Below are 56,287 nucleotides of genomic sequence, written 5' to 3' on the forward strand. Positions count from 1 at the left end.
GCACGCCCGCGCACCGGGGACCGTGACGACCGGTCAGCGGTTGCGGCGGGTGACGAACTCCGCCAGGGACAGCAGATCGCCCGCCGCCGCCAGATCGGGAACCGCCCGCGACAGCTCGCCGACGGCGCGGGACATCCTGTCCACGGCGTGCAGCTGGGCCCAGTCCCGCCCGCCTGCCCGTTCCACCGCGTCGGCGGCGCGGCGGACCGCCGACGCGTCCATCGGGCCGTCGTACAGCTCGGCGAGCTCTGCCCCCGCCGGGGTGCCCGAGGACAGGGCGGCGACGACCGGAAGCGACTTCTTGTGGGCCGCGAGGTCCGCGCCGACCGGTTTGCCCGTCCGCTCCGGGTCGCCCCAGATGCCGATGAGATCGTCGATGAGCTGGAAAGCCAGCCCCGCCTCCCGCCCGAAGGCGTCCATCGCCGCGGTCTCCTCGTCGCCCGCACCGGCGTACAGCGCACCCAGTGCGCAGGCACAGCCCAGCAGTGCCCCGGTCTTCGCCGTCGCCATGGCCAGGCACTCCTCGACGGTGACCTCGCGCGGCGGGCGTTCCTCCAGGGCGCAGTCAGCCTGCTGCCCGGCGCACAGCTCGATCACGCAGGCCGCCAGGCGGGCCGAAGCGGCGGCGGAGGCGGGATGCCGGTCCTCCGCGAGCAGCCGCAGCGCGAGGGCCGACATGGCGTCCCCGGCGATGATGGCGTCGGCGGTACCGAAGACGCTCCACGCGGTGGGGCGGTGCCTGCGGGTGGGGTCCTCGTCGATCACGTCGTCGTGCAGCAGAGTGAAGTTGTGCGCGAGCTCCACCGCGGCGGCGGCCCGCACCGCCTGCCGCGGGTCGCCGCCCAGCGACCCGCAGGCGGCGAGCACCAGGGCCGGCCTCACGGCCTTGCCCGCGCTGCCGGCGGCCGGGGAGCCGTCGGCCAGCTCCCAGCCGAAGTGGTACATGGCGACGCGGCGCATCGAACCGGGCAGCGACGCCACGGCGGAACGGAGTTCGGGGTCGACGGCACTGCGGGTGCGGTCGAGCAGAGCGAAGGCCTCACGGCCCTCGACGGTTTCCGGCATGGTCAAGTCGGCGTTCCTTTCCCGGTGGTGGCTTCGCTCCCTGGGCCGGGGACGCGGCGGCACCGCCGCGTCCCCGGGAGTCCCGTCGTCGAGAGGCAGGTCACCGCCAGCGGCTCACCTCCACGTTCTCCAGGACGCCGAGCGCGTCCGGCACCAGCACCGCCGCCGAGTAGTAGGCGGTGACCAGGTACGAGATGATCGCCTGCTCGTCGATGCCCATGAAGCGCACCGAGAGGCTCGGCTCGATCTCGTCCGGGATGCCGCTCTGCTGCAGCCCGATGACGCCCTGTTCGTCCTCGCCGGTACGCATGCAGATGATCGAAGTCGTACGGGCCTCGGAGATCGGGATCTTGTTGCAGGGGAAGATCGGCACCCCGCGCCAGGCAGGCACCTGGTGACCCCCGACCTCCACACTGCCGGGGACCAGCCCGCGCCGGTTGCACTCCCTGCCGAATGCGGCGATGGCACGCGGATGGGCGAGGAACAGCTTCGAACCGCGCCGCCGCGACAGCAGTTCGTCCATGTCGTCGGGGCTCGGCACGCCGTCGTGCGGCTGCAGCCGCTGCCCGTAGTCGCAGTTGTTGAGCAGGCCGAACTCACGGTTGTTGACGAGCTCGTGCTCCTGCCGCTCGCGCAGCGCCTCGACGGTCAGGCGCAACTGCTGTTCCGTCTGGTTCATCGGCTGGTTGTAGAGGTCGGCGACACGGCTGTGCACCTTCAGCACGGTCTGGGCGACACTCAGTTCGTACTCGCGGGGCGCCGCGTCGTAGTCCACATACGTGTGCGGCACGACGGCCTCGCCGACATGGCCGGCCGACAGGTCGATCGCCGCCTCGCCGTACTTGTTGGTCCGCTGGTGGGGCAGCGCCGCGAGATCCGCCAGATGGGTGCGCAGCGATTCCGCCCGGTCCGCCAGGTTGAGTACGTCGTCCCTGGTCAGCACCAGCACCGTGCAGGCGGTCGCGGCACGGGCCGTGTACTGCCAGACCGCGTCGCGGTCCACCAGCGACTGGTCGCCGAAGTACGAGCCGTCGGCGAGGACTTCGACGACCGCCTCGTCGCCGTAGGGGCCCGCGCCGATCTTCTCCACCCTGCCGTGCGCCAGGAGGAAGACCCGGTCCGCCGCCTCGCCGCCCGTCGCGAGCACCTGACCCGCCTCGAACTCGCGCTGCTCGCACCGCTGCGCCAACTCCGCGAGCGCCGCCTCGTCGCCGAAGTCCCGCAGCGCCGGCAACTCACCCAGCTCGGCCGGGATCACGGCGACCCGGTCCCCGGTCTGGATGAACGTCACCCGCCCGTCCCCAACCGAATAGCTGAGGCGGCGGTTCACCCGGTAGGTACCACCCTGCACCTGCACCCACGGCAGCATGCGCAGCAGCCACCGAGAGGTGATCTCCTGCATCTGCGGAGCGGACTTGGTGGTGGTCGCGAGATTCCGTGCGGCTGCGGTGCCCAGACTCTGCTGCGGCGCCTGGTCGCGAACTCCCTCGCCGACGGAACCAACCGAACCGACCGTCATGTGACTCCCTCTCGATCATGTCTGACCTGCAGAGAGAGCCTTTCAGTACGGTGTGTAAGTACGCCATTACACAAATGAGTGTGACTGGAACACCGAGACGGGGGCACTAGCCGGATCCGCTCGCTCACCGGCCAGAATGAGACCATGCCCGCAGGACCACCACCCGATCCCGCTGCCGCACTGCGACCCCGTCTGCCGTCACCGCTTCGGCAGGTCGAGGACGAGCGGTTCTCCCCGCACGGGGTACGGCTGCTGCTCAAGCGGGACGACCTGATCCACCCGGATCTGCCGGGCAACAAGTGGCGGAAGCTCGCCCCGAACCTGCGGGCCGCCGCGGGCCGGCCGGTGCTGACGTTCGGCGGCGCGTACTCCAACCATCTGCGTGCGACAGCCGCCGCGGGCCGGCTGCTGGGCTTCCGGACGATCGGCGTCGTACGGGGCGACGAACTCGCCGAACGCCCCCTGAACACCTCCCTGGCCCGGTGCGCGGCGGACGGCATGCGCCTGCTGTTCGTCGACCGCACGACCTACCGCGCCAAGGACGACCCCGGGGTGCTGGCCCGCCTGCTCGAGGACGCGGCGGCGTACGGGGACATGGCGGCGAACGACGTGTACGTCGTTCCGGAGGGCGGCAGCAACGCGGCCGCGGTGGCCGGCTGTGCCGAACTGGGCCGCGAGCTGCGCGGCCTCGCCGACGTGGTGACCGTCGCCTGCGGGACCGGTGGCACCCTCGCCGGGCTCGCCGCCGGGCTCGGCGGCGATCAGCGCGCGATCGGCTTCCCGGTGCTGAAGGGCGGTTTCATGGCGGCGTCGATACGCGCCCTCCAGCAGGAGGCGTTCGGCGGCCCCGCCGGGAACTGGTCCCTCGAGGAGCGCTTCCACTTCGGCGGATACGCCCGTACCACCCCGGAACTCGAACGGTTCGCGGCCGGGTTCGAAGACCGCCACGGGCTGCCCGTGGAGCGTGTCTACGTCGCCAAGATGCTCCACGGACTGGCCGAGCTCACCGCCGAGGGAGCCTTCCCCCGCGGTACGACGGTCGCGGCGGTCGTCACCGGCCAGGACGACGGGTCGGCGCAGGACGCCCCCTGAACGCTCTCAGGCGGTCTCCTCCCGGTACGCGGCCGCCTCCTCGAGGTCCAGCCGGCGCAGCAGTGTGCGGAGCATCTCGTCGTCGATCTCCCGCCGGTCCCGCAGCTCGAAGAAGACGTCACGCTCCGTGGAGATCATCTCCCTGGAGAGCCGGCGGTAGGTGTCGTCGGCCGACTCCCCGGTGACGGCGTTGACCGCGCCGAGCCGCTCCCAGACCGAGTTCCTGCGGCGTTCCAGGACCGTCCGCAGCCGGTCGGCGAGCGGCCCCGGGAGCTGGTTGCGTTCGTCCTCCAGCAGTTCCCGCAGCCGCTCCTCCGCGGCGTGGGACGCCCGGCTCTGCGCCTGGGCCTCTGCGAGCGTCTCCGCCCGGACGTCGCGGCCGGGGACCTTGAGCAGGCGGATCAGCGGCGGCAGCGTCAGGCCCTGCACCACCAGCGTCCCGATCACCGTGGTGAAGGTGAGGAACAGAACCAGGTTCCGGGCGGGGAAGTCTTCTCCGTCGGACATGGTCAGCGGGATGGAGAAGGCGATCGCCAGGGACACCACACCGCGCATTCCGGCCCAGCCGACGATCAGCGGGCCCTTCCAGCCGGTGTCGGCTTCGCGTTCCCTGACCCGCCGGGACAGCATCGGCAGGAAGGTGGCCGGATACACCCAGAGGAACCGCACCACCACGACGGCGACGAAGACCGCGGCCGCGTACCAGAGGGCTTCCCCGACGCTGTAGCCGCCGAGCCCCTCCACCACGAAGGCGAGTTGCAGCCCGATCAGCGCGAAGACCGTCGACTCCAGGACGAAGGCCACCATCTTCCAGACCGCCTCCTCCTGGAGCCGGGTCGCGAAGTCGACCTGGAAGGAGTGGTGCCCCAGGTACAGCGCGACGACGACCACCGCGAGGACCCCGGAGGCGTGGAAGTGCTCGGCGGCGGCGTAGGCGATGAACGGCACGAGCAGCGACAGCGTGTTCTGCAGCAGCGCCTCCTGAAGGCGCTTGCGCAGCCAGTGGATCGGGATCATGAGCACCAGGCCGACGCCCACCCCGCCGAGCGAGGCCAACGCGAACTCCTCGAGACCGCTGCCCCAGCTCGCGCCGGCACCGATCGCCGCGGCCACAGCCACCTTGAACGCCGTGATCGCGGTCGCATCGTTCACCAAGGATTCACCTTGGAGGATCGTGGTGATCCGGCTGGGCAGACCGAGCTTGCGCGCGATGGCCGTGGCGGCGACCGCGTCGGGCGGCGCGATCACCGCCCCGAGCACCAGGGCGGTCGCCGGCGGCAGATCGGGCACCAGCAGATAGGCCAGCGCGCCGACCGCGACCGTCGCGAACAGGACATAGCCGATCGAGAGCAGAGCGACGGGACGGGCGTTCGCCCGCAGGTCGAGATACGAGCTGTCCAGGGCGGCCATGTGCAGCAGCGGGGGCAGCACCAGCGGCAGCACCACGTGCGGATCGAGGTGGTAGTCGGGAACGCCCGGCACGTACGAGGCGATCAGCCCCGCCGCCACGAGCAGGAGCGGCGCCGGGACCGGCGTCCGGCGGGCCGCGCCGGCCACCACCGCACTCGCAGCGATCAGCCCGACCAGCGGCAATGCTTCCATCACACCGACTCCACGTCCGTCAGCCACGTCGTAATCTGGCAATCATGAGCGAGTGCCCGCACACAGCAGAACTGCCGCGCCCCGAGCCCGTGCCGCTGACCGACACCTGTCGTGAATGTCTCGCGGCGGGCAGCCACCCCGTCCAGTTGCGGCTCTGCCTTGCCTGCGGCCACGTGGGCTGCTGCGATTCCTCGCCCATGCGGCACGCACGCGCGCATTTCCACGAGACCGAGCACCCGGTGATGCGCAGTTTCGAGCCGGGGCAGACCTGGCGGTGGTGTTTCGAGGACGGTTCGATCGTCTGACGTCTGGGTACGTCAACCATCCGCCGACTCCGTTCAATTGGCAGGCGCAGACCTCTAGCCACTGTGCGTGCCCATCGGGTTACATGGAGTGACAGTCATCACCATGGGGGTCCTGGCGACACGGCACCATGGATCGCGATAGCGTCGCCAGGCCAGAACTGGCTGCGTGATCGACCACGTAACGCACGGCCGCGGGGCCTCTGCCCCCGGCCCGGAAAGAGCTTGTGCCACCTTGGAGGTGAGGGTGTCCCATATCGCAGGCGAGCCCGGGACCCAGGACTTCGTGGAAGTCCGGCTGCCCGCTGCGGGTGCCTACCTGTCCGTGCTGCGAACGGCCACCGCCGGCCTCGCAGCGCGTCTGGACTTCACCCTCGACGAGATCGAGGACCTGCGGATCGCGGTGGACGAGGCGTGCGCGATCCTGCTGCAACAGGCCGTCCCAGGGTCCGTTCTGAGCTGTGTGTTCCGGCTCGTCGACGACTCGCTCGAGGTGACGGTCTCCGCTCCCACGACCGACGGACGGGCGCCGGAGCGCGACACCTTCGCCTGGACAGTGCTCTCCGCGCTGGCCGGCAAGGTCGACTCTTCGGTCGCCGACGACCGTACGGTCGCCATCAGCCTGTACAAACAGCGCGGCGCGGGACCCGGGCCGGCGTGAGCAGCGGAAACGGGGACGGTTCGATGCGGGAGGACGAGGAGCGAGGCCCCAGGCTGCTGAGCGCGTCGGCCGGCATCCCCGAGCAGCAGGCGCGGCCGCACCCGGTGGTGGACGAACCTGATGGCCGTACGGCCTCGGCAGAGCGGGCGGACCGTATGAGCGAACATCAGCAGGACCGGCACCCGGACCCGCACGACCGCAGCGGCGCGCGGGCCATGTTCGTCGAGCTCCGCGAGCTGCCCGACGGGTCACCCCAGCGGGCGGAGCTGCGCAACAGGCTCGTACGGATGCACCTGCCGCTGGTCGAGCATCTGGCGCGGCGCTTCCGCAACCGCGGAGAGCCGCTGGACGACCTCACCCAGGTCGCGACGATCGGTCTGATCAAGTCGGTGGACCGGTTCGACCCGGACCGCGGCGTCGAGTTCTCGACCTATGCGACACCGACGGTGGTCGGCGAGATCAAGCGGCACTTCCGCGACAAGGGCTGGGCGGTGCGGGTGCCGCGGCGCCTGCAGGAGCTGCGGCTCTCGCTCACCACCGCGACGGCGGAGCTCTCCCAGCAGCACGGCCGCTCGCCGACGGTGCACGAGCTCGCGGAGCGCCTCGGCATCTCGGAGGAGGAGGTCCTCGAGGGCCTGGAGTCCGCGAACGCGTACTCCACCCTGTCCCTCGACGTGCCCGACACGGACGACGAGTCCCCGGCGGTCGCGGACACGCTCGGCGCCGAGGACGAGGCGCTGGAGGGGGTCGAGTACCGGGAGTCCCTCAAGCCGCTGCTGGAGGATCTGCCGCCACGCGAGAAGCGCATTCTGCTGCTCCGCTTCTTCGGGAACATGACCCAGTCGCAGATCGCGCAGGAGGTCGGCATCTCCCAGATGCACGTCTCCCGGCTGCTGGCCCGCACGCTCGCACAGCTCCGCGAACGCCTGCTGGTCGAGGAGTAACCCCTCCCCGGAGACGCGAGCCGACCCGATCGGCTCGCGTCTCCGGGCGTCTCCGGGCGGAGCCCGGTCTTTGCGCGTCTCCGGCTTGGCCCGGTCCGTGTCGTGTGGTGTCCGGGTGCCGCTCCGGGGGCATGTCCGGGACTGCTTTCCCGAACCTGCCTCCCCCTAGGCTCACGACGCCTTACGTCCCGAACACACCCCCTGCGCGTCCCCCTCCCCCCGGCCCACGCCCCTCGCCCCCGCCGCAGGGCCGGTGCAGGCGCCTGCCCCGTACCCCAGCAGCGGATCTGCCCCTGCGGGCGGGCCGGCCCCCGGTGACGGGACCGTCAGCCTGTCAGGACTGGCGGGCCGTCCCTGTGCCCGGGCGGCACCCGTGGCCCGATGAGGGCGCGTCACCCCGCACCCAGCGGCGACGGGTTCGCTCCCGCAGGCGGGACGGGAGCCGAAGGGCCGGCGAGGAGCCCCTCCCCGATACCCCGCACGGGCCGTGGGAACGACCAGGACTGGCACGGGCCCACCGGCGGGAGGGGGGCGGGGGCGGAGGAGGGGGGTGAGCGGACGTAAAGCGTCGTAAGCCTAGGCAAACGCAGGCTCGGGAAAGCAGTCCGCGATCCCCCCTCCGCAGCCACCGACCCCCGCACCCACCCACCGGACAGCCGCGCCCCCGGCGCGCACCGCAGCCACCGACCCCCGCACCCACCCACACGCCGGAACATCCGCGCCCAGGGAGACCCACGCCAACGGTGGGGCGCTTCGCGCCCCCGAGCTACGCGCGGCCCCGGATGCCCAGCGCTTCCGCCGTCGTCGGGTTCACCAGCAGCACCAGCCCGGTCACCGCGACCGCCGCCAGCACCACGCCCAGCGGGATCAGCGCCCCCGAGGACCGCAGCAGCGTCCAGGCCGGGATCAGCGCGATCAGCTGGGTGATGATCGCCGGCCCGCGGCTCCAGCCGCGCTGACGCAGCAGCCCGCGCGCCGCCGCCAGCGGGATCACGCCGAGTGCCATGAGCGTCAGCCCGCCCATCTCCGCCTGCGAGGGACTGTCGGGCCGGCCGAGCAGTCCCATCACGAGCATGTACACACCACCCGCGACCAGCGCCAGCCCTTCGGCGGCGCACACCGCTGCCGCCGCGGTCAGACGGGACGGGCGGGAGGGGCCCGAAGGGCTGTCGGCGAGGGGGGTCTGGTCGTCGCTGCTCACCCCTGCAGGGTAGCCGTCACGCCGGTCCGCCCGGGAAACCCGGGCTGGGCCAGGTACCCCCCAGTAGGTACGCTGCATCGCATGCGCGCACTTCTCGTGGTCAATCCGGCAGCAACCACCACCAGTGCCCGCACACGTGACGTACTGATCCACGCACTCGCGAGCGAGATGAAGCTCGACGCGGTCACCACCGAGTACCGCGGACACGCCCGCGACCTCGGTCGCCGGGCCGCCGAGTCGGACGACATCGATCTCGTCGTGGCCCTCGGCGGCGACGGCACCGTCAACGAGGTCGTCAACGGTCTGCTGCACGGCGGCCCCGATCCGGATCGTCTTCCCCGTCTCGCAGTGGTCCCGGGCGGCTCGACCAATGTGTTCGCCCGCGCCCTCGGACTGCCGAACGACGCAGTGGAGGCGACCGGCGCCATTCTGGACGCGCTGCGTGACCGCACCGAGCAGACGGTCGGTCTCGGGCTCGCGGCCGGCGTTCCCGGCACAGAGGACGAGGGCGTCCCACCGCGTTGGTTCACTTTCTGCGCCGGATTCGGTTTCGACGCCGGCGTCGTGGGACGAGTCGAACAGCATCGCGAACGCGGAAAGCGGTCGACGCACGCCCTTTACGTCCGTCAGGTGCTGCGCCAGTTCCTGGACGATCCGCACCGCCGCAACGGCACGATCACCCTCGAGCGACCCGGCGCGGACCCCGTTTCCGGACTGGTGCTGTCCATAGTCTGCAACACCTCTCCCTGGACCTACCTGGGCAATCGCCCGGTGTACGCGTCCCCGAGGGCGTCCTTCGACACCGCCCTCGATGTGCTCGGACTGTCGAAACTGTCGACCCCGGCGGTGGCCCGTTACGGGACCCAATTGCTCACTTCGAGCCCGGTGCGCGGTCCGCACGGAAAGCACGCACTCACACTTCACGACCAGACGGCCTTCACCTTGCATTCAAAGGTTCCATTGCCCTTCCAGATGGACGGTGACCACCTGGGGCTGCGTACCAGCGTGGCGTTCACAGGCGTACGCCGTGCACTGCGTGTGATTGTGTGACCAGAAGGACCGAAAGTCCTTTATCTCGAACGTACGGGCTGCGATCCACCCCATAGAAGTACGGCTGTGACCTAGTCGACACCGAGGAATCAAAAAAAAGTTTCCGGAAGGGGTTGTATCCGCCGCCGAGGTTTGCGAATCTCTACATGGCGATCGGGACGGCCCGCAACATCGGCCCCACAGACCGCCGGAACCCCTCCACGAATCCAGGACCCAACGCCGGGCTACCGGCGGCTCGGCCCTTCCCTTGCGGGGGGATTCGTGAAAGCGTTCACATTCACAAGCACCCACACGTAATACCAAGGAGAGGTAGCAGCCATGGACTGGCGTCACAACGCCGTTTGCCGCGAGGAAGACCCCGAGCTCTTCTTCCCCATCGGCAACACCGGTCCTGCGCTGCTGCAGATCGAGGAAGCCAAGGCCGTCTGCCGTCGCTGCCCCGTCATGGAGCAGTGCCTGCAGTGGGCGCTCGAGTCCGGCCAGGACTCCGGCGTCTGGGGTGGCCTCAGCGAGGACGAGCGCCGCGCGATGAAGCGCCGCGCCGCCCGCAACCGGGCGCGTAACGCCAGCGCCTGACGCCCCCTGCTACCGGCCTTCGCCGGCGGCGCGTGCAGCGAGCACGCACTCACCGCCTTCGAGCCGCAGCGCGCAGTACCCCCGATGCGCATCGCACATGCGAGCACGTGAGCCTCGAGCCCCGGACCGTGTCACACGGTCCGGGGCTCTTCGCTGTGCGCGGCGAGACGGGTGCGCGGCAAAGCAGTGCCGGCGACCCCAGAACGGTCAGCGCTTGTCCGGTACGGGGATGTCGAGGACGACCCGGGTGCCGCGTCCCGGCCCGGGAACGGGGACCATGTCGAAGGTTCCGCCCAGCTCCCCCTCGACCAGGGTCCGGACGATCTGCAGCCCCAGATTGCCGGCCCGCTGCGCGTCGAAGCCCTCCGGCAGACCGCGGCCGTCGTCCTGAACGGTGATCAGCAGTCGGGAGCTCTGCGCGCGGGCCTCGCCGCGGACCGCCGCCACCTCGACCGAGCCCTGCTCACCCTGAGCGAAGGCGTGCTCCAAGGCGTTCTGCAACACTTCGGTGAGCACCATCGACAGGGGGGTGGCGATCTCGGCGTCCAGAATTCCGAACCGGCCGGTGCGGCGGCACTCGACCCTGCCGGGTGAGATCTCCGCGACCATCGCGATCACCCTGTCCGCGATGTCGTCGAACTCCACCCGCTCGTCCAGGTTCTGGGACAGCGTCTCGTGCACGATCGCGATCGAGCCGACGCGCCGTACCGCCTCGTCGAGCGCCTCACGGCCGCGTACGGAGTCCATCCGGCGGGACTGGAGGCGCAACAGCGCGGCGACCGTCTGGAGGTTGTTCTTCACCCGGTGATGGATCTCCCGGATGGTGGCGTCCTTGGTGATCAGCTCTCGTTCGCGGCGGCGCAGTTCGGTGACGTCCCGCAGCAGCACCAGCGAGCCGATGCGCACCCCCTTGGGTTTGAGGGGGATCGCCCGCAGCTGGATGACACCGCCGTTGCCCTCCACCTCGGTCTCACGCGGCGCGTACCCGCTGGCGATCTTGACGAGGGCCTCGTCGACCGGGCCGCGGGAGGGCGCGAGTTCGGCGGTGAGCTGGCCGAGGTGCTGGCCGACGAGGTCGGATGCGAGCCCGAGGCGGTGGTACGCGGAGAGGCCGTTGGGGCTCGCGTACTGCACGATGCCGTCCGCGTCGAGCCGGATGAGCCCGTCCCCGGCACGCGGAGAGGAGTCCATCTCGACCTGTTCCTCGGGGAAGGGAAACGTTCCTGCCGCGATCATCTGCGCCAGGTCGGAGGCGGACTGGAGGTAGGTGAGCTCGAGCCGTGACGGGGTGCGCACGGTGAGCAGGTTGGTGTTGCGCGCGATGACGCCGAGTACGCGGCCCTCGCGGCGTACGGGAATGGACTCGACCCGTACCGGGACCTCCTCGCGCCACTCGGGGTCGCCCTCGCGCACGATCCGGCCCTCGTCGAGCGCGGCGTCGAGCAGCGGGCGCCGGCCGCGTGGGACGAGATGGCCGACCATGTCGTCCTGGTAGGAGGTGGGGCCGGTGTTGGGCCGCATCTGGGCGACGGAGACGTAGCGGGTGCCGTCGCGGGTGGGGACCCACAGCACGAGGTCGGCGAAGGAGAGGTCGGAGAGCAGCTGCCACTCCGAGACCAGCAGGTGGAGCCACTCGAGGTCGGACTCACTCAGAGCGGTGTGCTGGCGGACGAGTTCGTTCATGGAGGGCACGTCTGCGAGGGTACCCGCGGGCCGCGGCGCCGCGACGGGACCCTCAACCCGTCCGGCACCGCAGCCCGGAGTTACGCGGCCGAAGGGTGTGCGGTCCCGGTCGGCCGTAGAGGTCTCGGCGCAGTCAGGGCAGAGAGCGCCGGTGACCTCGTTCCACCCCCCTGTGCGGGGAGGGCGGAGGCTTGGTCGAGCTCAATTGTGGACTAGACCATTCGGGCTGTCCATGCCTGAGCAAAGTTTAGTTCCGCCACCATACTTATGAACCCGCGGTTGTGCACATGTCCGTGAACGACGGGCGGGCCCCTCATCACACCCGCCCGTCGCGTCCACGGGTTCCTGCGCACCGCGCCCGCCCCCGGCGCGTCCGTGTCACCTCGCCGGCGCTCCCGGCGCGTCCGGGTCCTGGCCGCCGGCGACGCTCCCCTCGTGGTCGCCTCCATGCGGGCTCCAGGGCGCCTGGCACCGGTGCACGCCCGGCACGTCACGGTCCACGTCGGTCCTTCCGCCGGCTCACCGGCCGACGATGACCTCCGCGGCGGCGCGCCCGCAGACGCGGGCCGCGCCATGGGTCGCGATGTGCAGAGCCCCCGTGGGCGCGGCCCGGTCCAGGCCCATCTCGACGACGACCGTGTCGGGACGAGCCGCGAGGAGCGCCGCGAGGGCGTCCGCCATCCAGGGGTGGCGGTGGACGTCCCGTACGACGGCGACGATCCTGCGGTCGGCCGCCGCGTCCAGCACCTGCGACACCAACTCGGGCGTACCGGATCCGTCGGCGTAGGTGTCGGTCCCGGTGCCGGGGAGAAGTGAGGCGAGTTCAGCGGCCACCCCCCACGGCGTCTCGTCCCCCACGGCGATGTTGGCGACGGGGGTGAAGGCAGCGACGTAGCCCGCCTGCGTGAGCGGTTCGTAGGGCCGATCGCCGACGGTGAGCTTCACCGCACGGCGGGCGGCCACAAGACCGATCTCCGGGTCGGAGCCGGGCCCGGTCCCTGCCCCGGGCCCCGCCGGGGATAGCTCCGCCTGTGCGGCCGCGCCCGGCTCCGCCGCGGCCCCCCTGGCCCGCCGCGTCCAGTCCGCGAGGTCGCGCACCCGCGCCGCCGCGTCGGCCAGCCGCTCCTCCGGCAGGTCGCCGCTGCGCACCGCGTCGACGAGGGCGTCGCGCAGCCGCAGTACGGTCTCCTCGTCTGCCAGGCCGCCGCCGACGCAGATCGCGTCGGCTCCGGCGGCGATCGCGAGGACCGAGCCCCGCTCGATTCCGTACGCGGACGAGATGGCCTGCATCTCCATTCCGTCCGTGACGATCAGGCCCTGGTAGCCCAGCTCCTCGCGGAGCAGACCGGTGAGGACCCGCGGGCTCAGCGTCGCGGGACGGTCGGGATCGAGCGCGGGAAGCAGGATGTGCGCGCTCATCACCGCCTTGGAACCCGCGGCGATGGATGCCCGGAAAGGCGCCAGCTCACGGGCGTGCAGGGTGTCCAGATCCGCATCGATGCGGGGCAGCGCGTGGTGCGAGTCGACGTTGGTGTCGCCGTGTCCGGGGAAGTGCTTGGTGCAGGCGGCCACGCCTGCCGACTGCAGGCCCTCGACGTACGCGACGGTGTGCCGGGCGGCGAGGGCGGTGTCGGCGCCGAACGACCGTACGCCGATGACCGGGTTGTCCGGATTGGAGTTGACGTCGGCGGACGGCGCCCAGTTGAGGTCCACCCCGCATGCGGCGAGCCGGCGTCCCAGTTCGTGCGCCACGGCACGGGTGAGGCCGACGTCGTCCACCGAGCCCAGCGCGTAGTTGCCGGGGAACGAGGAACCGGTGCGCACCTCCAGCCGGGTGACATCGCCGCCCTCCTCGTCGATGGCGACGAGGACGTCGTCCCGCTCGGCGCGCAGCTGTGCGGTGAGCGCGGCGAGCTGACGGGGCGAGGCGATGTTGCGGCCGAACAGACCGACGGCGGAGAGCCCTTCGCCGATCTGCCGCAGCAGCCAGTCGGGGGCGGTGGTGCCGACGAAGCCCGGCTGGAGGACGGTGAGCGCGTCACGGGTCAGAGTGCCTGAGGAGCCACGTACCAGAGTCGTCATGAGGTGGCGTTATCCCTTCACTGCGCCGGCCGTCAGACCCGCGGCCATCTTGCGCTGGACAAGGAGGAAAAGGATCACGATGGGGACGGCCATCATCGTGGAGCCGGCCATCATCGGGGCGTACTCGGTGCCGTTCTTGGTGATGAAGTTGCTGAGCCAGACGGTGGCCGTCTGGTTCTGCTGGCTCATCAGCATCAGCGCGTACAGGTACTCGTTCCACGCCTGGATGAAGCCGTAGACGGAGGTCGCCACCATGCCGGGGGCGAGCAGCGGGAAGACCACCCGGACGAAGGCGCCGGTACGGGTGCAGCCGTCGACCATCGCCGCCTCCTCCAGCTCCTTCGGGATGTTGACGATGAAGCCGCGCAACGTCCAGACGGTGAAGGGCAGGATGAAGGTCAGATAGGTGATGATCAGCCCGGTGATCTTGTCGTACTGACCCAGGTCGTTCAGCAGCAGGAAGACCGGAATGATCATCGCGACCAGCGGAATCATCTGGACCGCGAGGATGCCGACGATCACGATCTTGCGGCCGCGGAAGGCGAACCGGGAGATGGCGAGAGCGGCCAGCATGCCGACGACGATGCCGACGAACACGACGGCGAGCGAGACGACGAGGCTGCGCCCGACCGGTCCCCAGAAGTCGGAGACCTGCAGGGCACGCTCGAAGTTCTCGAGGGTGAACACGCTCGGGAAGAAGTGCGGGTCCGGGTCGATGGCGTCCTTGGCCGGTTTGAACGCCGTGTTCAGCATCCAGTACACCGGGAAGCCGGCGATCAGGACCACGAGCAGTCCGAGGAGGTTCCAGCCGGCCTTGCCCCCGCGGGGGCGGCGGCCGGCGGCGGGAGGCGCGGTTGTCGAGGTCACTCCACCTCTCCGATCTTGAGCATCTGGCGCATGTAGACGGCTACGACTCCGAGCAGGAGCAGCACGGTGACCAGGGCGATCGCGGAACCGCCGCCGTAGTCGTTGACGACGAAGGCCTTGTCGTACGAGTAGGTGGTGAGGATCTGGAACTCGGCCTCCGGATGGCCGTTGCGCATCACGAACACCTGCGGGAAGACGCCCATGTCCCAGATCACCGACAGGGTCGTCAGCATCACGATGATGGGCTTGAGGATCGGCAGGGTGACGAAACGGAAGACGCCCCAGGCTCCCGCCCCGTCCAGACGGGCGGCCTCCTCGAGCTCCTTGGGAACCTGGGTGAGGCCGGCGCTGAGGGTGATCACCACGAAGGGGACGGCGCCCCACACCACCAGCAGCATGATCACGGCAAGGCCCTGCGGACCGCTGGCGAACCAGTTGTGCCCGATCATCTCCACGCCGGGCAGCTTGTCCAGCAGCCAGTTGAGCACACCGTAGTCGGCGTCGAAGAGCCACTTGAAGATGGCGGTCGCGACGATGATGGGCATACCCCAGCTGGCGACGAGGACGATGTTGACGAGGACCTTCACCCAGCCGGACACCCGCTGGAGCAGCAGGGCGATCAGCATGCCGAGGACCATCGTCGAGATCACCGCACCACCGGCGAAGACGACGGTGCGCAGGACGACGGCCCAGAACTCCGCGTCCCCGAGGATCTTGGTGTAGTTCTCCAGACCGGCCGACTCGGGCGCCTGGAAGCCCCACAGCTGCGGCTGGCCGAACTTCTGGAAGGACAGGGTGACCAGGCGCACCAGTGGATAGCCGAGCACCAGCAGGAGCACCAGGAGACAGGGTGCCAGCAGCGCCCACGGCGCCCCCGCCCCGCTCGACCTCCGCCTGCTGCTCTGCTGCTCCGGGGCGACGGCCCCCGGCGGTGGTGACTGCCGCGCCGGCGGCACCTTCACGGTGGTTGTCTCTGCGGCACTCATCCCGTGCTCCTCAGCGGTCCCTACTCCTGGTACGGGCGGCAGGGCCCCGTCGACGGTGCGACGGGGCCCTGCCGGAAGGTCACTTGGTGTTGATGACCTTGTCGATCTCGGCGTCCGCGGCCTTCGCGGCGTCCTCGACGGACTTCTTGCCGTTGGCGATCTCGACGAGCATCGTCTTCAGGATCTGGGCCTTCTCGACCTGGCCCCAGCCCGGAGCGGTCGGGACGAACCAGCTGGACTCGGCGGCCGTGGCCGGGACCTGCGTCTTCGGGTCGGCCTTCAGCGGGGCGAGGTCCGCCTTGTTGTTGGGCAGGTTGCCCTTGGCGATCAGACCCTGCTGGCCCTTGGAGCCGGCGAAGGCGTTGATCCACTCGGCCGCGATGTCCTGCGCCTTGGACTTGACCGGGACGGCCAGGTCGGAGCCGCCGAGGAAGACGGGCAGGCTCTTGCCGTTCGGGCCGGGCATCACGAAGTTCTCGAGCTTGTCGCCGAGCTTGCCGACCTTGTCGTTCTTCGGGTCGGCGGCGGTGGCGCCCTCCCAGGCAGCGGCGAAGATGGTCGCCGAGTTGCCCTGGCCGAAGACGATCGGGCGGTCGGCCTCGTCCTTGGTCTTGTCGCCGTGCATGTACGTGTCGAGGATCGACTTGTACGCCTTGAGGCCCTTGAGGGACTCGGGCGAGGAGAGGTTCGCCTTCCAGGACTCGCCGTTCTGCTCGGCGATGGAGCCGCCCGCGTCGTAGACGAAGGACATCGCGGCGTACCAGTCCGGTGAAGGCTGGTACCAGGCGCTGAACTGTCGCCCTTCTTCTCCTGGATGCTGTCCAGCGCGGCGGTCAGCTCGGCCCAGGTCTTGGGCGCGGTCTTGACTCCCGCCTCGGCGGCGATGTCCTTGCGCCAGGTGCCCACGCGGCCGCCGGCGTAGTAGGGCACGCCGTACGTCTTCCCGTTGTAGGTGACGGAGTCCTTGAGGGCGTCCAGCCACTTGTCGGAGTTGTCGTACTTCGCCGGGTCGATCTCGGCGAAGGCGCCCTTGGCCATGTAGCCGATCATCTCGGTGTTGCCCATCTCGACAACATCCGGCGCCTTGTCCGTGGCGAGCACGGCGTCGAGCTTGGCGTTCTTGTCCGGCCAGCCGTAGTACTCGTGGTTGATCTTCAGGCCCGGGTGCTTCGCGATGACCGCGTCGTCCGCCGCCTTGACCAGCTCCGGCCAGTTGTTCTGCGCGTCGACCGTGAGCCAGACCGTGATCTCCTTGGCGTCGCCGCCACCGGCCTTGTCGCCGCCGCCGTCCGAGTCGCCACAGGCCGCCAGGCCGACCATCATGCCGGCGACGCCGATCGCCGCGATGAGCTTGCGCTTCACGTCATCCTCCTCAGGGATGCCTGCCACCCCCCGCCCGCCGTGAAGGCATACGCCGATCAATGCTCGTGGGCTGGGACCTGATCCTTAATGGTTTAGACCAGTACCGGGAGCTTGGCCTAGACCTTTAGGGGTGTCAAGGGTGTATAAGAGGGGCTGTCGTGGCCGTTATCGGACCGACACATGAGGGAGGGCGACGACCCGTGACCGGTCCGTGTCACCATGTGAGCCGCCAGGTCCCGTCGGCGACAGGACCTAGATACGGAGGAGCCGGTGACGGCAGGAGCGCAGCAGTCGGGAAGGCGGGCCATGAGCACTGACGGGGGCGGCACCGAGGCCGAGGGCGGGGCACAGACCCGTACCGCACGCGTGCCCAAGTACTACCGGCTGAAGCGCCACTTGCTCGACATGACGGAGACCCTGCCGCCCGGCACGCCCGTGCCGCCGGAGCGGACACTGGCGGCCGAGTTCGACACCTCGCGCACCACCGTCCGGCAGGCACTGCAGGAACTGGTCGTCGAGGGCCGGCTCGAGCGCATCCAGGGCAAGGGCACGTTCGTCGCCAAGCCCAAGGTCTCGCAGGCGCTCCAGCTCACGTCCTACACCGAGGACATGCGCGCCCAGGGTCTGGAGCCCACGTCTCAGTTGCTGGACATCGGGTACGTCACAGCCGACGACACCCTGGCCGGACTGCTGGACATCACGGCGGGCGGCCGGGTGCTGCGCATCGAGCGACTGCGGCTGGCGAGCGGCGAGCCGATGGCCATCGAGACCACGCACCTGTCCGCGAAGCGCTTCCCGGCGCTGCGCCGCAGCCTGGTCAAGTACACCTCGCTCTACACCGCGCTGGCGGAGGTGTACGACGTCCACCTCGCGGAGGCCGAGGAGACGATCGAGACCTCGCTCGCCACTCCCCGGGAAGCGGGACTGCTCGGCACGGACGTGGGCCTGCCCATGCTGATGCTCTCGCGTCACTCGCTCGACGCCCGGGGCGAGCCGGTGGAGTGGGTGCGCTCGGTCTACCGCGGTGACCGGTACAAGTTCGTCGCGAGGCTCCAGCGCCCGGGCGACTGACCCCGACCGCCTCGACCGCCCCGGACACACATGGCGCCGCGACCTGTTGCGGCGCCATGTCACGTTTTGCGTGGCGCTGCCGGAAGTCGTTGCCGTACCGATATACGGACGGGGGGTGACTCGGCGCGAACGGCTCGCCTAGATTTCGTGCGCATTACAGGTGACCAGTGAGGGGACGGAGCCGCATGTCAGCAGTGCCCGATGCGCCCGAAGCGCCACAAGCGCCCGAAGCGAAACTACCGGTCGTCACACCGGTGCGCGTGATCATCGCCCTCTGCCTCTTCGCGCCTTTCGTGGCGATGCTCTGGGTCGGTTCCTACTCGAAGGTCGACCCGACCTTCATCGGCATGCCGTTCTTCTACTGGTACCAGATGCTCTGGGTCCTGATCTCGACGGCTCTGACGATGACCGCGTACGTGCTGTGGCAGCGTGACCAGCGCGCCCGCAAGGGGGGTGCGTCCAAGTGAACGACGGCGTGAACGGCGTCGCACTCGGCGTCTTCATCTTCTTCTTCCTGGCCGTCACGGTCATGGGCTTCCTGGCCACGCGCTGGCGCAAGGCCGAGAACGAGAACAGCCTCGACGAGTGGGGCCTCGGCGGCAGATCCTTCGGCACCTGGGTGACCTGGTTCCTGCTCGGCGGCGACCTGTACACCGCGTACACCTTCGTCGCCGTCCCCGCGGCCATCTACGCGGCGGGCGCGGCGGGCTTCTTCGCCGTCCCTTACACGATCCTGGTCTATCCGCTGATCTTCACCTTCCTGCCGCGGCTGTGGTCGGTGTCGCACAAGCACGGATACGTGACGACCTCCGACTTCGTCCGCGGACGCTTCGGCTCCAAGGGTCTGTCCCTGGCGGTCGCGCTCACCGGCATCCTCGCCACGATGCCGTACATCGCGCTCCAGCTGGTCGGCATCCAGGCCGTGCTCGACGTCATGGGCGTCGGCGGCGGCGAGGACACCAACTGGTTCATCAAGGACCTGCCGCTGCTGATCGCCTTCGGTGTGCTCGCGGCCTACACGTACTCGTCCGGACTGCGAGCGCCGGCGCTGATCGCCTTCGTCAAGGACACCCTGATCTACATCGTCATCGCGGTGGCGATCATCTACATCCCGATCAAGCTGGGTGGCTTCGACGCGATCTTCGCCAGCGCCGGCGAGAAGTTCTCGCAGGTCAACGAGGCGACGGGCAAGCCTACCGGTGCACTCGTGCCCGGTGACATGGGCCACTGGGGCTACGCCACGCTGGCGCTCGGCTCCGCGCTCGCGCTCTTCATGTACCCGCACTCGATCACGGCGACCCTGTCCTCCCGCAGCCGCGAGGTCATCCGCAGGAACACCACGATCCTGCCGCTCTACTCGCTGATGCTCGGCCTGTTGGCGCTGCTCGGCTTCATGGCGATCGCGGCCGGGGTGAACGTCAAGAACGGCCAGCTGGCCATCCCGCAGCTGTTCGAGAACATGTTCCCCGACTGGTTCGCGGGTGTCGCCTTCGCCGCCATCGGCATCGGCGCGCTGGTCCCGGCCGCCATCATGTCGATCGCCGCGGCGAACCTGTTCACCCGCAACATCTACAAGGACTTCCTGAAGCCCGACGCGACCCCGGCGCAGGAGACCAAGGTCTCCAAGCTGGTCTCGCTGCTGGTCAAGGTCGGCGCCCTGGTCTTCGTCCTCACCATGGACAAGACCGTCGCGATCAACTTCCAGCTGCTCGGCGGGATCTGGATCCTTCAGACCTTCCCGGCCCTGGTGGGCGGACTGTTCACCCGCTGGTTCCACCGCTGGGCACTCCTCGGCGGCTGGGCGGTCGGCATGGTCTACGGCACCGCCGCCGCGTACGGCGTCGCCAGCCCGACGCAGAAGCACTTCGGCGGCTCGTCCGCGGAGATCCCGGGCATCGGCGAGATCGGCTACATCGGTCTCACCGCGTTCGTACTGAACGTCGTCGTCACCGTGGTCCTCACGTTCGTCCTGCGGGCGGCCAAGGCCCCCGACGGCATCGACGAGACCAGCCCGTCCGACTACACCGCGGACGCGGGCGACCCCGGCGTCAAGGTCGAGCTCCCGCCGGCCACGGCGGGTGCGCCGGGCGGTCACTGACCTTCGCGCAGAGGCAGGGGCCGTCGCATCTCCGGGAGGAAATGCGACGGCCCTTTGCCGTGCGTTGATGCACACTGCCGGGCATGGACACAGTGATCAGAAGAATCGAACCGGAGGAGCACACGGCGCTCGGCGAGTTGACCGCCCGCACGTACCTCGACGGCGGGCTGCTCGCCTTTGGTGCCGAGGACCCCTATCTGCCGGTTCTGCGCGATGTCGCGGGACGCGCGGAGGGCGCGGAGGTGTACGTCGCCGTCGACACCGCCGGAGCCCTCCTCGGCGGCGTCACGTTCGTCGCCGGGAGCGGACGGTGGGCGGACATCGCGGGCCCCGGCGAGGCCGAGTTCAGGATGCTCGCCGTCGCGCCACAGGCACGCGGCCGGGGTGTCGGGGAGCAGCTGGTGCGCCTGTGCACCGACCGGGCGCGTGCCGTTCCCGGGTGCGTACGGCTCGTGCTGTCGACCGACCCCGAAATGCACGCCGCGCACCGCTTGTACGAACGGCTGGGCTTCGTGCGCACGCCGGAGCGGGACTGGTCGCCGTTCCCCGAGCTGTCCTTGCTGCTGACCTACGCGCTCGAGCTCCGATAGCCACGCGACACAACATGTGGGGGGTGGCGTAGCCAACCGCCCCCACATGTATGCTCATCTCGCTGTCGCCGCAGGGGAATCCGGTGCAAATCCGGAACTGTCCCGCAACGGTGTGATCCGGTGCGCTTCGCCGTACCCGTTTCAAGTCCGACGACCTGCCGACGGTGCATCCGGTTCGACCGACCCGGATGCCCAGACGTCCGGGCCTCGCGGTTGGGCCGGTGGACGCCGTGCACGACGTGCTGCCCTGGAGCACGTCGTACGGCCCTCACCTCCCTCCGCCCGCCCGGAACCGAGCGAGGGAGAGCGTCATATGAGCATCGCGCCGGCCGATCCGGTCGCAGCGACGGAGAACAACGGGCCCGGGACCGCACTGCTGCGGACCCTCACGGACCTCACCGCCGATCTGCCCCACACCGACCCCGGCAGGGTCGCCGCCGCGGCGCTGCGCGGCCGGCACGCCGGCTCCGACGCCGCCGAGCTTCGCTCCCTCGCCACCGACGCCGCGGCAGGCCTGATCTCGGAGGACCCCTCCTACTCGCGGCTCGCCGCACGCCTGCTGACCCGTCACATCGCCGACGAGGCCGCCGGGCAGGGCGCGACGGCCTTCTCTGCCTCCGTCGCGGTCGGCCACCACGAGGGCCTGATCGCCGACCGCACGGCGGCCTTCGTCGCACTGCACGCGCGGCGCCTCGACGCGCTGATCGACCGGGCGGCGGACGACCGCTTCGGCTATTTCGGGCTGCGCACGCTCTACAGCCGCTATCTGTTGCGCCACCCGATCACCCGCCAGGTGATCGAGACCCCGCAGCACTTCATGCTGCGCGTCGCCTGCGGCCTCGCCGCGGACGACTCGGTACGCGCCCTGGACGAGGTCGCCGCGCTGTACGGGCTGATGAGCCGGCTCGACTATCTGCCCTCCTCCCCCACGCTGTTCAACTCCGGCACCCGCCACCCGCAGATGTCGTCCTGCTACCTGCTGGACTCGCCGCTCGACGAGCTCGACTCGATCTACGACCGCTATCACCAGGTCGCACGTCTGTCCAAGCACGCCGGTGGCATCGGACTCTCGTACTCCCGCATCCGCTCCCGCGGTTCGCTGATCCGCGGCACGAACGGGCACTCCAACGGCATCGTGCCGTTCCTGAAGACCCTCGACGCCTCCGTGGCGGCGGTGAACCAGGGCGGCCGGCGCAAGGGCGCCGCCGCGATCTACCTGGAGACGTGGCACGCGGACGTCGAGGAGTTCCTGGAGCTGCGCGACAACACCGGTGAGGACGCCCGGCGTACGCACAACCTGAATCTGGCGCACTGGATCCCCGACGAGTTCATGCGCCGCGTCGAGGCCGACGCCGACTGGTCGCTGTTCTCGCCGGCCGACGTCCCGGAACTGGTCGACCTGTGGGGCGAGGAGTTCGACACGGCCTACCGCCGTGCCGAGGCCGCCGGGCTGGCCCTCAGGTCCGTCCCGGCCAGGGACCTCTACGGCCGGATGATGCGCACGCTCGCCCAGACCGGAAACGGCTGGATGACCTTCAAGGACGCCTCCAACCGCACCGCCAACCAGACGGCGGAGCCGGGCCGGGTCGTCCACTCGTCGAACCTGTGCACCGAGATCCTCGAGGTCACGGATGACGGCGAGACCGCGGTGTGCAACCTCGGCTCCGTCAACCTGGGCTCGTTCGTCGACGAGGCAGCCGGCGACAGGATCGACTGGGAGCGGCTGGACGCGACCGTCCGCACGGCCGTCACGTTCCTCGACCGCGTCGTCGACATCAACTTCTACCCGACCGAGCAGGCCGGCCGGTCCAACGCCCGGTGGCGGCCGGTGGGCCTCGGCGTGATGGGCCTGCAGGACGTCTTCTTCAAGCTGCGGCTCCCCTTCGACTCCGCCGAGGCGAAAGCCCTGTCGACGCGGATCGCCGAACGGATCATGCTGGCCGCCTACGAGGCCTCCTGCGACCTGGCCGAACGCGAAGGCCCGCTGCCCGCCTGGTCCGAGACCCGCGCGGCACGGGGCGTGCTGCACCCCGACCACTACGACACGGACCTGAACTGGCCGGAGCGCTGGGACGCCCTGCGTGCCCGTGTCGCCGAGGTCGGCATGCGCAACTCGCTGCTCCTGGCCATCGCGCCCACCGCCACCATCGCCTCGATCGCGGGGGTGTACGAGTGCATCGAGCCGCAGGTGTCCAACCTCTTCAAGCGCGAGACGCTGAGCGGTGAGTTCCTCCAGGTCAACGCCTACCTGGTGGAGGACCTGAAGAGGCTGGGCGTCTGGGACGCGCAGTCCCGCGAGGCGCTGCGGGAGGCCAGCGGCTCGGTCCAGGGCTTCAGCTGGATCCCCGAGGACGTCCGCGCCCTGTACCGCACGGCCTGGGAGATCCCGCAGCGCGGCCTGATCGACATGGCGGCGGCCCGCACGCCGTTCCTGGACCAGAGCCAGTCGCTGAACCTGTTCCTGGAGACGCCGACCATCGGGAAGCTGAGCTCGATGTACGCGTACGCCTGGAAGAAGGGCCTGAAGACGACGTACTACCTGCGTTCGCGTCCGGCCACCCGCATCGCCCGCGCCGCGCAGGCGACCGTCCCCGTCCAGCAGGCCGCCGACCCCGAGGCCGTCGCCTGCTCCCTGGAAAACCCCGAGTCCTGCGAGGCCTGCCAGTGATGTCCGAGAAGAACCTGCTCGATCCCGGCTTCGAGCTCACCCTGCGTCCGATGCGGTACCCGGACTTCTACGAGCGCTACCGCGACGCCATCAAGAACACCTGGACCGTGGAGGAGGTCGACCTCCACTCCGACGTCGCCGACCTGGCCAGGCTCACCCCCGGCGAGCAGCACCTGATCGGCCGCCTGGTCGCGTTCTTCGCGACCGGTGACTCGATCGTCGCCAACAACCTGGTCCTCACCCTCTACAAGCACATCAACTCGCCGGAGGCGCGCCTGTATCTGTCGCGTCAGCTGTTCGAGGAGGCCGTGCACGTCCAGTTCTATCTGACCCTGCTGGACACCTACCTCCCCGACCCGGAGGACCGGACGGCCGCCTTCGCGGCGGTCGAGAACATCCCGTCCATCCGGGAGAAGGCCCAGTTCTGCTTCAAGTGGATGGACTCCGTCGAGGCCGTCGACCGGCTGGAGACGAAGGCGGACCGCCGCCGCTTCCTGCTGAACCTGATCTGCTTCGCCGCCTGCATCGAGGGGCTGTTCTTCTACGGTGCCTTCGCCTATGTCTACTGGTTCCGCTCCCGCGGCCTGCTGCACGGCCTGGCCACCGGCACCAACTGGGTGTTCCGCGACGAGACGATGCACATGAACTTCGCCTTCGAGGTCGTGGACACCGTCCGCAAGGAAGAGCCCGATCTCTTCGACGACGAACTCCAGCAGCAGGTCACGGACATGCTGAGGGAGGCCGTGGAGGCCGAGCTGCAGTTCGGCAGGGACCTGTGCGGTGACGGTCTGCCGGGCATGAACACCGAGTCGATGCGCGAGTACCTCGAGTGCGTGGCCGACCAGCGCCTCACCCGGCTCGGCTTCGCTCCCGTGTACGGCTCCGAGAACCCGTTCTCCTTCATGGAGTTGCAGGGTGTCCAGGAGCTGACGAACTTCTTCGAGCGCCGCCCGTCGGCCTACCAGGTCGCGGTCGAGGGCTCGGTGGATCTGGACGAGGACTTCTGAGCCGGTGCCGGTCGACGGCGGCCCGCACCTCGCCGTGCGAGGTGCGGGCCGCCGTGCGGTTTCAGATGCCGCAACTGGATGCGGACCAGTAACGGCTCGACCGGTGGTCGACGTGGGTGTGGTCGTTGTGGCCCGGGTAGCCGGGGCCGAGGATCCCCCGGAACCCGTGGTAGCGGGCCTGCTTGGCCATGGTGCACAGGGAGTGCGATCCCGCTCCGAGGTCGACGCCGTCACCGTACAGGTGGCGGCTGCTGGAGGAGCCTCCCACCGCGCTGTTGCAGGCGTAGGAGCGGAAGCCACTGGTGACGCGGATGGGCTGGTCGCCCAGTGCGTGCCGCATCGCCTCCAGCTTCCACATGGCGCGCAGCGCGTTGGACTTGGCGGTGGCAGCGCTGACCGCGCCGCCGGACCAGGTCGAGTTGCACTGGTTGAGTTCCGCGTAACTGAAGTGGGCGGGCGTGCAGTCGCTGTCCTGGAGGGCGTAGATCTTGCTGAAGGTGGCCGGGCCGGCCACGCCGTCCGCGGTGAGGCCGTACGCGGCCTGGAAGCGCTTGACCGCGGCCTCGGTGGCCGGGCCGAACTGCCCGTCGACCGCGAGGACCCCGCCGTATCCCGGGTATCCGCCCACCCGGATCTGGAGCTGGCTGACGTCGGACCCGGAGGAGCCCTCGGACAGGGTGCGGGACCAGCTGTAGCAGTCGTCGGCCTGGGCGGTTCCGGCGGTCGAAACGACCCCGGCCGTTGCGGCAACCATGAGCATGACAAAAGACGTCAGCAGTCGGGCCGTCCGTCTCAGCATCGATCCTCCAAGTTGTGAAAGTGGTCTACCCGTGAGGGTGGCGTGACGGTCAACGCGCGTCAACCCGCCTTGAGCAGCCGTCATTTGTCCGCCCAATGACGCCCCGGTGACACAAAGGGGCCCCGCTCACGGTGAGCGGGGCCCTCGTGACAGTCGGCACTCAGTCGTTGGCGACGACCTCATAGCGCGGAGTGCCCTCGGCCATCTGCTTCAGCGCGTCCTTGCGCTCGCGCTTGGAGAGCCGGTCGATGTACAGGTACCCGTACAGGTGGTCCGTCTCGTGCTGCAGGCAGCGGGCGAAGTAGCCGGTGCCGCGCACCTTGATCGGGTTGCCCTGCGCGTCCTGGCCGCGGACCACCGCGTAGTCGGGACGGGCCAGCGAGGCGTACGCCGTCGGAACCGAGAGGCAGCCCTCGTTGGAGTCGTCGAGGACGCGCTGCTCGGGCGCCAGCTCCTCCAGGACCGGGTTGCAGACGACACCGGTGTGCCGCACACCCTCGTCGTCCGGGCAGTCGTAGACGAAGACCTTCAGGTCCACACCGATCTGGTTGGCGGCCAAGCCCACGCCCTCCGCCGTCTTCTGGCTGGCGAACATGTCATCGATGAGCGCGGCAAGCTTGTCGTCGAACTCCGTGACGTCCTTGCACTCCTTGTGCAGAACCGGGTTCCCGACGACCGTGATCGGACGCGAGGTCCCACGCTCGCGGTACGCGCGCTCGCGCTCCTCGCAGTCCTCCGTGTCGACGACGAAGCCGTCCCCGCCCTGCTCGTCCGTCTCCCGCTGCGACTGCTGCGACTGCTCCGACTGCTGCGACGCCATGTCAGCTCTGCGCCCTTCTCCGTACCCGCTCCCGGCCCGGTGCCCGGTCACTCTGTGTCCGTACAGCCTACGGGCAGGCGTCAGCAGACTTCCTCGAGATCCCGCCACTCACGGGAGTCCGGGCTGTCGGCCACCCACCCGTCCAGCAGGCCACGCACCAGACCGGCGGGCGCCGCTATGCCGCATTCGCGCTCCGGTGACCAGAGGTCGCCGCCCGTACGGTGCCCCAGCGGTCCCGGGTGACCCGGCTCACTGTGGTCGTGCGGGTCGAGGTGCTCGCCCTCGCCCTCCGCACTCGGCATGCTGCCCTCGGAACAGGCCCGGCACAGCAGCCGCACGGAGGACGACCAGTCCTCCGCGGCGAATCCGGCGTCCGCCGCGAGCCGCTCCAGGGCGTCACGATCCGCCTCCGTCGCCGCCTCCAGCAGAACCACCCAGGTCGGCACGGGGGACGGCGCCCAGAGCTCGATCTCGTCGAACACCGGGAACGACGGGCCGGCGGTCGTCGTGCGCTCACCGTTCGGAACGCCGTCGTGCAGCACCACCTCGCCCCAGCGCCGCCCGGACGACGGCAGCGGAATGGAGAGCACCTCCATCCGGGCCGGATCGAGCCTGCGGCCCCACACCACCTCGGCCTCGCCCTCCGGCGACAGCCGCACGGCGGCACTGCCCAGGTCCATGCCCACGGGCTCGCCGTTCGCGGCGGCCGCTCCGGGGACCTTCAGGCCGTACGCCTGCCAGGCGCGGCGGGCCAGCGGCCAGTCCTGGAGGGCGGTTGCGGCGATGCCGACGTTCCACCAGTCCGGTGCACCGGTCTCCTTGTCCAGCAGCGCGACCGCCCGCAGCCCCGCGGCGCGGGCCTGCTCCCAGTCGTGGCGGAACTTGTGCAGCAGCGCCAGGTTGAACCACGACTCGGAGAGCCAGGGCTCGAGGTCCGCCGCTCGTGTCAGCAGCGCGCCCGCGTCCTCGTACCGGCCGTCGCCGATCAGCGTGAACGCGCGGTCCGTGGCCTGCCGCCAAGAGGCGGAGGGCCGATGCCGTACCTTCCCGAAGATCCTCACGATTCCCGCCTGCCGGTCGCTCGGGTCACTGCCCGGACGCATGACTGTGTGCCTGCTCCTGTGCCTTCTTTCGCATCCAACCATGCCCGGTCGCAGGCTCGCTCATTACCCATGGGTTACCCCATCGGGACGAGGGTCAGACCGCCTCAGGCAAGTACTCTGCCGAGGACTCTGGCCAGGGATTCGACCACCTCTGGCTGGTAGTCGTGCCCCGTCCCCAGCCGCAGCTGCTCCAGGGCGGCCAGGGCTTCCCCCGCCCTGGCTCCGCTTCCCCCGGCCAGGTCGTCGTATGCGTTCGCGACACGGACGATCCTGGCCGCGAGCGGCTGGTCCCGATAGGGGTCCGCCTGCTGCTCCACGACGGCTGCCACCGCCGCCGGCACGCCCGTCTGGCGGACCACCGCACCGCCGAGCAGTGCGATACGGCGCTGCTCGGCTGCCGGCAGCAAGGCGGTGGCGCCCTCCGGTACGGGGTCGACCAGGGACAGCTGTCCGATGTCGTGCATGAGCGCCGCGTACTCGAGCAGGTTCAGATCGGGTCCCGACAGCCCCATCTCACGGCCGACGGCCGTGCTGAGCTCCGCGACCCGGTGGGCATGGCCCGGGCGGGTGTAGCCGGCCACCTCGGTCGCCCGGGCCAGGGAGGCGATCGTCTGGCCGTATGTGGCCCGCACGGCCGCGTACCGCCGGAACGACAGCTGGGTGAGCAGCAGCGGTACGCAGAACACCGGCAGCGCCCACAGGCCGGCGACGGCCACGGCGAGTGCCATGACCGCACCCGTCGCGCAGACGGCCGAGCCGATCCCCAGCAGCGCCCGCAGCTCGTCATGGAGCAGCGGCCCGAAGGGGTGGCCGGTGTGGGAGCGGAGCACGACCGCGGCCAGCACGGCGTCGCACAGCGCGGTCAGCACCAGCAGTACGAGGAGGAAGAGCGCGTAGTACGGACCGTGACCGAGCCTCAGGTCCAGCTCGCCGGAGACGTAGAGCGGCTGGAAGCACACCGCCGCGAACCCGACGGTCAGCACCCGGCGTGCCACATGGTCGAGCGCCGGCCCCTGCCCGCGGGCGACATGCGGTACGGCCCCGACGAGCGCGCCCGCGACGACGACGGCCACGACCTGGGAGGCCCCGTGGCCCGTCGGCTCCCCGGCGCACTCCCCCAGCAGGGCGTACGCGAGGGCGCCCGCGGCCCCGAGCGGCGCGGGCTCCCGCTCCCCCTGCACCGCTCCCCACCGGGCGAGCTCCCCGACGGCGATGAACAGGCCGAAGGCCAGGGCGTTGCCCGGCTGAGCCACGCCGTGGATCACCACCTGCACGAGGGCGGCGACCGTCACGGTGAACGCGGCCGCGTGGACGGCATGGACGACTCCCAGGGGCCGGCGTGCCGGAGGAGTCCTCACCCCCGGCTCCGCGGGCGCGGGCCGCTCACCCTGTCCGTACCTGACGCGAGGCTTCCGTCCCCGGCCCAGGGGCCGGGGACGTGGTCGCCGCCTCCTCGTCCGACGTCACCGCCGTCTCCCACCCGTGCCGCTCCAGCGCGCGTGCCAGGGCACCCACCATCCTCGGGTCGAACTGCGTGCCCGCGCACCGTTCCAGCTCGCCGAGGGCGACGGCCACGGGCCGGGCACGCCGGTAGGAGCGGGTGGACGTCATCGCGTCGAAGGCGTCCGCCACCGCGACGACCCGCGCGAACTCGGGGATCTGGCCGCCCACCAGTCCGTACGGGTACCCGCTGCCGTCGATGCGTTCGTGGTGGTGCAGGATCGCCGCCCGCGCCTCGCCGAGGAAGCCGATGCCGCGCACCATCTCGTGCCCGTACTCCGGATGCAGTTCGATCACCCGGCGCTCCTCCGGAGTCAGCGGCCCGTCCTTGCGCAGCACCCTCGTGGGCACGCCCAGCTTGCCCACGTCGTGCAGGATCCCGGCGAACCGGACGACCTCGAGGCGCTCCTCGTCCATGCTCAGTTCCCGGGCGATCAGCACCGACGCACGGCCGACGCGTTCGCTGTGGCCCCGCGTGTACCGGTCCTTGATGTCGACCGCCTGCACCAGCGCCCGGATCGTCGCCTGGTGGGCGGCCCGTTCACGGTGGTACTGGGCGAAGATCCAGCAGGAGATGTACATCGGCAGCAGCACGAAGAAGGCGGACACCGGTCCGTAGGGGCTGTCCCACAGCACCGCCATCATCAGCCCCGCCAGCCCGTGCACGCAGTACGGCGCGGGAGAGGCAGACCCGCCCGTTCGACGAACCCCCTCCGCCGTGGCCCGGATGCCGCCGTCGAGGACGGTCAGCAGCAGACAGAGACCGAGCGCGCCGCCCAGGGCCGGCACCAGCGCGTAGGGGAAGTCCTGGGCCCGCAGCGCCCGTTCACCGCCGAGCAGCAGATACGCGTGGGCGGCCGCCCAGGTCGCGAGCGCCAGCCTGGCCGCACGCCAGACCCTGCGGACGCCGGCCGGGTGGCCGTCGACCCGTCCGAGCAGTGCCCCCGGCACCGGCACCAGCGCGGCCGCCGCGGGCGGCAGCAGGAACGCCGCCGCCAGCAGCACCGGGAAGAACGTGCCCGCCCCCACCGGGGCGGCGCTCCCCGCACGGGGGAATCGCGAAGGAAGCTCGCATCCGGCGTACAGGGCCGCGAGCAGCAGAGCCGTTCCCCAGGGCACGGCCGCACCGTGGACGGCGACAGGCGCCGCGGCCGCGGTGGCGCACAGGACCGCGGCGAGGATGCAGGCGCGCGCCGCCGCCGGTATGGCCGTCACTGCCTCCACCCCTCCTCGCGCTCCGAGGCAACCTGTCCGAAGCAGCGCCACGCTAGCGAGTCGAGGGGCAAGAGGATGAAGTACGCCGAGGATTCGCACGTACGGGTGACACCGTCGGACAACTGCCTGACAGACGCACAGGGTGCGCCGCGGTGTCGCGGCGCACCCTGTGTACGCGTATCGGTGGCCGGTGGCCGCCTACTCCTGGGCGGTCGCCACGTCCTGGTCGGGGACGGCCTGCCCGGAGCGGATCAGATCGATCCGCCCCATGACCTTGGCCCGCAGGTCGCTGGGCACGTCGTCCTGCCCGCAGCACCGCTTCACCAGCTTCTTCACCGCCTGCTCGAGGCCGTACTTCTCGAGGCACGGGGAGCATTCCTCGAAGTGCACCTCGAACTTGGTGCAGTCGCTGTCGGGCATCTCGTGATCGAGGAACTCGTAGAGATGGTCCAGGACCTCTGAGCAGTCCGTCTCATGCGGCTCTCCGCAGCTCATGAGCCCGAGCCTTTCGCGTCGTTCGACTCCCCCGCACCGGCCGGGACGAGCCCGCGCTCGCGGGCGTAGTCCTCGAGCATGCCGCGCAGCTGGCGACGGCCACGGTGCAGGCGGGACATCACCGTACCGATGGGTGTTCCCATGATGTCCGCGATCTCCTTGTACGCAAAGCCCTCTACATCGGCGAGATAGACAGCGATCCGGAACTCCTCCGGGATCGCCTGCAGGGCTTCCTTCACGTCCGAGTCGGGCAGATGGTCGAGGGCCTGCGACTCGGCGGAACGCAGTCCGGTCGACATGTGCGACTCGGCGCGCGCGAGCTGCCAGTCCTCGATCTCCTCCGCTGCGCTGCGCTGGGGCTCGCGCTGCTTCTTGCGGTAGGAGTTGATGAAGGTGTTCGTCAGGATCCGGTACATCCACGCCTTGAGGTTGGTGCCCTCACGGAACTGGTGGAACGACCCGTACGCCTTGGCGTACGTCTCCTGCACAAGATCCTCGGCATCGGCGGGGTTGCGCGTCATGCGCAGCGCGGCCGAGTACATCTGGTCCAGGTAGCCGAGGGCGTCCCGCTCGAAGCGGGCGTTGCGCTCGGCAGTCGTCTCCTCGGACTTCTGCGCCTGACCGTCATCGGTCCCTGCGTCGGTCCCAGTGACCGGACCCACCTCCTCCAACGCCGTGGCGGGGCCGAATGCGGACCCACTCGAATCGGAGAATAGTCGACCTTGGTGTGCCGGGCCCTGCCGATTCTCGTCACCCGTCGCCGGAGCCGGCCCGCTCTTGCCCTGCGACAGCACCGTCCACTCGAGCCCGTCGGTGCGCTCGGCTGTCGGGCAGAAGGTCGTACCCATGCGGCGGACTCCCTACTCCATGCTCTGTACTGACATCCGCCTCAACAGCCGGGGTCCGCGACTCATTCCCGCAGTGTCTTCGCCCACTCGGTCACGGCGTCCGTGATGGTGAGAAGAGTCTCGGCCTCCGTGATCCCGGCACGCCTGGGGACGGCGAAACCGTGATCGCCGTGCGGCACTTCCACGAGCCGGTGCTCGCCGCCGGGGAACTCCGCGGGCCTGCCGAACGGGTCGCCGCCGCCCTGCACGACGAGCGTCGGCACCCCGGCCCCGAGGAGTTCGTCGGCCCGGGACTTCTCCGGTCGGCCGGGCGGATGGAGCGGGAAGCTCAGCGCGAGCACACCGACAGCGCCGAGCCCGGAGGCGGTCCGGCAGGCCACCCGGGCTCCGGCGCTGCGTCCGCCGGCGACGACGGGCAGTCCCTGCTTCGCGAGCGCCGGCCACAGGTCGCGCCAGGCGGTGTCCAGGGTCCGGGGCGCGGGCGCCACCTTCCGGCCGGCGACGCGCCAGGGCTGCTCGACGAGGGCGACGGTGACGCCGTGTGCGGGCAGCTCGCGGGCGATCGCCTGGAGGTCGCGCGCCTCGATCCCGCCGCCGGCGCCGTGGCCGAGCGCGAGGACGAGACGGCCGTGCGCGGCGCCGAACCAGGTGACCCGGGCGTCCCCACCGGTGACGGGGACGGTCTCTTTCCGCTCCATGCCCCCATCCTGCCGCGCGGGAGGCGCCTCGGCGCTCAGCCCCGCCCGCGTCGGAGCCGCCAGTCAGTGAGAGCAGTCGGGGCAGTCATGCAGTCACGCAGTCACGCAGTCACGCAGTCACGCAGTCAGAACAGGGTCGCCTCCTCCGGGGTCGCCAGTTCCTCCAGCAGCTCCGGCCCGTTGTTCCGTACGTTGCTCACCGCCGTCGTCACCGCGTACGCCCGCATCAGCCCGCCCGGCGGCGGCTCCAGCAGCGACCGCAGTTCGTCCGGGTCGGTCCTGGACGGGTCCAGCCACGCGTCCCACCGGTCCGGCGTCAGCATCAGCGGCATCCGGGGATGGATGTCCGACAGCGACTGCGGCCCCTGTGCCGGTGCCACCCCCAGCGGCCCCGTCTCCGCCTCCGTCGTGATCACGGAACAGGTCACCCACCACGCCTGCGGATGGTCCTCCGGCAGGGTGCGGTCGCGCCAGAACTCGTACAGGCCCGCCATGGCGAACACGGACCCGTCCGCGGGAGTCACGAAGTAGGGCTGCTTCCGCGGCCGCTTCCTCTTCCCCTCGACCTCGAGCTCCCGCTCGCCCGTGCCGGTCACCCACTCGTAATAGCCGTCGGCCGGCAGGATGCAGCGCCGTGCGAGGAACGGCCTGCGGAACGACGGCTTCTCGTGCACCGTCTCCGACCGCGCGTTGATCATCCGCGCCCCGCCCTCCGGGGTCTTCGCCCACGACGGCACGAGTCCCCACTTGAGCGTGCGCAGCTGGCGAACCGGATTCCGGTCCCCGGCGTCTTTGAGAGGGCGTTCGAGGACCGCGTAGACCTCTTTCGTGGGGGCCACGTTCCAGTCGGGTGCCAGCGTCTCCTTCGGCTCCCACTTCTCGACCTCGAAGACCCCGACGAGGTCCTCGGGCCCACGACTCGCTGCATACCGTCCGCACATAAGTGCCACACTGCCACTTCCGTAAGCCGTCCGAGGGAGCCGCCCGCGAAATGGTCACCACATACGAAACGGTCACCGCACAGGCCGGCGCGGCGAGCGCTTCGCTCAGCGGCCTGTGGGACCGCGTCTTCGGCACCCAGACGCCTCCCGAGCCGTGGCTCGTCGCCGTCACCGGCCTCGTGTCGCTCGCCGCCGTCATGCCGAACTTCCTGTGGCGGCTGACCCGCAACGCCGTCACGATCGCCCACGAAGGCGGCCACGGTCTCGTCGCCCTGCTCACGGGTCGGCAGCTGCAGGGCATCCGGCTCCACTCGGACACCAGCGGTCTGACCGTCAGCCGTGGCAGACCGACCGGCATCGGAATGATCCTCACCGCCGCGGCCGGCTACACCGCCACCCCGCTGCTCGGCCTCGGCGGCGCCTGGCTGCTCGCCGCGCACCACATCACGCTGCTGCTGTGGCTCGCCACGGCGCTGCTGCTGGCGCTGCTGGTCATGGTCCGCAACGCGTACGGGGTGCTGACGGTGACGCTCACCGGTGCCGCGTTCCTCCTGGTCTCGTGGCTCACGGAACCCGCCGTGCAGTCCGTCTTCGCGTACACGGCCGTGTGGTTCATGCTGCTCGGCGGCGTACGGCCGGTCTTCGAGCTGCAGTCCAAGCGGCGCCACGGCGGAGCCCCCGACTCGGACGCGGACCAGCTGGCGAGACTCACCCATGTGCCGCCGGCGATGTGGTTGTTCTTCTTCCACGCGGTCTCGATCTGCTCGCTGATCGGCGGCGGCCGCTGGCTGCTCGGCATGTGAGACTCCGGCCGCCGCCTCGCGTACCACCTCTCCGTTACACCCCGGTTTCCCCGTATTCGATCAAGATCCGAGCCCGCACGGAGCCACTAAAGTGTTGGCCATGACCGAAAGCGCCGTGCACCCTGCCCTCTGGCCCGCCCCTCTTGCGACCGGAGCCGTCGAAGCGACGGTCACCGTGCCCGGTTCGAAATCCGTCACCAACCGCGCCCTGGTCCTGGCCGCGCTCGCCTCCGAGCCGGGCTGGCTGCGCCGCCCGCTGCGCTCGCGCGACACCCTGCTGATGTCCGCGGCACTGCAGGCGATGGGCGTGGGCATCGAGGAGACGGTCTCCTCCAGCACCACCGGCGGCTCGGCCGACAGTACGGCCGGCGGGGCGGGAGAGGCATGGCGCGTGATCCCCTCCGGCCTGCACGGTCCCGCCACGGTCGACGTCGGCAACGCGGGCACGGTCATGCGCTTCCTGCCGCCGGTCGCCGCCCTGGCCGACGGCCCCATCCGCTTCGACGGCGACCCCCGTTCCTACGAGCGCCCCCTGAACGGTGTCATCGACGCACTGCGCGCCCTCGGCGCCCGGATCGACGACGACGGCCGCGGCTCGCTGCCGATGACCGTGCACGGCGGCGGCGCCCTGGAGGGCGGGCCGGTGCGGATCGACGCCTCTTCGTCGTCCCAGTTCGTCTCGGCACTGCTGCTGTCCGCCCCGCGGTTCAACCAGGGCGTCGAGGTGCGGCACGTCGGCGGCCGGCTCCCGTCCATGCCCCACATCCGGATGACCGTCGACATGCTGCGTGCCGTGGGCGCGCAGGTCGACGAGCCGGAGACCGGAGGCGAACCGGACGTCTGGCGGGTGTCCCACAGCGCACTGCTCGGTCGCGACCTGACGATCGAGCCCGACCTGTCCAACGCCCAGCCGTTCCTCGCGGCGGCACTCGTCACCGGTGGCCGGGTGACGATCCCCGACTGGCCGGAGCGCACCACCCAGCCCGGAGACGCGCTGCGCGAGATCTTCACCGAGATGGGCGGTTCCTGCGAGCTGACGACGACGCCGAACGGCACCGCGCTGGTCTTCACCGGCAGCGGACGCATCCACGGCATCGACGTCGACCTCGGCGAGGTCGGCGAGCTGACCCCGGGTATCGCGGCGGTCGCGGCGCTCGCCGACTCCCCTTCGACGCTGCGCGGCGTGGCACATCTGCGGCTGCACGAGACGGACCGGCTGGCGGCCCTCACCAAGGAGATCAACGAGCTCGGCGGCGACGTCACCGAGACCGAGGACGGCCTCCACATCCGCCCGCGCCCCCTGCACGGCGGCGTCTTCCGTACCTACGACGACCACCGGATGGCGACCGCGGGCTCGGTGATCGGTCTCGCGGTGAAGGACGTCCGGATCGAGAACGTGGCGACGACGGCCAAGACCTTGCCCGACTTCCCGCAGATGTGGGCCGAAATGCTCGGGGCCTGACACCATGCGCCGGTACGGCAAGCACACCGACGAGGACGACATCCGGTCCCGCCCGAACCGCAAGGGCAACCGGCCTCGGACGAACATCCGACCCAAGCACGAGGACGCCCTCGAGGGCATGGTCCTGACCGTGGACCGCGGCCGGCTGACCTGCCTCGTCGGGGACCGGGTGATCACGGCGATGAAAGCCCGCGAGCTGGGCCGCAAGGCGGCCGTCGTCGGTGACCGGGTCGGCATCGTCGGCGACCTCTCCGGCGACAAGGACACGCTCGCGAGGATCGTCCGCATCGGGGACAGGTCGTCGGTGCTGCGCCGTACGGCGGACGACGACGATCCCTTCGAGCGCGTGGTCGTCGCCAACGCCGACCAGCTCGCCATCGTCACCGCCCTCGCCGATCCCGAGCCGCGCCCGCGCCTGATCGACCGCTGCCTGGTCGCCGCGTACGACGGAGGTCTCGAACCGCTTCTCGTACTGACCAAGTCGGACCTGGCCCCGCCGGACGAACTGCTCGAGATGTACGGCGCGCTCGGCGTCCCGTACGTGGTGACCACCCGCGAGGAGTTCGTCGACGGTCTGGCGGCCGACCGGGTCCGGGAGCACCTGATCGGCAGGACGACCGCCTTCGTCGGCCATTCCGGCGTCGGCAAGACGACCCTGGTGAACGCGCTCGTCCCCGAGGAGAGGCGGCGCAGCACCGGAGTCGTCAACGCGGTGACCGGCCGTGGCCGGCACACCACCACCTCAGCGCTCGCCCTTCCGCTCGCGGACGAGAAGGGGGGCTGGGTGATCGACACTCCCGGCGTGCGCTCCTTCGGGCTGCACCATGTCGACCCGTCGCGGGTCATTCTCGCCTTCCCGGACCTCGTGCCCGGCACCGAGGGGTGTCCCCGCGCCTGCAGTCACGACGAGCCGGACTGCGCGCTGGACGCGTGGGTCGCGGACGGTCATGCCGAGCCCGCGCGGCTCTACTCGCTGCGGCGGCTGCTGGCCACCCGGGAGCGACGCGAAGGCGACTGAGTCGTCCGTGTTTGCCGTCTGCGGCGCCTGGTAAGTGCATAATCGCACCAAGTCGGACCGGGCCGCCCCGGCTCCCCGGCCGAGGCGGCCCCACAAGCAGTCCTCGACCAGGCAGTCGACCAGGCAGTCATCGACCAAGCAGTCCTCGACCAGGCAGTCATCGACTACGCGGGAGGCTCCGGACCAATGGCGTGGCTGCTGGTGGTTGTCGCCGGTTTGCTGGAAACGGGCTTCGCCGTCTGTCTCAAGTTGTCGCACGGCTTCACCCGGCTGTGGCCGACGATCGCCTTCGCGGTGTTCGCACTCGGCAGTTTCGGGCTGCTGACGCTCGCGCTCAGGAAGCTCGACGTGGGGCCGGCCTACGCGGTGTGGACCGGGATCGGCGCGGCGGGCACCGCGATCTACGGCATGGTCTTCCTCGACGACCTCGTCTCCACCCTGAAGATCGTCTCGATCACCCTGGTGATCGTCGGAGTCATCGGTCTGCAGCTCTCCGGCTCGTCGCACTGAACCCGTCGCCCACGGCCGCCCTGACCAGACCGGCGACTCCCTCCCCGATGGGCGCGACCAGGTAGGAGAGCGCGAGCCGTACCGCGATCTCGCACCGCTGCGGCAGGTCGGCGGGGTCGTTCGCGGGCCGTCCGCCTCCGAACCGGCGGCCGTGCCGCCCGGTGGTGCGCGTCCTGTCCCGGACGGCGGCGACAAGATCGGCCGGAACCGGCGGTTTCGCGTCCGCACGGCGCTGTGCGGGCACCCTGGAGAGCGCGGCACCACTGCGCAGCGGCGTCGGCGCCGGCAGCCGTTCTCCCCAGCAGCCGGTGAGCAGGGCGCGCAGCACTGGCCTCGCCCCCGCCTCGACGACGGTCCATTCGGCGACGGACACGAGCCGGTCGGCGACTGCGGCGTCGCGTCCCATGAGCCGTTCCACGCCGCGCAGATAGCGGTCGGCCTCCCGGCGCGCGAGCGCGCGGGCGAGGCCGTCCTTGCTGCCGAACTCGTTGTAGAGGGTCTGGCGGGAGACTCCCGCGGCGGCGGCGACGTCGACCATCCGCACCTCGGACCAGGGCAGGTCGCGAAGGGCCGCGAGTGCGGCGGTCAGCAGTGACTCCCGCGCTGCGGGCATGGTCACCTCCCGGGCCGGGCAACTCCGGTCACAGGGTTGACGGGAGGCGTCGCACTGTCAATAGACGCGACGGGGCGGCGGACGAGCACCCCGCCGGCCGCCGCCGGGCCACCACGGGACCGTCACGGGGGCCGCCACGTCCGCCCGGGAAGGGCTGAGCCTGCACCGATAGAGTGGCGGGCATGCCGGACTACCACGATGATCTGCGCCTCGCCCATGTTCTCGCGGACGCTGCCGACGCCACGACCATGGAGCGGTTCAAGGCTCTGGACCTCAAGGTCGAGACCAAGCCGGACATGACCCCGGTGAGCGAGGCGGACAAGGCCGCCGAGGAGCTGATCCGCGGGCATCTCAAGCGGGCACGGCCCCGTGACGCGATCCTCGGCGAGGAGTACGGCATCGAGGGCACGGGGCCCCGCCGCTGGGTCGTCGACCCGATCGACGGGACGAAGAACTATGTGCGCGGCGTGCCGGTGTGGGCGACGCTGATCTCGCTGATGGAGGCGGGAGAGGGCGGCTTCCAGCCGGTGGTGGGCGTGGTGTCGGCCCCCGCGCTCGGCAGGCGCTGGTGGGCGGCGAAGGGCGGGGGCGCGTACACCGGCCGCAGCCTGACCTCCGCGACGCGGCTGCACGTCTCGAAGGTGGAGCGCATACAGGACGCCTCGTTCGCCTACTCGTCGCTGACGGGCTGGGAGGCCCAGGGCCGGCTCGACGGCTTCATGGATCTGACGCGTGCGGTCTGGCGCACCCGGGGCTACGGCGACTTCTGGCCGTACATGATGGTCGCGGAGGGGTCGGTCGACATCAGCGCCGAGCCGGAGCTGTCGCTGTGGGACATGGCCGCCCCGGCGATCGTGGTCCAGGAGGCGGGCGGATCCTTCACCGGCCTCGACGGGCAGGCGGGTCCGCACAGCGGCAACGCGGCGGCGTCGAACGGACTCCTCCACCACGAACTGCTCGGCTATCTCAACCAGCGCTACTGAGCATCGGCGTCACGGAGCGTCGGCGCTTGCGAGCGCCGGCCTGTCGACCCGCGCGGCGTGCGCCGGTCGGGCCGACAGGCGCGTGCGCGGCCCCAACAGGCTTCGCACGCCCCCTTGCTGCGGTTCCAGCGGGCTGCGACTCTGAGAGTCCCCCACTCTTGTGAACTTGTGAATCGGTTCTCTAGCGGCCGATCACCAAGGAGGTGGCTCCGTCCATGCTCGTCCGTGACGCCATGAGCACGGTGGTCCTCACCATCGGACCCGCACACACACTCCGCCAGGCAGCCCGGCTGATGGCCGCGCGTCGTATAGGAGCGGCAGTGGTCCTCGACTCCGACTCGAGCCTCGGCATCCTCACCGAACGGGACATCCTGAACTCCCTTGGCTCGGGACAGGATCCCGACCTGGAGACCGCGGGCACCCACACCACGACCGACGTCGTCTTCGCCGCCCCTTCGTGGACCCTGGAGGAGGCGGCCGAGGCCATGGCGCACGGCGGCTTCCGGCATCTCATCGTGACGGACGGAGAAGGGCCGGTCGGCGTCGTCTCCGTCCGCGACATCATCGGCTGCTGGGTCCCGGCGAGGCGCCACGCGACGACGGTCGCCTGAGCGTAAGGACGGACGGGCCGTCGCGCGCCTCGGCCTCGACCCCGTGGACAGCGACGGCCCGGCCCTGCCGGCATGCGGAAGGGGCCGGTCTCCCTGGACAGAGATCCGGCCCCTCCTTCTACGGCAAGCGGTACCGGTCAGCCGCGAAGGGCCTGGACCGCGGCCTCGAGCCGCTTGCCGAAGTCACCGTCCGCCTGGCGGAAGTTGCCGATCGCGCGCTCGGCGATGTCGTCGCGGGTGACACCGGCGATGGCGCCCGCGAGGTTGCCGACCAGACGCTGCTTCTCGTCCTCGGACATCAGGCGGTAGAGGTTGCCCGCCTGGACGAAGTCGTCGTCCTCGGCGTGCCGCGGCGTGGGCTGCTCACCGGTCTCACCGGTGACGGCGAGGGGCTGCCACAGCGCACGGTCCGTCTGGTGCGGGCCGCCGAAGCTGTTCGGCTCGTAGTTCTTCGCGCCCTTGTGGCGGCCGTCGTACAAGTAGCCGTCACGGGAGTGGGTGCGGGCCTCGGTGGCGTGCGGGCGGTTCACCGGCAGATGGTCGGCGTTGATGCCGACGCGGTACCGGTGGGCGTCGCCGTAGGCGAACAGCCGGCCCTGGAGCATCTTGTCCGGGGAGGGACCGATGCCCGGCACGAAGTGGGCGGGACTGAAGACGGACTGCTCGACCTCGGCGAAGATGTTCTCCGGGTTGCGGTTGAGCTCCAGCTTGCCGATCTCGATGACCGGGTAGTCCGCGTGCGGCCACACCTTGGTGAGGTCGAAGGGGTTGAAGCGGTAGGTCGCGGCCTCGGCCACCGGCATGATCTGCACGCAGACGGTCCAGGACGGGAAGTCACCGCGCTCGATCGCCTCGCGCAGGTCGCGCTGGTGGGAGTCGGGATCCTTGCCGGCCAGCTCCTCGGCCTCGGCGGCGGTGAGGTTCTTGATGCCCTGGTCGGTCTTGAAGTGGTACTTGACCCAGAAGGCCTCGCCCGCCTCGTTGTTCCACTGGTACGTGTGGGAGCCGAAGCCGTCCATGTGGCGGTAGGAGGCGGGGATGCCCCGGTCGCCGAACAGCCAGGTCACCTGATGGGTGGACTCCGGGCTCAGGCCCCAGAAGTCGAAGACGTTGTCCGCCTCCTGCGAGCCGGTGTACGGGTCGCGCTTCTGGGTGTGGATGAAGTCGGGGAACTTGATGGCGTCCCGGATGAAGAACACCGGGGTGTTGTTGCCGACGAGGTCGTAGTTGCCCTCCTCGGTGTAGAACTTCAGCGCGAAGCCCCGCGGGTCACGGACGGCGTCGGCCGCACCGAGGTTGCCCGCGACGGTCGAGAAGCGCAGGAACGTCTCGGTCTGCTTGCCGATCCCGGAGAGGAAGGCGGCGCGTGTGTACGCGGTCACGTCCGCGGTCACCGTGAAGGTGCCGTAGGCGCCGGCGCCACGCGCGTGGACGACCCGCTCCGGGATGCGCTCGCGGTTGAAGTGCGCGAGCTTCTCGAGCAGCAGCTGGTCCTGGACAAGCACCGGACCGCCGACGCCCGCGGTCTCGCTGTTCTGGTTGTCGGCGACCGGAGCCCCGGCCTCCGTGGTGAGCGGTCCCTGCGTCACGTGCGCCTCCTGCGTCATGTACTGCCCAGTCGTTTCGTTCGGCACAGCCTGTCCCTTGGCCGAGTGCTGTTCTCGATCCTACAATGGACTTTGTCCAAGTCAAGTTGCCATCCAAAGTCACACCCGTTCGGGATTCGACTCCCCGGCTGTTACGCTGAGCCCCATGAGTGACCTGTTGGAACGACTCCGCGGACGCGGCTGGCGCATGACCGCGCAGCGGCGCGTCGTGGCCGAGGTCCTCGACGGCGAGCACGTGCACCTGACCGCCGACGAGGTCCACGCTCGCGCGGTCGAGCGGCTGCCCGAGATCTCCCGAGCGACCGTCTACAACACCCTGGGTGAGCTGGTGACCCTCGGTGAGGTTCTCGAGGTGTCCACCGATCGCCGCGCCAAGCGGTACGACCCCAACGCCCACCGCCCGCACCACCACCTGGTCTGCGCCCGCTGCGGCGCGATCCGCGACGTGCATCCGGTGGGCAACCCTCTGGCGGACCTCCCGGACACGGAGCGCTTCGGCTTCACCGTCTCCGGCGTCGAGGTGACCTATCGGGGCACCTGCCCGAACTGCGCAGCCGGCTAGAACCTGGCCGCGGCGATCATGAGGCGGGCACCGACGCGAGCGTCGGTGCCCGCCTCGTCGTCGTACGGGGAACCGGTCACGCGAACGCGCACAGCAAAACACCCAGGGCCCGGATCCTTGAGGATCCGGGCCCTGGGTTTCAGTAGCGGGGACAGGATTTGAACCTGCGACCTCTGGGTTATGAGCCCAGCGAGCTACCGAGCTGCTCCACCCCGCGTCGGTGAACACAACCTTACGGCACCCCGCCGACCAGCGCAAATCTCTATGCGGTGAGCTCCTGAAGCAGTGCCTCGCGCAGCCGCGCGGCCCTTTCCGTCACCTCCGCCGGCCCGAGCTCGACCGCCCTCGCGCACCACCGCTGCCCCTCGGCCAGCTCCCCCCTGCGGGCGGCCAGCAGCGCGAGCCGCAGTGCGGCCCTGCCGTGCCCGGCGCGGGCGGCACGCGTCCACCACAGCGCGGCCTCACGTTCACTGCCCTCGCGGGCAAGGAGGAGTCCGAGGTTGAACGCGCCGCTGCGGCTCCCCGCCTCGGCGGCCTCCCGGTACCAGCGGGCGGCGTCCGTCATGTCCCCACGGGCGGCGGCCAGCATGCCGACGCGTACCTGAGCACGCCGGTGCCCCTGCTCGGCGGCACGCTCGTACCACTCCTCGCACTCGCTCTTCTCCGCCACCGGCTCGCCGAGCGCGGGCGGCCCCGGCGGCGGACGGCGGGCGTCCAGGACGGTGCCGAGCCGGAAGGCCGCCTCCGCGCTGCCACCGCCGGCGGCACAGCGCAGATGGCGCTCGGCGCCCTGCTCGTCGCCGTCCCTGAGCAGGGCGATGCCGACCTGGAGCGCCGCCTCCGTGTGCCCGGCGGCGGCAGCGCGCTCGTACCAGGTCAGAGCCGTACGGTCGTCGTCACGGCCCGCGTGGAGGATGCCCAGGTTGAACGCGGCGTCGACACTGCCCGCCTCCGCCGCCTTGGAGAACCACGGCTCGGCACCGGCGGTGTCGCCGGCCTGGAGCAGCAGGACGGCCAGCGCGTTGGCCGCCTCACGGTGTCCGGCGTAGGCGGCACGGCGGTACCACTGCTCGGCCTGGGGCGTACGGTCCTGGGCGGCGCACAGGAGCCCGAGGTTGTACGCGCCGTTGACGTCACCGGCGTCCATGGCGGCGCGGTACCAGCGCTCCGCCGTCTGCTGCTCCCCGCGGGCGGCGTGCAGCGCGCCGAGGGCGTTGGCCGCGTTGCCGTCGCCCTCCTGGGCGGCGCGCAGCCACCACACGGCGGCGCTCTCCTCGTCACCGGCGTCGCGCAGCAGGAAACCGAGCGCGCAGGCGGCACGGGCCTCGCCGTCCTTGGCGGCGGTGAGGTACCACCGGCCGGCTTCCTTGAGGGCGCCGCGCTTCTCGAGGATCACTCCCAGGTACAGGGCGGCCCTGCGGTGACCGCGCGCGGCTGCCTGCCGGTACCACTGGGCGGCCTCGTCGAGCAGCGCTTCGCCCGGAGCCACGGGCCCCTGACCGGCGACGGAGCCGCTCCCGTCCAGGTCACGCACACGGCGCCCGGCCCTGCCGGCGCCCTGTGCACCGGTGTCCGTGTCGGCCGCCCGGCCCTGGGTGGCCTCGGCGTCCGCGAGCGCGCGCAGCGCGGCGTCCGTCTGCCACACGGCGCCGGGGCGGGGCGCGGCACCCTGCCGCGCACCGTCCGCGGGCGTCTGCGCGGCACCGGCCCGTGACTCGGCGGCGGCAGGGCCCGCCGCGGGGCGCGACGGCCCCGTCCTACGGGCCGGGGGCGCGTCGCCCCGTGCCGTGCCGCGGTCGGGCGACTGCCCGGCAGCGGTGAGCCGCTCAGGGCTCCTGGCGGTCCGCGCCCCGTTGCCGCCCGAGGCTCGCCGGGGCACGTCGGCGGCGGCGGCACGGTCCGCTGAGGTGCTCCCGACCAGCCTGCCGATGCCGTCGTTCCTGCGGCACTCGTCCGCCGCCCGGCGCTCCAGCGCGCGGGCGAGACGGTAGGCCGCCTCGCGGTGGCCCTGTTCCGCCGCCGTACGCAGCCAGGGCTCGGCCCCTGTGTCGCTGCGGTGCTCGAGCAGGTCCGCGAGGGCGTACGCCCCCAGCGCGTGGCCCTGCTCGGCCGACTGACGCAGCCAGTACTCGGCGGCGGGTTCGTCGCCCCGCTCACGGAAGTGGCGTCCCAGGGCGTGGGCGGCGGCGGCCGAACCGGCCACCGCGGCGATCCGCCACCAGCCGGCCGCCTCGTCCGCGTAGCCGCGCTGGTGGAGCAGTACACCCAGGTTGTTGGCGGCGGCCCGGTCACCGGCCGCCGTCGCGCCCCGCAGGTACGGCTCTGCGCCGTCGAGGTCTCCACGACGCAGCAGGAGTGCGCCGAGAACACTCATCGCCGCGGCGTCACCGGCGTCGGCGGCGCGTCGGTGACGCGCCTCGGTACCGGCCGTCTCCACGGTGTCGCTGTTGCCGCCGTTGTTGTCGTTGCCGTCGATCTCGGCGCGCCTGTCACCGGCCGCACGGCCGTTGAGGGCCGCGGCGTCGCTCGCGTCCGCGACGTTTCCGGCATGCGGCTGCACAAACCGCCCCGTCTCCAACAGAGTTGCCCTGTCCCCCATAAATTCCATCGTCGCACCACCCGCAACCCGCGTACACCTGGTATACCGCAGCCCGTGAGGTCACTTCAGCGTTTTGTCGACATGCCCACAGAGAGATAAGTCAAACACGCTCGGGCCCAACTCGTGGCTTCCGGCGCGCACTTCGACGCCGGGAAGAACCGGGGCAGGCATGAAGAGGGCCCGGATCCTGAAGGATCCGGGCCCTCTTCTTCAGTAGCGGGGACAGGATTTGAACCTGCGACCTCTGGGTTATGAGCCCAGCGAGCTACCGAGCTGCTCCACCCCGCGTCGTTGTGTTGCAACCGTACCACGACGCGGGATGGTGCCTGTTCAGAGGCTGCTCAGACCCCGGAGGGGCTCAGTCCCCCGAAGCCCCTTCGCTCGGTTTGACGTCCGGCTTGGCGTCCGGCTTGGCGTCCGGCTCGGCGTCCGGTTTCGCCTCGGAGCCCGGCGTGGACTCCGGCTGGGCCTTCTGTGCGTTCGCCGCCCTCTGCAGGGCAGCCTCCAGTTCGGCCTGCGCCTTGCCGTAAGCGGCCCAGTCGACCGGCTTCTTCTCCAGCGCCGCCCTGGCGTCGGCGTACGCCTTCTGCGCGTCCGCGATGGCGTCCTGGAGCGCCGCGTCGCCGGTGGCCGGCGGCTCGGTCGGGTCCGCGGGCGGCTCGGCCGGGTCGGTCGGCGGGGGCTCGTCCGGCGTTCCCTCGGCACCGAAGACCTGGCTCAGTGCTCCGGCGAGGTCGTCGGCGAAGCCGATCTTCTGTCCGTAGACGACGGCCACCTTGCTCAGCAGCGGGAACTCGGAGCCGCGCCCCTGTGCGTAGATGGGCTCGACGTAGAGGAAACCGCTGTCGAGAGGAACGGTCAGCAGATTGCCGTACTTGATCGTCGAGTCCGCGCCCTTGAGGTCACGGACGTAAGTGGCGATCGGTCCGTGCCGGTTGAGCCGGCTCTGCACCTGTTCGGGTCCGTCGACGTTGTCGTCCGTGACCCGCAGCAGCTGGATCTTCCCGTAGTCGGCGCTTCTGGCATCGGCGTCGACCGCCATGAAGGCCCGGAGGTTGGGCCGTCCGCTGGGGGTGAACGTCGTCGTCAGCGAGAACTGCTGTGCCTTGTCACCCGGCAGCTTCATCGACAGGTAGTACGGCGGAACCGCGTTGCTGTCCGCCTTGGTCGGGTCGTTGGGCACCTGCCAGGCGTCACTCGCGTTGTAGAACTGGTCCGCGTTCGTGACGTGGTAGAGCGACAGCAGCTCCCGCTGCACCTTGAACATGTCCTGCGGGTACCGCAGGTGGTCCGTCAGCTCCTGCGGGATGTCGGCCTTGTCCTTCACCGTGCCCGGGAAGGCCTTCTTCCAGGTCTTCAGGACCGGGTCCTTCTCGTCCCACTCGTACAGCGTGACGGTGCCGTCGTAGGCGTCGACGGTCGCCTTCACCGAGTTGCGGATGTAGTTGACCTGGTTCTGCTGCGCGACCACCGCGCGCTGCCGGTCGGTCAGCGAGTCCGCGGTGGTGTCCCCCAGCGTCGTACGCGAGGCGTAGGGGTAGCCGTTGGTCGTGGTGTAGGCGTCGATGACCCATTGGATCCGCTTGCCGATCACGGCCGGGTAGGCGTCGCCGTCGATGGTCAGCCACGGGGCGACCGCCTCGACGCGCTCCTTGGGCGTGCGGTTGTAGAGGATCTTGGAGCCGTCGCCGATGGCTCCCGAGTACATGATCTGCGGCTCGCTGAAGGCGACCGCGTACGCGGCACGGTTGAGCGGGCTGGAGACGTCGATGCCGCCCTTGCCCTTGTAGCTCGTGGTGACCTGGCCGCCGCCGTCCTGCTCGTAGTCCAGTTCCTTCTGCGGACCGCCGACGATCGAGTACTGCGTGGTCTTCTCGCCGTAGTAGATCCGCTGCTCGTAGTCGCCGAGCATGCCCTTGGTCGGCAGGCCGTTCTCCGTGAAGGCCGGTGACCCGCTGGTGCCCTTGCCGGTGTCGGTGCCCTTGGCGGTGACGGCGCCGAAACCGTGGGTGTAGGTGAAGTGGTCGTTGATCCAGTTGCGCTTGTCGACCCCGGCGAGGTTGAGCTCACGCAGACCGATGACCGTGTCCTGACCGTTGTACCGGTCGACGTCCAGCGTGGACGGGAACTGGTAGTACTTCCGCTCCTGCTCCAGCTGCTGGAACGTCGGCGAGACGATGTTGGGGTCGTTGATGCGGTAGCTGGCGGCGGCGTCGGCGTTCGACCGCTGCTGCTCCGGGTTCTTGACCTCGCCCTTGCCCAGGTAGTCCGCGGGCTTCACGCCGTCGATGCCGTAGGCCTGGCGCGTCGCCTCGATGTTCTTCTCGATGTACGGCGCTTCCTTGGCCTGCTCGTTCGGCTGGACCTGGAACTTCTGCACGATCGCCGGGTACAGACCGCCGATCAGGATCGCAGAAAGGACCATCAGGCCGAAGCCGATCACCGGCAGCTGCCAGGTCCTGCGCCACAGAGTCGCGAAGAACAGCAGGGCGCAGATGACGGCGATGCAGAACAGGATCGTCTTCGCCGGCAGGTAGGCGTTCGCGTCGACGTACCGCAGACCCGTCCAGTTGTCGGTCGCCTTGAAGTCGCTGGACTTCACCGCCAGCCCGTACCGGTCGAGCCAGTACGCCACGGCCTTGAGCGCGACGAAGAGGCCGAGCAGCACCGACAGGTGGCCGGTGGCCGCGGCCGTCGCACGGGCGCCGGGGCTGGTGATGCGCAGCCCGCCGTACAGGTAGTGGGTCAGTGCGGCGGCGATCAGCGACAGCACCACGGCCGCGAAGCCGAAGCCGAGCAGGAACCGGTACCAGGGCAGGTCGAACGCGTAGAACGCCACGTCCATCTTGAACTGCGGGTCCTTCTGGCCGAAGGGCACGCCGTTGACCCACATCAGCCAGGTGCGCCACTGGGCCGTGGCGGAGGCTCCGGCGATCAGGCCGACTAGCGCGGTGATCGCGAGGAGCACCCACTTCTTGTACGGCGCGATGCCCATGCGGTACCGGTCGAGGCTCTGCTGCTCGAGCGACATCGCGCTGAGCGGCGGCCGCAGCCGGTGGGCCAGCCAGATGTTCACCCCGACGGCAGCCGCCATCAGCAGACCGAAGACGGCGAACAGGCCGATCTTGGTCCACAGGGTGGTGGTGAACACAGACGAGTAGTCGACCGAGCGGTACCAGAGCCAGTCGGTCCAGAACCCGGAGAACATGACGAACACCATGGCCAGGACGGCCAGGACACCCAGTGTCATGAGCAGGGTGCGGACACGCCGGGACGGCCGGCCCACTCTGATCCGTGGCCCTGTCGGGCCTCCGCCGCGGTCCGGCATCTGGAAAGCCAACGTGCGCACCTCGAAGTTCGCGGTTGTGTGAATCGGGCCCCGCGATCGTAGAGCCCACTCATGCAACTTACTGAGGCTTTACCTAGTTCCCGTCACGGGGCAGGAAGGAGGCAGGATGTTCGCCATGCCCAACGATTCCTCTTCCGGCCCCCCGATGGCCGCGAGCCCGCTCACCCGAGCCGTGCTCGAGATCGACGAGTACGCCGCCGGTCTCGGCTGGGACCGGCCGGCCCGGCTCTTCGCTCTCGTCGACACCCTGAAACTGCGTTCCCAGGAGCCCGGTCTCGCCACCCAGCTCGGGCTCGACAACGGTGAAACCGCGGCGCCGCTCACCCCCGTCGAGCAGGACGAGGTCCCGTCCGGCACCCCGCTGGACGAGTTCCTCGCCACCATCGCGTGGCCCGACGCGGTCGCCGGCTGCGCCCTGACCGTGGAGCGGCTGATGCTGCCGCCGTCGGCGGAGGCCGACGTGCCCGTCGGCCTCGACGACGCGGCCCTCACGAAGTGGGTGGCCCGGCACCCCGACCGCCAGGAGGTCCGGATGACCGTGGCCGTCCTGCGCGACGGCACACGGGAGTCCGCGCTGCGACTGCGCGAGAAGGACTCCCCCAACGAGGTCCTGACCGGCTCGGACCTTGTTCCCGGGCTCGCCGAGGCCCTGGCCGCGACCTTCGAGGCGTAAGGCGCGAAGACCGGCGCCGCGCCCCGTGAGGGGGCGCGGCGCCGGTCTTCGTGTACGTGCCGCCGTCGGCGTCAGAGACTGCCGCGGTCAGCCCGCCGAGCAGCTCGGCAGGCCGTCGGTGGCCCCCGCCTCGATCTTGGCCAGGGACTTCGCCGCGTCCTCGATCGTGTTCACCTTCACCAGCGTCAGCCCGTCCGGGGTGTCGGAGGCCGCGGAGGCGCAGTTGCCGCTGGGTGTGAGGAAGTACTCCGCACCCGCGTTGCGCGCCCCGACCAGCTTCATCTCGATTCCGCCGATCGGACCGACCTTGCCGGCGTCGTCGATCGTGCCGGTGCCGGCGACGAACCTGCCGCCCGTCATGTCACCGGCCGTGAGCTTGTCGACGATGCCGAGCGCGAACATCAGGCCGGCGCTCGGGCCGCCCACGTCCGCCAGGTTGATGTCGATCTCGAACGGGAACGTGTGGTCGGTACCCGCCTGGATGCCGACGATGGCCCGGCCGTCGTCCTCCGCCTTCACCGTGCGGACCGTGACGTTCTCGGTGCCTGTCGGCTCCTTGCCCGCCTTCTCCGCCGCGGCGGCGTCATCGGCGGGCACGACCGTGAAGACGACGTCCTCGCCGGGCTTGTGCTTCACGACCAGCTTCGCGACGTCCTCCGGCTGCTTGACCTCCGTGCCGTCGACGGCACGGATCACGTCTCCGGCGTGCAGCCTGTTCTGCGAGGGCGAATCCTTCACCACGGAGGAGACGACGACGCGCGCCTTGACGGGGATCTTCAGCTGGCGCAGTGCGGCGACCTTGGCGCTCTCCTGCGACTGGCTGAACTCCTCGGCGTTCTCCTGCGTCGACTCCTCCTCCGTCTTCCCGTTCGGGTAGAGGGTGTCGTGCGGCACCACGACGTTGTCGTGTGCCATCCAGCCGTAGACCGCCTCGAGGAAGTTCATCCGGTAGTCGGCGCCGGTGACCCTGACCGTCGTCATGTTGAGGTGACCGGTCGTCGGGTACGTTTTGCGGCCCGAGATGTCCAGCACCGGCTCACCGTCCGCGGAGCCGAGGGTGTTCACGGTCGGCCCGGGCGACATCTCCGAATAAGGCACTTTGAGAAACACGCCTGCGCAGAGCAGCGCGATGAAGACGAGGGTGGAGGCGAGCATCGTCGCGGTGCGGCGTGGCATGGAACGACAGTACGGGACGGGCCTGTGGACGCACCGCCGGGGCCGGTCCGTACGGAGCCGCTCGGTAGCCGCACGAGTGGGGTCAGGGGCGTACGGCGTCGGTACCGGTCGTGGCGGCCTTCTCCATCGCGTCACGGAAGCGGGCGTACCCCGCGAGCTCCGCGACATCGCCGCTCGTACGGTCCCGGGACACCCAGCCCGCCCATATCGCCGCACCGACAGCAGCGAACAGCGGAATCAGCAACCAGGCCAGAACTGCCATCACGACCTCCCTACCCCATGAGCCAACACACCCGAGTGATCAGCAGATTAGTCATCTGCCGCTTCAACGCTCATGGCAGGGGGGCGGTTACGCAAATCGGGCGGATGGGTACCGACCGGGTTTCAGGCCGGCTGCCTCAGCACGCGCCGACCCACTCCTCCGTACCGTCCGAGAAGCGCTGGTGCTTCCAGATCGGCACTTCGTGCTTGAGGTCGTCGATCAGCTTGCGGCATGCCTCGAACGCCTCGCCCCGGTGCGGGCACGACACGGCGACGACCACGGCGAGGTCACCGACCGCGAGGTCACCCACACGGTGGATCGCGGCCAGCGCCCTGACGGGGAAGTCCGCGGCGACCTTCTCCGCGACGCGGCGCATCTCCGCCTCCGCCGTGGGATGGCAGGAGTAGCCGAGCGTGTCGACATCGACGCCGCCGTCGTGGTTGCGCACGGTGCCGACGAACAGCGCGGTGCCGCCCGCGGCGTCGTCGCCGACGGCTGCGAAGACCTCGTCGAGCGACAGCGGCGTGTCGCGGATCGCCAGCAGTCGGATCGGGTCCTGCGCCGCCTGCTCACCTGGATGGTCGTACGTGCGTGCCATGCCGTCCATCGTGCCGTACGGCACCGACAACGCGGAATAGCCCATTCGACCGTTCGGGGGCGATCCCGCTTGGAGCCTCGTACAAGATCGGCGCCTTCAGCGGGTGACCTGGCCGTCCGGCCGCTTCCCGGGTGATCCGCCGCGTCGTCTCCTCGTGCCCTTCCTCGTGCCCTCCGTCGCGCGAATTCCGGGATCCCGCGCCGCGCCTTCTCCTCGGATCCCGCGCCGCGCCTTCTCCTCAGATCCTGCGCCGCGCCTTCCTCGCCCGGCGGACCAGCGCGGCCGTGCCGAGCAGCGCGACCGTCGCGCCCGCGGCACCGGCGGCCGTGGCGTCCTTGCGGCCCAGGCGGCGGCCCGCGACCGTGTGCCGGCCCTCGACCTCCTCCAGAAGCGCGGCCAGCACCTCCTCGTTCGTCCACTGCGGGCGCCAGCCGGCATCGTGCAGCCGGCTCACGCTCACCACCCAGGGATGCATCGTGTACGCGAGGTCCCCGGCCGGCGACGGCGTGAGCCCGATCCGGTGGAGCCGGGCCGCCGCGCCCAGGGCCACGGCAGACGGCAGCTCCATGCGCCGGATGCCGCTGAGCTCCTCGATCTCCTCCTGCTCCAGCCACCCGTCGCAGCCCACGGCGAGCTCCCCCTCGACCTTCTCGAGAGCGGCGTACTCCAGGGCGCTGACCAGGTCCTCCACATGGCAGAACTGCCAGGTGGGGCGGGAACCGGCGACCACGAGCAGCCGGGGCGACTCGAAGTAGCGGGTGAGCGCCGTGTCCGTGCCGCCCACCAGGACGGCCGGCCTGACCACCGTGACGTTGAGTCCGGGGTGCGCGCGGGGTGCCCGCCGGGCCAGCCGCTCGATCTCCAGCAGGTCGCCGACGCCCGTCGCCTCCGCGGTCGCCCGCAGCTCCGCGTCCTCGGACAGGGGAATGTCGTTGTCGGGCAGCGCCCCGTAGACCATGGCCGAGGTGCACAGGACCACACGGTGGACGCCGGCAGCGGCGGCCGCGGTCAGGACCGTCTGGGTGCCGCGGACGTTGTAGGCGGTGCGGGCGGCGGGATCGGACTCCAGGTCGAGATCGAGCGCGAGGTGGACCACTACGTCGACACCACGCAGCTTCTCGGCGATGGCCGGGTCGCGCACGTCGAGGACGTGCCACTGCGCCTCGGACACCTCCCCCCTGCGCTCGTCCAGGGCAACGACCTGCTTGACCTCCTCTGACGCGGCGAGGCGCCTCGTGAGGAGGTCGCCCACCCCGGTGGCGGCGCCGGTGACCGCGACGACGGGGCCACGGCCGGACGGCCCGCGGCCTGAGGCCGCGGTTGAGTGGTTTCGCGCTGCGCGAACCTGCGGATCTGGGGAACTCACCAGGCGTCTCCAGCGGTTGTCTTCAGTACGTAAGCGAATGACGCATACGCACCAGGTGGCGTCCATCCTGCCGCAGGCCAAGTGTCGGCGGAGCACCGAGCCCGTAAGCGGTTCGGATGTCTACGCTGGGTGGTGTTGTCGGGCAGTCGCCGCCGGCAGGAAGCCGGCGGCCCTACGAGCCGAGGAAACCCGTGAGTGACACCCCATTCGGATTCGGCCTTCCGCCGGAGGAGCCGGAAGACGGCGACGAGGGCAAGAAGAAGAATCCCGGCGAAGGTGGCCAGGGCTCCGGTGGGTCCCCGGCCGACCCCTTCGGGTTCGGTTTCGGTGCCGGCGGGGACAACCCCTTCGCGGCCATGTTCGGCTCCCTGAACCCGAACGACCTGGGTGCGGCCTTCCAGCAGCTCGGCCAGATGCTGAGCTACGAGGGCGGCCCGGTCAACTGGGACATGGCCAAGCAGATCGCGCGCCAGACCGTTTCCCAGGGCTCCCCGGACGGCACCAAGGACGCGAGCGTCGGACCGGTCGAGCGGACCGCTGTCGAGGAGGCCGTGCGTCTGGCCGACCTGTGGCTGGACGGCGCGACGTCCCTGCCGTCCGGTGCGACCACCGCCGTGGCATGGAGCCGCGCCGAATGGGTCGAGGCGACGCTGCCTGCCTGGCAGCAGCTCGTCGACCCGGTCGCGGAGCGTGTCGGCCTCGCGATGGGCGACGTGCTGCCCGAGGAGATGCAGGCCATGGCGGGCCCGCTGATCGGGATGATGCGTTCGATGGGCGGTGCCATGTTCGGTCAGCAGATCGGACAGGCCGTCGGTGTGCTCGCCGGTGAAGTGGTCGGATCGACCGACATCGGCCTGCCCCTCGGCCCGGCAGGCAAGGCCGCTCTCCTCCCGCTGAACGTGGAGGCGCTGGGCAAGGACCTCGGGGTGCCTAGGGAGGAGGTGCGGCTCTACCTGGCCCTGCGGGAGGCCGCCCACCAGCGGCTCTTCGCCCATGTGCCGTGGCTGCGGTCGCATCTGTTCGGCGCGGTCGAGGGCTACGCCCGGGGCATCAAGGTGGACACCTCCAAGCTCGAGGACGTGGTGGGCCAGTTCGACCCGACGCATCCCGAGCAGCTCCAGGAGGCACTCCAGCAGGGAATGTTCCAGCCGGAGGACACGGCGGAGCAGAAGGCCGCGCTGGCCCGCCTGGAGACGGCGCTCGCGCTGGTCGAGGGCTGGGTCGACGCGGTGGTGCACGAGGCCGCCTCGTCCCGGCTGACGTCCGCGAGCGCGCTGCGCGAGACGCTGCGCAGGCGGCGCGCCTCCGGTGGCCCCGCCGAGCAGACCTTCGCGACGCTGATCGGCCTTCAGCTGCGTCCGCGCAGGCTGCGGGACGCGTCGCGGCTGTGGGCATCCCTCACGGACGCCCGTGGCATGGACGGGCGGGACGCTCTGTGGGAGCACCCTGACATGCTGCCGACGGCCACCGACCTCGACGACCCGGACGGCTTCGTCCACCGTGAGCAGCTGGACTTCTCCGAGCTGGACAAAATGCTCGGTGAGGCGGCCGGCGGCAAGGGGCCGAAGCTCGACAAGGAGCGGCCCGCCGCCGCTGACGACGCCGGTGCCTCTGGCGAGGGCCGCGCCTCCGGGACGGGCGGGGACGAGGACGAGGACGACACCGACAAGTGAGCCTCCACGACGACGCCGTCCTGGTGCTGAAGGGCTATGACGGCCGAGAGGACCGGACGGAGCTGCGGCAGACGGAGTTGCGGCAGACATACCTGGACCATCTGGCGGCCCACCCCGACGGGATGTGGAAGTCCTGTCGCGCCGGGCACCTGACGGCCAGCGCCCTGGTGATCGACCCGGAGCGCGGGCGGGTGCTGCTGACCCTGCACCGGAAGCTCGGCATGTGGTTGCAGATGGGCGGCCACTGCGAGCCGGACGACCCGACCCTCGCCGCGGCAGCACTGCGTGAGGCGGAGGAGGAGTCGGGTGTGCCCGGTCTGACGTTGCTGCCGGGCGGCCCGGTCACTCTGGACCGGCACCCGATCCCAGGACCGTGCCACTGGCACCTGGACGTTCAGTACGCGGCGCTCGCCCCGGCCGGGGCGGCCCCGGCGATCAGCGACGAGTCGCTGGATCTTCGCTGGTTCCGGTACGACGAGGTCGCCGGCGTTGCCGACGCCTCCGTCGTACGGCTCATGGAGCGCACACGGGCTCTGCTCTGACGGGGACGACGCGTACACGGGTAAGGGGCGGTCCGCCATGGGCGACCGCCCCTTACCCGTACCCGTGCCGGGACAGAACAGCTAGTTCCAGGCGTTGTTCTGGTTCTGGGCGTGGGAGCCGTGCTGGCCGACTCCGAACTGCGCGCGCACGCCCTGCCCGAGATCCGCGTTCTGCGGCGGCATGACCTCGCTCGGCTGCACCAGGGCGAAGCCCTGGCCGAGGAAGCTGAGCTCCCAGCCCTCTCCGGTGTTGCCGCGACGCCGGCGCACGCCCGAGGAGTGCGTCTGCGCCTGCATCTGCACCCGCAGGCCCGTGGACCAGGCGACGATGGCGTCAGCGTCGGCGTTGACGTACTTGTCCGGGGTGACCTGCATCATCAGCGGCTGGCCGGAGGTCATCAGTGCGACCTTGCCGCGCCCCGAGATGTTGAGCTGGTACTTGCCGGACCCGGAGATGCCGTACTGGCTGTCCACCGCGATCACCTCGGTGTGCAGCGTGGAGTCGAGCGCCAGGACGTACGCGCTGTCGACCGTCATGCCCTCCTGGTCGACGTCCACCACATGGATGTACTGCGCGAGGTTGGCGAAGTAGACGGTGCCCTGCCCGGAGCAGCGCATCAGGTCGAGACCCTCACCGGTGTTGGCACGGGCGCGGCGCTGGCTGCTCGTCTGGTACTCGCCGTCGAAGTCCACCAGGCCCTGGTAGGCCACCATGGCGCCCTTGCGGGCGAGGATGTCGTCGTGTCCGGTCAGCGACACCCGCAGCAACTGCGGGTTCTGCACGACGTACCGGTCCTGGCTCTGCTGTTCTGCGTAACTGAAAAGCGGGCTCTGCATGATGTGTTCTCGCTCCCCCTCAGTGCCGGATCCGCAGGCGGTCGGTACTGTCCTCGCTCGGCTGTACGACGACGATTCCCTGGCCGGAGAAGGCCATCTGGTACGCCTCTCCGCTGCCCCGCCCGATGAGCGACGAGGCCTTGAAGCTGCGCTTGCCCTTCACCTTCAGGTTCGGGGACCAGGCGACGAGCGCGTCGGGGTCGACGTACGTCTCGTCCTCGCCGCGGCCGCAGTCGACCACGATCGGCGTGCCACGCGACGTCAGCGCGACCCAGCCGGTGCCCGCGATCTCCACGTTCCACAGGCCCTGACCGGCGAACTTGGCCAGACCCTTGACCTTCTCCACGCCCCACTTGAGGTGTGCGTCGAAGGCGAGCAGATTGGTGCCGTTGACCGAGAGGGAGTCGTTGTTGAGATTGATGACGACGACGTCCGCCCCGTAGTCGGCCAGGTACAGCAGGCCGTCACCCGAGCACTTCATGACGGGTGCGCCCTCGCCCGTGACCCACTGGGCGGCGATCTGACGGACGGCGGGCGGATTGGGCTCGTACTGGACGAAGCCCTCGTAGGCGACCATCGAGCCGGTGCGCGCGTACAGGTCCTGGCCGGTGGCCATGGCGACCTTGAGCATGGTGCGGCCGTGGTTCTCCATCCGGGCCGCCATCGGAGTCGGGGCGAAGCCCGCGAGTTGCTGGTTCATAGTCCGGGCTCCCTCAGACCTCGTACGGCTGGACGACGATGAAGTTGCCGGGGGCTCCCCGGAACTGCAGGTTCACGGTCTCGCCGCTGTGTCCCGGATACGCGTTGCGGCGCAGCCGGACCTGGCTGGAGAGGATGACCTGCGAGGCCGCCGACCAGGCGACGACCGCGTTGCAGTCGGCGAACGTGGTGGGCGTGACCGGCAGGACGACGGGGATGCCGTGTGTCTTGACGACGACCGTGCCCGTGCCCTGGAACATCATCGTGAACAGCGCGCCACCGGGGATGCCGTGGCCCTCGATGCGGCGGACCTCGTGCTGCAGGGACTCGTCGAACGCGAGGACGTTCTCCGCGGAGACGCAGATCCCGTCGCCCTGCAGCTCGATGGAGTGCAGATGCGCGCCCTCCTCCGCGAGGAAGACCTGTCCTCGTCCGCTGCAGCGCATCAGCTGCATTTCCTGGCCGGTGGCGTTGCCGACGACACGGCCCGCGAAACCGGCTCCCTTGTAACCGAAGTCGACCTTGCCCTGGTACATGACCATGCTGCCCTGGCGGGCCAGCACGGGCGTGCCGCCCATGGTCAGGTCGACCCGCATGAGCTGCTGGTTCTGCGGGGTCCAACGCTGGCCCGTGGCCGTCTCGCGGTACGGCTGCAGGGCTGCCTGCAGACCGGCGCCGGCCTGGGGCGCGCCCTGGGGCACACCGCCCTGCGGCATGCCGGGGTGCTGCCCGGGAGGCTGCTGGCCGTACGGGCCCGGCGCCTGCTGGCCGTACGGCGACGGCATGCCCGGTGCCGGCATCTGGCCCGGCATCTGGCCGGGAGCCTGGCCGGGCACCTGTCCTGGAGCCTGCCCCGGGACCTGGCCGAACTGCGGCTGCTGCGGCGGCTGCCCGTAGGGGGACGGCGCGGGCGGCGGCACGGTCCCGGCCGGCGGGGTCATCGGCGGGGTCATCGGCGCGGCCATCGTCGGCGCGGCGTGCATCTGCGGATTCTGCGGCGCGACGGGAGCGGGCGGGGCCGGAGCCTGGGCGGCCGGCGCACCGAACGCGGGCGCGGGCTGAGGTGCCTGGGGGGCCTGCGGAGCCGCCGGCGCGCCGAAGCCCGGCGCGGGCGCCTGTGCCTGCGGGGGCGGCGCGAACGACGGTGCCGCGCCCTGGGGTTGCTGTGCGGCCGGCTGCTCCTCCGCGACCTCGCCGCCGAAGTTCTTCAGCAGCGCCTCGAGGCCGCCGTCGAACCCCTGGCCGACGGCAGCGAAACGCCACACGTCCTTCAGATAGAAGTCACCCAGCATCACCGCGCGCTCGGTCGTGAACTCCGAGCCGGTGAAGGCGTAACGGACGACCTCTTCGCCGCCCGCGACGATGCGGATGTACCCGGGGCCGATCTGCGACATCTGGCCGGCACCGTCGATCGTGGCGGTGAAGGAGAGTTTGTGGATGTTCGCCGGGATGCAGTCGAGCGTGACGCGGAACGACTCGGTGTCGCCGGACTGCGCGCC

General features: G+C 70.5%; 50 protein-coding genes, 2 tRNA genes, 1 pseudogene and 1 riboswitch (1 of these 54 running past the window's edge). Of the genes and pseudogenes, 22 read left to right on the forward strand and 31 right to left on the reverse strand.

Going from position 1 to position 56,287, the window contains the following annotated elements; translation table 11 throughout:
• Positions 1–33: 33 nt before the first annotated feature.
• Positions 34–1,065, reverse strand: a complete 1,032-nt coding sequence (locus ACFYV1_RS26930; RefSeq protein WP_389398241.1) for a family 2 encapsulin nanocompartment cargo protein polyprenyl transferase — start codon at positions 1,063–1,065, stop codon at positions 34–36.
• A 100-nt stretch (positions 1,066–1,165) separates the two neighbouring features.
• Positions 1,166–2,584, reverse strand: coding sequence for a family 2B encapsulin nanocompartment shell protein (locus ACFYV1_RS26935; RefSeq protein ID WP_389398170.1), 1,419 nt, complete (start codon positions 2,582–2,584; stop codon positions 1,166–1,168).
• 144 nt (positions 2,585–2,728) lie between these two features.
• Here ACFYV1_RS26935 and ACFYV1_RS26940 point away from each other — a divergent pair, with 144 nt between their 5' ends.
• Complete coding sequence (locus ACFYV1_RS26940) at positions 2,729–3,676, forward strand: 1-aminocyclopropane-1-carboxylate deaminase/D-cysteine desulfhydrase (RefSeq protein WP_389398171.1); 948 nt, start codon at positions 2,729–2,731, stop codon at positions 3,674–3,676.
• Between the two features lie 6 nt (positions 3,677–3,682).
• On the opposite strand, the gene ACFYV1_RS26945 is transcribed toward ACFYV1_RS26940, so the two are convergent.
• Positions 3,683–5,278, reverse strand: coding sequence for a Na+/H+ antiporter (locus ACFYV1_RS26945; protein WP_389398172.1), 1,596 nt, complete (start codon positions 5,276–5,278; stop codon positions 3,683–3,685).
• A 44-nt stretch (positions 5,279–5,322) separates the two neighbouring features.
• Here ACFYV1_RS26945 and ACFYV1_RS26950 point away from each other — a divergent pair, with 44 nt between their 5' ends.
• The 3 genes from ACFYV1_RS26950 (at position 5,323) to ACFYV1_RS26960 (ending at position 7,185) form a co-directional block, all read left to right on the forward strand.
• On the forward strand, positions 5,323–5,583 hold the full coding sequence (locus ACFYV1_RS26950) for a UBP-type zinc finger domain-containing protein (protein ID WP_389398173.1): 261 nt from the start codon (positions 5,323–5,325) through the stop codon (positions 5,581–5,583).
• Between the two features lie 244 nt (positions 5,584–5,827).
• A complete protein-coding gene (locus ACFYV1_RS26955; protein ID WP_005312080.1) occupies positions 5,828–6,241 on the forward strand; it encodes a hypothetical protein in 414 nt (137 codons plus the stop codon).
• A gap of 23 nt (positions 6,242–6,264) precedes the next feature.
• Positions 6,265–7,185, forward strand: coding sequence for an RNA polymerase sigma factor SigF (locus ACFYV1_RS26960; protein WP_389398242.1), 921 nt, complete (start codon positions 6,265–6,267; stop codon positions 7,183–7,185).
• Between the two features lie 766 nt (positions 7,186–7,951).
• Here ACFYV1_RS26960 and ACFYV1_RS26965 read toward each other — a convergent pair.
• Complete coding sequence (locus tag ACFYV1_RS26965) at positions 7,952–8,386, reverse strand: hypothetical protein (protein WP_389398174.1); 435 nt, start codon at positions 8,384–8,386, stop codon at positions 7,952–7,954.
• Between the two features lie 81 nt (positions 8,387–8,467).
• Between ACFYV1_RS26965 and ACFYV1_RS26970 the strand changes: the two genes are divergently transcribed.
• Positions 8,468–9,436 carry a diacylglycerol/lipid kinase family protein gene (locus ACFYV1_RS26970; RefSeq protein WP_389398175.1) on the forward strand — a complete coding sequence of 323 codons (969 nt, stop codon included), beginning with the start codon at positions 8,468–8,470 and terminating at the stop codon, positions 9,434–9,436.
• 318 nt (positions 9,437–9,754) lie between these two features.
• Positions 9,755–10,012, forward strand: a complete 258-nt coding sequence (locus ACFYV1_RS26975; RefSeq protein ID WP_003953983.1) for a WhiB family transcriptional regulator — start codon at positions 9,755–9,757, stop codon at positions 10,010–10,012.
• Positions 10,013–10,219: 207 nt separating this feature from the next.
• Here ACFYV1_RS26975 and ACFYV1_RS26980 read toward each other — a convergent pair whose 3' ends face one another.
• The 5 genes and pseudogenes from ACFYV1_RS26980 to ACFYV1_RS27000 all read right to left on the reverse strand — a co-directional run bounded on the left by ACFYV1_RS26980 (position 10,220) and on the right by ACFYV1_RS27000 (position 16,992).
• Positions 10,220–11,695, reverse strand: a complete 1,476-nt coding sequence (locus ACFYV1_RS26980) for a histidine kinase N-terminal domain-containing protein (RefSeq protein ID WP_389398243.1) — start codon at positions 11,693–11,695, stop codon at positions 10,220–10,222.
• Between the two features lie 519 nt (positions 11,696–12,214).
• Positions 12,215–13,777 (reverse strand): glycoside hydrolase family 3 protein, encoded by a 1,563-nt coding sequence (locus ACFYV1_RS26985; protein ID WP_389398176.1) that lies wholly within the window; start codon positions 13,775–13,777, stop codon positions 12,215–12,217.
• Between the two features lie 9 nt (positions 13,778–13,786).
• Positions 13,787–14,644, reverse strand: coding sequence for a carbohydrate ABC transporter permease (locus ACFYV1_RS26990; RefSeq protein ID WP_389398177.1), 858 nt, complete (start codon positions 14,642–14,644; stop codon positions 13,787–13,789).
• Entirely contained in the window at positions 14,641–15,630 is a 990-nt protein-coding gene (locus ACFYV1_RS26995) for a carbohydrate ABC transporter permease (RefSeq protein ID WP_389398178.1), read from the reverse strand. Before ACFYV1_RS26995 ends, ACFYV1_RS26990 begins: the two co-directional genes overlap by 4 nt.
• 79 nt (positions 15,631–15,709) lie before the next feature.
• A pseudogene (locus ACFYV1_RS27000) lies at positions 15,710–16,992 on the reverse strand (extracellular solute-binding protein).
• 306 nt (positions 16,993–17,298) lie between these two features.
• Between ACFYV1_RS27000 and ACFYV1_RS27005 the strand changes: the two are divergent.
• From ACFYV1_RS27005 to ACFYV1_RS27030, 6 genes are all read left to right on the forward strand, one after another.
• Positions 17,299–18,063 carry a GntR family transcriptional regulator gene (locus tag ACFYV1_RS27005; RefSeq protein ID WP_389398179.1) on the forward strand — a complete coding sequence of 255 codons (765 nt, stop codon included), beginning with the start codon at positions 17,299–17,301 and terminating at the stop codon, positions 18,061–18,063.
• Positions 18,064–18,248: 185 nt separating this feature from the next.
• Entirely contained in the window at positions 18,249–18,530 is a 282-nt protein-coding gene (locus ACFYV1_RS27010) for a DUF3311 domain-containing protein (protein ID WP_389398180.1), read from the forward strand.
• Positions 18,527–20,161 carry a monocarboxylate uptake permease MctP gene (gene mctP / locus ACFYV1_RS27015; protein ID WP_389398181.1) on the forward strand — a complete coding sequence of 545 codons (1,635 nt, stop codon included), beginning with the start codon at positions 18,527–18,529 and terminating at the stop codon, positions 20,159–20,161. The genes ACFYV1_RS27010 and mctP overlap by 4 nt, the downstream gene beginning before the upstream one ends.
• Before the next feature lie 83 nt (positions 20,162–20,244).
• Positions 20,245–20,751: a GNAT family N-acetyltransferase gene (locus tag ACFYV1_RS27020; protein ID WP_389398182.1), complete on the forward strand. Its 507-nt coding sequence runs from the start codon at positions 20,245–20,247 to the stop codon at positions 20,749–20,751.
• Positions 20,752–20,794: 43 nt separating this feature from the next.
• Positions 20,795–20,929, forward strand: a riboswitch (cobalamin riboswitch).
• Positions 20,930–21,064: 135 nt separating this feature from the next.
• Complete coding sequence (locus tag ACFYV1_RS27025; RefSeq protein ID WP_389398183.1) at positions 21,065–23,419, forward strand: ribonucleoside-diphosphate reductase subunit alpha; 2,355 nt, start codon at positions 21,065–21,067, stop codon at positions 23,417–23,419.
• On the forward strand, positions 23,419–24,426 hold the full coding sequence (locus ACFYV1_RS27030; protein WP_389398184.1) for a ribonucleotide-diphosphate reductase subunit beta: 1,008 nt from the start codon (positions 23,419–23,421) through the stop codon (positions 24,424–24,426). The genes ACFYV1_RS27025 and ACFYV1_RS27030 overlap by 1 nt, the downstream gene beginning before the upstream one ends.
• Before the next feature lie 61 nt (positions 24,427–24,487).
• On the opposite strand, the gene ACFYV1_RS27035 is transcribed toward ACFYV1_RS27030, so the two are convergent.
• From ACFYV1_RS27035 to ACFYV1_RS27075, 9 genes are all read right to left on the reverse strand, one after another.
• On the reverse strand, positions 24,488–25,225 hold the full coding sequence (locus tag ACFYV1_RS27035) for a D-Ala-D-Ala carboxypeptidase family metallohydrolase (RefSeq protein ID WP_389398185.1): 738 nt from the start codon (positions 25,223–25,225) through the stop codon (positions 24,488–24,490).
• Positions 25,226–25,385: 160 nt separating this feature from the next.
• On the reverse strand, positions 25,386–26,045 hold the full coding sequence (def, locus tag ACFYV1_RS27040; protein WP_389398186.1) for a peptide deformylase: 660 nt from the start codon (positions 26,043–26,045) through the stop codon (positions 25,386–25,388).
• A gap of 80 nt (positions 26,046–26,125) precedes the next feature.
• Entirely contained in the window at positions 26,126–27,106 is a 981-nt protein-coding gene (locus ACFYV1_RS27045) for a tetratricopeptide repeat protein (RefSeq protein ID WP_389398187.1), read from the reverse strand.
• 146 nt (positions 27,107–27,252) lie between these two features.
• Positions 27,253–28,506: an HD-GYP domain-containing protein gene (locus ACFYV1_RS27050; protein WP_389398188.1), complete on the reverse strand. Its 1,254-nt coding sequence runs from the start codon at positions 28,504–28,506 to the stop codon at positions 27,253–27,255.
• Between the two features lie 25 nt (positions 28,507–28,531).
• Positions 28,532–29,863 carry an HD-GYP domain-containing protein gene (locus ACFYV1_RS27055; protein WP_389398189.1) on the reverse strand — a complete coding sequence of 444 codons (1,332 nt, stop codon included), beginning with the start codon at positions 29,861–29,863 and terminating at the stop codon, positions 28,532–28,534.
• Positions 29,864–30,061: 198 nt separating this feature from the next.
• Entirely contained in the window at positions 30,062–30,358 is a 297-nt protein-coding gene (gene rsrA / locus ACFYV1_RS27060) for a mycothiol system anti-sigma-R factor (RefSeq protein ID WP_307713491.1), read from the reverse strand.
• Positions 30,355–31,020: a sigma-70 family RNA polymerase sigma factor gene (locus tag ACFYV1_RS27065; RefSeq protein WP_356637780.1), complete on the reverse strand. Its 666-nt coding sequence runs from the start codon at positions 31,018–31,020 to the stop codon at positions 30,355–30,357. The genes rsrA and ACFYV1_RS27065 overlap by 4 nt, the downstream gene beginning before the upstream one ends.
• 248 nt (positions 31,021–31,268) lie before the next feature.
• The gene (locus ACFYV1_RS27070; RefSeq protein ID WP_389398190.1) at positions 31,269–31,904 is read right to left on the reverse strand and encodes an alpha/beta family hydrolase; all 636 of its coding nucleotides are present in this window, start codon (positions 31,902–31,904) and stop codon (positions 31,269–31,271) included.
• Positions 31,905–32,029: 125 nt separating this feature from the next.
• The gene (locus tag ACFYV1_RS27075; RefSeq protein WP_389398191.1) at positions 32,030–32,845 is read right to left on the reverse strand and encodes an SOS response-associated peptidase; all 816 of its coding nucleotides are present in this window, start codon (positions 32,843–32,845) and stop codon (positions 32,030–32,032) included.
• A gap of 50 nt (positions 32,846–32,895) precedes the next feature.
• Here ACFYV1_RS27075 and ACFYV1_RS27080 point away from each other — a divergent pair, with 50 nt between their 5' ends.
• The 4 genes from ACFYV1_RS27080 (at position 32,896) to ACFYV1_RS27095 (ending at position 36,638) form a co-directional block, all read left to right on the forward strand.
• The gene (locus ACFYV1_RS27080; protein WP_389398192.1) at positions 32,896–33,648 is read left to right on the forward strand and encodes a M50 family metallopeptidase; all 753 of its coding nucleotides are present in this window, start codon (positions 32,896–32,898) and stop codon (positions 33,646–33,648) included.
• A gap of 100 nt (positions 33,649–33,748) precedes the next feature.
• On the forward strand, positions 33,749–35,110 hold the full coding sequence (aroA, locus tag ACFYV1_RS27085) for a 3-phosphoshikimate 1-carboxyvinyltransferase (protein ID WP_389398193.1): 1,362 nt from the start codon (positions 33,749–33,751) through the stop codon (positions 35,108–35,110).
• Between the two features lie 4 nt (positions 35,111–35,114).
• On the forward strand, positions 35,115–36,128 hold the full coding sequence (gene rsgA / locus ACFYV1_RS27090) for a ribosome small subunit-dependent GTPase A (protein WP_389398194.1): 1,014 nt from the start codon (positions 35,115–35,117) through the stop codon (positions 36,126–36,128).
• A 186-nt stretch (positions 36,129–36,314) separates the two neighbouring features.
• Entirely contained in the window at positions 36,315–36,638 is a 324-nt protein-coding gene (locus tag ACFYV1_RS27095) for a DMT family transporter (protein WP_389398195.1), read from the forward strand.
• Here ACFYV1_RS27095 and ACFYV1_RS27100 read toward each other — a convergent pair.
• On the reverse strand, positions 36,604–37,251 hold the full coding sequence (locus ACFYV1_RS27100; RefSeq protein ID WP_389398196.1) for a TetR/AcrR family transcriptional regulator: 648 nt from the start codon (positions 37,249–37,251) through the stop codon (positions 36,604–36,606). The two genes, ACFYV1_RS27095 and ACFYV1_RS27100, sit on opposite strands and share 35 nt — an antisense overlap.
• Positions 37,252–37,433: 182 nt before the next feature.
• Between ACFYV1_RS27100 and hisN the strand changes: the two genes are divergently transcribed.
• The gene (gene hisN / locus ACFYV1_RS27105; protein ID WP_389398197.1) at positions 37,434–38,234 is read left to right on the forward strand and encodes a histidinol-phosphatase; all 801 of its coding nucleotides are present in this window, start codon (positions 37,434–37,436) and stop codon (positions 38,232–38,234) included.
• A gap of 215 nt (positions 38,235–38,449) precedes the next feature.
• Complete coding sequence (locus ACFYV1_RS27110; protein ID WP_389398198.1) at positions 38,450–38,845, forward strand: cyclic nucleotide-binding/CBS domain-containing protein; 396 nt, start codon at positions 38,450–38,452, stop codon at positions 38,843–38,845.
• 137 nt (positions 38,846–38,982) lie between these two features.
• On the opposite strand, the gene ACFYV1_RS27115 is transcribed toward ACFYV1_RS27110, so the two are convergent.
• The gene (locus ACFYV1_RS27115) at positions 38,983–40,434 is read right to left on the reverse strand and encodes a catalase (protein ID WP_389398199.1); all 1,452 of its coding nucleotides are present in this window, start codon (positions 40,432–40,434) and stop codon (positions 38,983–38,985) included.
• 163 nt (positions 40,435–40,597) lie between these two features.
• Between ACFYV1_RS27115 and ACFYV1_RS27120 the strand changes: the two genes are divergently transcribed.
• Entirely contained in the window at positions 40,598–41,014 is a 417-nt protein-coding gene (locus ACFYV1_RS27120; protein WP_389398200.1) for a Fur family transcriptional regulator, read from the forward strand.
• 143 nt (positions 41,015–41,157) lie between these two features.
• On the opposite strand, the gene ACFYV1_RS27125 is transcribed toward ACFYV1_RS27120, so the two are convergent.
• The 4 genes from ACFYV1_RS27125 to ACFYV1_RS27140 form a co-directional block, all read right to left on the reverse strand.
• A tRNA-Met gene (locus ACFYV1_RS27125) sits at positions 41,158–41,231 on the reverse strand.
• 45 nt (positions 41,232–41,276) lie between these two features.
• Positions 41,277–43,622 (reverse strand): sel1 repeat family protein, encoded by a 2,346-nt coding sequence (locus ACFYV1_RS27130; RefSeq protein WP_389398201.1) that lies wholly within the window; start codon positions 43,620–43,622, stop codon positions 41,277–41,279.
• Between the two features lie 205 nt (positions 43,623–43,827).
• Positions 43,828–43,901: transfer RNA gene (locus tag ACFYV1_RS27135), tRNA-Met, on the reverse strand.
• Positions 43,902–43,971: 70 nt separating this feature from the next.
• Positions 43,972–46,941 carry a UPF0182 family protein gene (locus ACFYV1_RS27140; RefSeq protein ID WP_389398244.1) on the reverse strand — a complete coding sequence of 990 codons (2,970 nt, stop codon included), beginning with the start codon at positions 46,939–46,941 and terminating at the stop codon, positions 43,972–43,974.
• A gap of 136 nt (positions 46,942–47,077) precedes the next feature.
• Here ACFYV1_RS27140 and ACFYV1_RS27145 point away from each other — a divergent pair, with 136 nt between their 5' ends.
• Positions 47,078–47,635: a PPA1309 family protein gene (locus tag ACFYV1_RS27145; RefSeq protein ID WP_389398245.1), complete on the forward strand. Its 558-nt coding sequence runs from the start codon at positions 47,078–47,080 to the stop codon at positions 47,633–47,635.
• 87 nt (positions 47,636–47,722) lie between these two features.
• Here the strand turns inward: ACFYV1_RS27145 and ACFYV1_RS27150 are convergent, their stop codons facing one another.
• The 4 genes from ACFYV1_RS27150 to ACFYV1_RS27165 all read right to left on the reverse strand — a co-directional run bounded on the left by ACFYV1_RS27150 (position 47,723) and on the right by ACFYV1_RS27165 (position 51,037).
• Positions 47,723–48,811, reverse strand: coding sequence for a PDZ domain-containing protein (locus ACFYV1_RS27150; RefSeq protein WP_389398202.1), 1,089 nt, complete (start codon positions 48,809–48,811; stop codon positions 47,723–47,725).
• Positions 48,812–48,893: 82 nt separating this feature from the next.
• Complete coding sequence (locus ACFYV1_RS27155) at positions 48,894–49,073, reverse strand: hypothetical protein (RefSeq protein WP_389398203.1); 180 nt, start codon at positions 49,071–49,073, stop codon at positions 48,894–48,896.
• Between the two features lie 136 nt (positions 49,074–49,209).
• Positions 49,210–49,671, reverse strand: a complete 462-nt coding sequence (locus ACFYV1_RS27160) for a molybdenum cofactor biosynthesis protein MoaE (protein WP_389398204.1) — start codon at positions 49,669–49,671, stop codon at positions 49,210–49,212.
• 238 nt (positions 49,672–49,909) lie between these two features.
• Positions 49,910–51,037, reverse strand: coding sequence for an SDR family oxidoreductase (locus ACFYV1_RS27165; RefSeq protein ID WP_389398205.1), 1,128 nt, complete (start codon positions 51,035–51,037; stop codon positions 49,910–49,912).
• Positions 51,038–51,228: 191 nt separating this feature from the next.
• On the opposite strand from ACFYV1_RS27165, the gene ACFYV1_RS27170 reads away from it, so the two are divergent.
• A complete protein-coding gene (locus tag ACFYV1_RS27170; protein WP_389398206.1) occupies positions 51,229–52,710 on the forward strand; it encodes a zinc-dependent metalloprotease in 1,482 nt (493 codons plus the stop codon).
• Entirely contained in the window at positions 52,707–53,252 is a 546-nt protein-coding gene (locus tag ACFYV1_RS27175; protein ID WP_389398207.1) for an NUDIX hydrolase, read from the forward strand. The genes ACFYV1_RS27170 and ACFYV1_RS27175 overlap by 4 nt, the downstream gene beginning before the upstream one ends.
• Positions 53,253–53,333: 81 nt before the next feature.
• Here ACFYV1_RS27175 and ACFYV1_RS27180 read toward each other — a convergent pair whose 3' ends face one another.
• The 3 genes in view from ACFYV1_RS27180 to ACFYV1_RS27190 are tightly spaced (at most 19 nt apart) and all read right to left on the reverse strand, a layout consistent with a single transcriptional unit that may run on beyond the window.
• Positions 53,334–54,089, reverse strand: coding sequence for an AIM24 family protein (locus tag ACFYV1_RS27180; RefSeq protein WP_389398208.1), 756 nt, complete (start codon positions 54,087–54,089; stop codon positions 53,334–53,336).
• Between the two features lie 19 nt (positions 54,090–54,108).
• Positions 54,109–54,789, reverse strand: coding sequence for an AIM24 family protein (locus tag ACFYV1_RS27185; protein WP_389398209.1), 681 nt, complete (start codon positions 54,787–54,789; stop codon positions 54,109–54,111).
• Between the two features lie 13 nt (positions 54,790–54,802).
• Positions 54,803–56,287: the 3' portion of a TerD family protein gene (locus ACFYV1_RS27190; protein WP_389398210.1), read on the reverse strand. It continues 210 nt past the right edge of the window; 1,485 of the gene's 1,695 nt are visible here — the last part of the coding sequence; its start codon lies off the right edge, out of view; the stop codon is at positions 54,803–54,805.

Source organism: Streptomyces sp. NPDC003023, from assembly GCF_042888225.1.
Taxonomy (GTDB): Bacteria; Actinomycetota; Actinomycetes; order Streptomycetales; family Streptomycetaceae; genus Streptomyces.

Excerpts from the sequence above, each read along its gene's own strand:
- ACFYV1_RS27155 (WP_389398203.1), bottom strand. The coding sequence starts at position 49,073 with ATGGCAGTTCTGGCCTGGTTGCTGATTCCGCTGTTCGCTGCTGTCGGT.
- hisN (WP_389398197.1), top strand. The coding sequence starts at position 37,434 with ATGCCGGACTACCACGATGATCTGCGCCTCGCCCATGTTCTCGCGGAC.
- ACFYV1_RS27110 (WP_389398198.1), top strand. The coding sequence starts at position 38,450 with ATGCTCGTCCGTGACGCCATGAGCACGGTGGTCCTCACCATCGGACCC.
- ACFYV1_RS27120 (WP_389398200.1), top strand. The coding sequence starts at position 40,598 with ATGAGTGACCTGTTGGAACGACTCCGCGGACGCGGCTGGCGCATGACC.
- ACFYV1_RS27030 (WP_389398184.1), top strand. The coding sequence starts at position 23,419 with ATGTCCGAGAAGAACCTGCTCGATCCCGGCTTCGAGCTCACCCTGCGT.
- ACFYV1_RS26975 (WP_003953983.1), top strand. The coding sequence starts at position 9,755 with ATGGACTGGCGTCACAACGCCGTTTGCCGCGAGGAAGACCCCGAGCTC.
- ACFYV1_RS27185 (WP_389398209.1), bottom strand. The coding sequence starts at position 54,789 with ATGAACCAGCAACTCGCGGGCTTCGCCCCGACTCCGATGGCGGCCCGG.
- rsgA (WP_389398194.1), top strand. The coding sequence starts at position 35,115 with ATGCGCCGGTACGGCAAGCACACCGACGAGGACGACATCCGGTCCCGC.
- ACFYV1_RS27140 (WP_389398244.1), bottom strand. The coding sequence starts at position 46,941 with ATGCCGGACCGCGGCGGAGGCCCGACAGGGCCACGGATCAGAGTGGGC.
- rsrA (WP_307713491.1), bottom strand. The coding sequence starts at position 30,358 with ATGAGCTGCGGAGAGCCGCATGAGACGGACTGCTCAGAGGTCCTGGAC.
- ACFYV1_RS26985 (WP_389398176.1), bottom strand. The coding sequence starts at position 13,777 with ATGACGACTCTGGTACGTGGCTCCTCAGGCACTCTGACCCGTGACGCG.
- ACFYV1_RS26930 (WP_389398241.1), bottom strand. The coding sequence starts at position 1,065 with ATGCCGGAAACCGTCGAGGGCCGTGAGGCCTTCGCTCTGCTCGACCGC.
- ACFYV1_RS27145 (WP_389398245.1), top strand. The coding sequence starts at position 47,078 with ATGCCCAACGATTCCTCTTCCGGCCCCCCGATGGCCGCGAGCCCGCTC.
- ACFYV1_RS26980 (WP_389398243.1), bottom strand. The coding sequence starts at position 11,695 with ATGAACGAACTCGTCCGCCAGCACACCGCTCTGAGTGAGTCCGACCTC.
- ACFYV1_RS26940 (WP_389398171.1), top strand. The coding sequence starts at position 2,729 with ATGCCCGCAGGACCACCACCCGATCCCGCTGCCGCACTGCGACCCCGT.
- ACFYV1_RS27070 (WP_389398190.1), bottom strand. The coding sequence starts at position 31,904 with ATGGAGCGGAAAGAGACCGTCCCCGTCACCGGTGGGGACGCCCGGGTC.
- ACFYV1_RS27080 (WP_389398192.1), top strand. The coding sequence starts at position 32,896 with ATGGTCACCACATACGAAACGGTCACCGCACAGGCCGGCGCGGCGAGC.
- ACFYV1_RS26995 (WP_389398178.1), bottom strand. The coding sequence starts at position 15,630 with ATGAGTGCCGCAGAGACAACCACCGTGAAGGTGCCGCCGGCGCGGCAG.
- ACFYV1_RS27160 (WP_389398204.1), bottom strand. The coding sequence starts at position 49,671 with ATGGCACGCACGTACGACCATCCAGGTGAGCAGGCGGCGCAGGACCCG.
- ACFYV1_RS27020 (WP_389398182.1), top strand. The coding sequence starts at position 20,245 with ATGGACACAGTGATCAGAAGAATCGAACCGGAGGAGCACACGGCGCTC.
- ACFYV1_RS26960 (WP_389398242.1), top strand. The coding sequence starts at position 6,265 with ATGCGGGAGGACGAGGAGCGAGGCCCCAGGCTGCTGAGCGCGTCGGCC.
- ACFYV1_RS27035 (WP_389398185.1), bottom strand. The coding sequence starts at position 25,225 with ATGCTGAGACGGACGGCCCGACTGCTGACGTCTTTTGTCATGCTCATG.
- ACFYV1_RS27095 (WP_389398195.1), top strand. The coding sequence starts at position 36,315 with ATGGCGTGGCTGCTGGTGGTTGTCGCCGGTTTGCTGGAAACGGGCTTC.
- ACFYV1_RS26945 (WP_389398172.1), bottom strand. The coding sequence starts at position 5,278 with ATGGAAGCATTGCCGCTGGTCGGGCTGATCGCTGCGAGTGCGGTGGTG.
- ACFYV1_RS27075 (WP_389398191.1), bottom strand. The coding sequence starts at position 32,845 with ATGTGCGGACGGTATGCAGCGAGTCGTGGGCCCGAGGACCTCGTCGGG.
- ACFYV1_RS26935 (WP_389398170.1), bottom strand. The coding sequence starts at position 2,584 with ATGACGGTCGGTTCGGTTGGTTCCGTCGGCGAGGGAGTTCGCGACCAG.
- ACFYV1_RS27025 (WP_389398183.1), top strand. The coding sequence starts at position 21,065 with ATGAGCATCGCGCCGGCCGATCCGGTCGCAGCGACGGAGAACAACGGG.
- def (WP_389398186.1), bottom strand. The coding sequence starts at position 26,045 with ATGGCGTCGCAGCAGTCGGAGCAGTCGCAGCAGTCGCAGCGGGAGACG.
- ACFYV1_RS27130 (WP_389398201.1), bottom strand. The coding sequence starts at position 43,622 with ATGGAATTTATGGGGGACAGGGCAACTCTGTTGGAGACGGGGCGGTTT.
- ACFYV1_RS27100 (WP_389398196.1), bottom strand. The coding sequence starts at position 37,251 with ATGCCCGCAGCGCGGGAGTCACTGCTGACCGCCGCACTCGCGGCCCTT.
- aroA (WP_389398193.1), top strand. The coding sequence starts at position 33,749 with ATGACCGAAAGCGCCGTGCACCCTGCCCTCTGGCCCGCCCCTCTTGCG.
- ACFYV1_RS27010 (WP_389398180.1), top strand. The coding sequence starts at position 18,249 with ATGTCAGCAGTGCCCGATGCGCCCGAAGCGCCACAAGCGCCCGAAGCG.
- ACFYV1_RS26970 (WP_389398175.1), top strand. The coding sequence starts at position 8,468 with ATGCGCGCACTTCTCGTGGTCAATCCGGCAGCAACCACCACCAGTGCC.
- ACFYV1_RS26950 (WP_389398173.1), top strand. The coding sequence starts at position 5,323 with ATGAGCGAGTGCCCGCACACAGCAGAACTGCCGCGCCCCGAGCCCGTG.
- ACFYV1_RS27180 (WP_389398208.1), bottom strand. The coding sequence starts at position 54,089 with ATGCAGAGCCCGCTTTTCAGTTACGCAGAACAGCAGAGCCAGGACCGG.
- ACFYV1_RS27005 (WP_389398179.1), top strand. The coding sequence starts at position 17,299 with ATGAGCACTGACGGGGGCGGCACCGAGGCCGAGGGCGGGGCACAGACC.
- ACFYV1_RS27150 (WP_389398202.1), bottom strand. The coding sequence starts at position 48,811 with ATGCCACGCCGCACCGCGACGATGCTCGCCTCCACCCTCGTCTTCATC.